The 49,201-nt window shown below is 57.1% G+C and carries 47 protein-coding genes, 1 tRNA gene, 3 pseudogenes and 1 riboswitch (1 of these 52 only partly in view); of the genes and pseudogenes, 24 read left to right on the forward strand and 27 right to left on the reverse strand.

Annotated features, from left to right (window positions below):
• From IE151_RS14120 to IE151_RS14135, 4 genes are all read right to left on the reverse strand, one after another.
• On the reverse strand, positions 1-37 hold the 5' portion of the coding sequence (locus tag IE151_RS14120; protein WP_189491432.1) for an extracellular solute-binding protein. 1,145 nt of this gene lie to the left of the window's left edge; 37 of the gene's 1,182 nt are visible here — the first part of the coding sequence; the start codon lies at positions 35-37; its stop codon lies beyond the left edge, outside the window.
• A 368-nt stretch (positions 38-405) separates the two neighbouring features.
• Positions 406-1,095 (reverse strand): GntR family transcriptional regulator, encoded by a 690-nt coding sequence (locus IE151_RS14125; RefSeq protein ID WP_189491434.1) that lies wholly within the window; start codon positions 1,093-1,095, stop codon positions 406-408.
• A gap of 393 nt (positions 1,096-1,488) precedes the next feature.
• Positions 1,489-1,749 carry a DUF2312 domain-containing protein gene (locus tag IE151_RS14130; protein ID WP_189491436.1) on the reverse strand — a complete coding sequence of 87 codons (261 nt, stop codon included), beginning with the start codon at positions 1,747-1,749 and terminating at the stop codon, positions 1,489-1,491.
• Between the two features lie 135 nt (positions 1,750-1,884).
• On the reverse strand, positions 1,885-2,160 hold the full coding sequence (locus IE151_RS14135; protein ID WP_189491438.1) for a DUF1244 domain-containing protein: 276 nt from the start codon (positions 2,158-2,160) through the stop codon (positions 1,885-1,887).
• 280 nt (positions 2,161-2,440) lie between these two features.
• On the opposite strand from IE151_RS14135, the gene IE151_RS14140 reads away from it, so the two are divergent.
• Together IE151_RS14140 and pyk are read left to right on the forward strand one after the other, a co-directional pair.
• The gene (locus tag IE151_RS14140; protein WP_189491579.1) at positions 2,441-2,893 is read left to right on the forward strand and encodes a DUF1036 domain-containing protein; all 453 of its coding nucleotides are present in this window, start codon (positions 2,441-2,443) and stop codon (positions 2,891-2,893) included.
• 24 nt (positions 2,894-2,917) lie between these two features.
• Positions 2,918-4,354, forward strand: a complete 1,437-nt coding sequence (gene pyk / locus IE151_RS14145) for a pyruvate kinase (RefSeq protein ID WP_189491440.1) — start codon at positions 2,918-2,920, stop codon at positions 4,352-4,354.
• Positions 4,355-4,423: 69 nt separating this feature from the next.
• On the opposite strand, the gene IE151_RS14150 is transcribed toward pyk, so the two are convergent.
• The 5 genes from IE151_RS14150 to IE151_RS14170 form a co-directional block, all read right to left on the reverse strand.
• Positions 4,424-4,984 carry a tetratricopeptide repeat protein gene (locus tag IE151_RS14150; protein WP_189491442.1) on the reverse strand — a complete coding sequence of 187 codons (561 nt, stop codon included), beginning with the start codon at positions 4,982-4,984 and terminating at the stop codon, positions 4,424-4,426.
• Between the two features lie 222 nt (positions 4,985-5,206).
• Positions 5,207-5,332, reverse strand: coding sequence for a type B 50S ribosomal protein L36 (gene ykgO / locus IE151_RS14155; protein ID WP_189491444.1), 126 nt, complete (start codon positions 5,330-5,332; stop codon positions 5,207-5,209).
• A gap of 126 nt (positions 5,333-5,458) precedes the next feature.
• Complete coding sequence (locus IE151_RS14160) at positions 5,459-6,544, reverse strand: 5-(carboxyamino)imidazole ribonucleotide synthase (RefSeq protein ID WP_189491447.1); 1,086 nt, start codon at positions 6,542-6,544, stop codon at positions 5,459-5,461.
• A complete protein-coding gene (purE, locus tag IE151_RS14165; protein ID WP_189491449.1) occupies positions 6,541-7,038 on the reverse strand; it encodes a 5-(carboxyamino)imidazole ribonucleotide mutase in 498 nt (165 codons plus the stop codon). The genes IE151_RS14160 and purE overlap by 4 nt, the downstream gene beginning before the upstream one ends.
• Before the next feature lie 95 nt (positions 7,039-7,133).
• Positions 7,134-7,337, reverse strand: a complete 204-nt coding sequence (locus IE151_RS14170; RefSeq protein WP_189491582.1) for a YdcH family protein — start codon at positions 7,335-7,337, stop codon at positions 7,134-7,136.
• Between the two features lie 218 nt (positions 7,338-7,555).
• Between IE151_RS14170 and IE151_RS14175 the strand changes: the two genes are divergently transcribed.
• Positions 7,556-7,735: a YdcH family protein gene (locus tag IE151_RS14175; RefSeq protein WP_189491452.1), complete on the forward strand. Its 180-nt coding sequence runs from the start codon at positions 7,556-7,558 to the stop codon at positions 7,733-7,735.
• Between the two features lie 127 nt (positions 7,736-7,862).
• On the opposite strand, the gene IE151_RS14180 is transcribed toward IE151_RS14175, so the two are convergent.
• Complete coding sequence (locus tag IE151_RS14180) at positions 7,863-9,152, reverse strand: MFS transporter (RefSeq protein WP_189491455.1); 1,290 nt, start codon at positions 9,150-9,152, stop codon at positions 7,863-7,865.
• A gap of 109 nt (positions 9,153-9,261) precedes the next feature.
• Positions 9,262-9,441 (reverse strand): DUF1192 domain-containing protein, encoded by a 180-nt coding sequence (locus IE151_RS14185; RefSeq protein WP_189491459.1) that lies wholly within the window; start codon positions 9,439-9,441, stop codon positions 9,262-9,264.
• A gap of 110 nt (positions 9,442-9,551) precedes the next feature.
• Here IE151_RS14185 and IE151_RS14190 point away from each other — a divergent pair, with 110 nt between their 5' ends.
• Positions 9,552-10,562, forward strand: coding sequence for an NAD(P)H-quinone oxidoreductase (locus IE151_RS14190; protein WP_189491462.1), 1,011 nt, complete (start codon positions 9,552-9,554; stop codon positions 10,560-10,562).
• Positions 10,563-10,690: 128 nt separating this feature from the next.
• Entirely contained in the window at positions 10,691-11,389 is a 699-nt protein-coding gene (locus tag IE151_RS14195) for a DUF1013 domain-containing protein (RefSeq protein WP_189491465.1), read from the forward strand.
• Between the two features lie 50 nt (positions 11,390-11,439).
• Here IE151_RS14195 and IE151_RS14200 read toward each other — a convergent pair whose 3' ends face one another.
• Complete coding sequence (locus IE151_RS14200) at positions 11,440-13,356, reverse strand: AMP-binding protein (RefSeq protein ID WP_189491468.1); 1,917 nt, start codon at positions 13,354-13,356, stop codon at positions 11,440-11,442.
• A 178-nt stretch (positions 13,357-13,534) separates the two neighbouring features.
• Between IE151_RS14200 and IE151_RS14205 the strand changes: the two genes are divergently transcribed.
• From IE151_RS14205 to IE151_RS14220, 4 genes are all read left to right on the forward strand, one after another.
• Positions 13,535-13,699 carry a hypothetical protein gene (locus tag IE151_RS14205; protein WP_189491471.1) on the forward strand — a complete coding sequence of 55 codons (165 nt, stop codon included), beginning with the start codon at positions 13,535-13,537 and terminating at the stop codon, positions 13,697-13,699.
• A 101-nt stretch (positions 13,700-13,800) separates the two neighbouring features.
• Positions 13,801-15,615 (forward strand): potassium/proton antiporter, encoded by a 1,815-nt coding sequence (locus tag IE151_RS14210; RefSeq protein WP_189491474.1) that lies wholly within the window; start codon positions 13,801-13,803, stop codon positions 15,613-15,615.
• Positions 15,616-15,716: 101 nt separating this feature from the next.
• Entirely contained in the window at positions 15,717-16,916 is a 1,200-nt protein-coding gene (locus IE151_RS14215) for a phosphoglycerate kinase (protein WP_189491477.1), read from the forward strand.
• 217 nt (positions 16,917-17,133) lie between these two features.
• On the forward strand, positions 17,134-18,159 hold the full coding sequence (locus tag IE151_RS14220; RefSeq protein WP_189491480.1) for a class I fructose-bisphosphate aldolase: 1,026 nt from the start codon (positions 17,134-17,136) through the stop codon (positions 18,157-18,159).
• A gap of 52 nt (positions 18,160-18,211) precedes the next feature.
• On the opposite strand, the gene IE151_RS14225 is transcribed toward IE151_RS14220, so the two are convergent.
• Positions 18,212-19,009, reverse strand: a complete 798-nt coding sequence (locus IE151_RS14225) for a 3-hydroxybutyrate dehydrogenase (RefSeq protein ID WP_189491482.1) — start codon at positions 19,007-19,009, stop codon at positions 18,212-18,214.
• A gap of 148 nt (positions 19,010-19,157) precedes the next feature.
• Positions 19,158-19,382, reverse strand: a complete 225-nt coding sequence (rpsU, locus tag IE151_RS14230) for a 30S ribosomal protein S21 (protein ID WP_189491485.1) — start codon at positions 19,380-19,382, stop codon at positions 19,158-19,160.
• A 311-nt stretch (positions 19,383-19,693) separates the two neighbouring features.
• Between rpsU and ispG the strand changes: the two genes are divergently transcribed.
• Entirely contained in the window at positions 19,694-20,950 is a 1,257-nt protein-coding gene (gene ispG, locus IE151_RS14235; RefSeq protein ID WP_189491585.1) for a flavodoxin-dependent (E)-4-hydroxy-3-methylbut-2-enyl-diphosphate synthase, read from the forward strand.
• An 11-nt stretch (positions 20,951-20,961) separates the two neighbouring features.
• A complete protein-coding gene (locus IE151_RS14240) occupies positions 20,962-21,804 on the forward strand; it encodes a lytic transglycosylase domain-containing protein (RefSeq protein WP_189491488.1) in 843 nt (280 codons plus the stop codon).
• A gap of 36 nt (positions 21,805-21,840) precedes the next feature.
• On the opposite strand, the gene IE151_RS14245 is transcribed toward IE151_RS14240, so the two are convergent.
• The gene (locus IE151_RS14245; RefSeq protein ID WP_189491490.1) at positions 21,841-22,758 is read right to left on the reverse strand and encodes a polyprenyl synthetase family protein; all 918 of its coding nucleotides are present in this window, start codon (positions 22,756-22,758) and stop codon (positions 21,841-21,843) included.
• A gap of 165 nt (positions 22,759-22,923) precedes the next feature.
• Here IE151_RS14245 and mtgA point away from each other — a divergent pair, with 165 nt between their 5' ends.
• Both mtgA and rpmF read left to right on the forward strand, forming a co-directional pair.
• Entirely contained in the window at positions 22,924-23,694 is a 771-nt protein-coding gene (mtgA, locus tag IE151_RS14250; RefSeq protein ID WP_189491491.1) for a monofunctional biosynthetic peptidoglycan transglycosylase, read from the forward strand.
• Positions 23,695-23,845: 151 nt separating this feature from the next.
• A complete protein-coding gene (rpmF, locus tag IE151_RS14255; RefSeq protein WP_189491494.1) occupies positions 23,846-24,025 on the forward strand; it encodes a 50S ribosomal protein L32 in 180 nt (59 codons plus the stop codon).
• Between the two features lie 77 nt (positions 24,026-24,102).
• Here rpmF and phaR read toward each other — a convergent pair whose 3' ends face one another.
• Complete coding sequence (gene phaR, locus IE151_RS14260; protein WP_189491497.1) at positions 24,103-24,732, reverse strand: polyhydroxyalkanoate synthesis repressor PhaR; 630 nt, start codon at positions 24,730-24,732, stop codon at positions 24,103-24,105.
• Between the two features lie 326 nt (positions 24,733-25,058).
• Here phaR and IE151_RS14265 point away from each other — a divergent pair, with 326 nt between their 5' ends.
• The 5 genes from IE151_RS14265 (at position 25,059) to IE151_RS14285 (ending at position 31,997) form a co-directional block, all read left to right on the forward strand.
• Entirely contained in the window at positions 25,059-26,255 is a 1,197-nt protein-coding gene (locus IE151_RS14265; RefSeq protein WP_189491500.1) for an acetyl-CoA C-acetyltransferase, read from the forward strand.
• Positions 26,256-26,814: 559 nt separating this feature from the next.
• Positions 26,815-29,829, forward strand: a complete 3,015-nt coding sequence (locus IE151_RS14270; RefSeq protein ID WP_189491503.1) for a helicase-related protein — start codon at positions 26,815-26,817, stop codon at positions 29,827-29,829.
• Positions 29,830-29,918: 89 nt separating this feature from the next.
• Complete coding sequence (locus tag IE151_RS14275; protein WP_189491505.1) at positions 29,919-30,299, forward strand: RNA-binding S4 domain-containing protein; 381 nt, start codon at positions 29,919-29,921, stop codon at positions 30,297-30,299.
• 165 nt (positions 30,300-30,464) lie between these two features.
• Positions 30,465-30,803, forward strand: a complete 339-nt coding sequence (gene fdxA, locus IE151_RS14280) for a ferredoxin FdxA (protein WP_189491508.1) — start codon at positions 30,465-30,467, stop codon at positions 30,801-30,803.
• A 603-nt stretch (positions 30,804-31,406) separates the two neighbouring features.
• Positions 31,407-31,997, forward strand: coding sequence for a CarD family transcriptional regulator (locus IE151_RS14285; protein ID WP_189491511.1), 591 nt, complete (start codon positions 31,407-31,409; stop codon positions 31,995-31,997).
• 88 nt (positions 31,998-32,085) lie between these two features.
• Here the strand turns inward: IE151_RS14285 and IE151_RS14290 are convergent, their stop codons facing one another.
• The 3 genes from IE151_RS14290 to thiP all read right to left on the reverse strand — a co-directional run bounded on the left by IE151_RS14290 (position 32,086) and on the right by thiP (position 36,157).
• Positions 32,086-33,525 (reverse strand): M48 family metalloprotease, encoded by a 1,440-nt coding sequence (locus IE151_RS14290; protein ID WP_382345387.1) that lies wholly within the window; start codon positions 33,523-33,525, stop codon positions 32,086-32,088.
• 315 nt (positions 33,526-33,840) lie between these two features.
• Positions 33,841-34,563, reverse strand: a complete 723-nt coding sequence (locus IE151_RS14295) for a thiamine ABC transporter ATP-binding protein (RefSeq protein ID WP_189491517.1) — start codon at positions 34,561-34,563, stop codon at positions 33,841-33,843.
• Positions 34,556-36,157, reverse strand: a complete 1,602-nt coding sequence (thiP, locus tag IE151_RS14300) for a thiamine/thiamine pyrophosphate ABC transporter permease (RefSeq protein ID WP_244636762.1) — start codon at positions 36,155-36,157, stop codon at positions 34,556-34,558. The genes IE151_RS14295 and thiP overlap by 8 nt, the downstream gene beginning before the upstream one ends.
• Positions 36,158-36,251: 94 nt before the next feature.
• Here thiP and IE151_RS14305 point away from each other — a divergent pair, with 94 nt between their 5' ends.
• The gene (locus tag IE151_RS14305; protein WP_189491520.1) at positions 36,252-37,430 is read left to right on the forward strand and encodes an MFS transporter; all 1,179 of its coding nucleotides are present in this window, start codon (positions 36,252-36,254) and stop codon (positions 37,428-37,430) included.
• A 59-nt stretch (positions 37,431-37,489) separates the two neighbouring features.
• On the opposite strand, the gene gap is transcribed toward IE151_RS14305, so the two are convergent.
• Both gap and tkt read right to left on the reverse strand, forming a co-directional pair.
• Positions 37,490-38,497: a type I glyceraldehyde-3-phosphate dehydrogenase gene (gap, locus tag IE151_RS14310; RefSeq protein WP_189491524.1), complete on the reverse strand. Its 1,008-nt coding sequence runs from the start codon at positions 38,495-38,497 to the stop codon at positions 37,490-37,492.
• A gap of 225 nt (positions 38,498-38,722) precedes the next feature.
• Positions 38,723-40,708: a transketolase gene (tkt, locus tag IE151_RS14315; protein WP_189491527.1), complete on the reverse strand. Its 1,986-nt coding sequence runs from the start codon at positions 40,706-40,708 to the stop codon at positions 38,723-38,725.
• A 231-nt stretch (positions 40,709-40,939) separates the two neighbouring features.
• Between tkt and IE151_RS14320 the strand changes: the two genes are divergently transcribed.
• On the forward strand, positions 40,940-41,212 hold the full coding sequence (locus IE151_RS14320; protein ID WP_382345370.1) for a DUF4164 domain-containing protein: 273 nt from the start codon (positions 40,940-40,942) through the stop codon (positions 41,210-41,212).
• A 41-nt stretch (positions 41,213-41,253) separates the two neighbouring features.
• Positions 41,254-41,616 carry a cell division protein ZapA gene (locus IE151_RS14325; protein WP_189491533.1) on the forward strand — a complete coding sequence of 121 codons (363 nt, stop codon included), beginning with the start codon at positions 41,254-41,256 and terminating at the stop codon, positions 41,614-41,616.
• A gap of 343 nt (positions 41,617-41,959) precedes the next feature.
• On the opposite strand, the gene IE151_RS14330 is transcribed toward IE151_RS14325, so the two are convergent.
• The 4 genes and pseudogenes from IE151_RS14330 to IE151_RS14345 form a co-directional block, all read right to left on the reverse strand.
• Complete coding sequence (locus IE151_RS14330) at positions 41,960-42,769, reverse strand: ABC transporter ATP-binding protein (protein WP_189491536.1); 810 nt, start codon at positions 42,767-42,769, stop codon at positions 41,960-41,962.
• Positions 42,766-43,758 carry a FecCD family ABC transporter permease gene (locus IE151_RS14335; RefSeq protein WP_189491591.1) on the reverse strand — a complete coding sequence of 331 codons (993 nt, stop codon included), beginning with the start codon at positions 43,756-43,758 and terminating at the stop codon, positions 42,766-42,768. The genes IE151_RS14330 and IE151_RS14335 overlap by 4 nt, the downstream gene beginning before the upstream one ends.
• 32 nt (positions 43,759-43,790) lie before the next feature.
• Entirely contained in the window at positions 43,791-44,825 is a 1,035-nt protein-coding gene (locus IE151_RS14340) for an ABC transporter substrate-binding protein (protein WP_189491539.1), read from the reverse strand.
• 164 nt (positions 44,826-44,989) lie between these two features.
• Positions 44,990-45,210: riboswitch (cobalamin riboswitch) on the reverse strand.
• A gap of 542 nt (positions 45,211-45,752) precedes the next feature.
• A pseudogene (locus IE151_RS14345) lies at positions 45,753-46,307 on the reverse strand (transposase family protein); the annotation flags it as partial.
• Positions 46,308-46,528: 221 nt separating this feature from the next.
• Between IE151_RS14345 and IE151_RS17745 the strand changes: the two are divergent.
• The 3 genes and pseudogenes from IE151_RS17745 (at position 46,529) to IE151_RS17755 (ending at position 47,491) form a co-directional block, all read left to right on the forward strand.
• Positions 46,529-46,768, forward strand: coding sequence for a hypothetical protein (locus IE151_RS17745; protein WP_244636765.1), 240 nt, complete (start codon positions 46,529-46,531; stop codon positions 46,766-46,768).
• A complete protein-coding gene (locus tag IE151_RS17750; RefSeq protein ID WP_244636767.1) occupies positions 46,765-46,971 on the forward strand; it encodes a helix-turn-helix domain-containing protein in 207 nt (68 codons plus the stop codon). The genes IE151_RS17745 and IE151_RS17750 overlap by 4 nt, the downstream gene beginning before the upstream one ends.
• Positions 46,959-47,491 (forward strand): annotated as a pseudogene (locus IE151_RS17755) (IS630 family transposase). Before IE151_RS17750 ends, IE151_RS17755 begins: the two are co-directional and overlap by 13 nt.
• Positions 47,492-47,676: 185 nt before the next feature.
• Here the strand turns inward: IE151_RS17755 and IE151_RS14355 are convergent.
• A pseudogene (locus IE151_RS14355) lies at positions 47,677-48,821 on the reverse strand (IS3 family transposase).
• Between the two features lie 229 nt (positions 48,822-49,050).
• Positions 49,051-49,127: transfer RNA gene (locus tag IE151_RS14360), tRNA-Met, on the reverse strand.
• Positions 49,128-49,201 lie beyond the last annotated feature (74 nt).

A 49,201-nucleotide genomic window follows, 5' to 3' on the forward strand; every position in this document is an offset into this window, starting at 1 on the left:
CAGCCAGAAAACGGCGGCGCGTGATTTCGTATTTCATGACTTACTCCTCCAGTTGTCATGGTACGTCTTCGTATCCCTCCCCGGACCGAAGACCCATTGCTTATTCATCAGGCCATTTCGACTTCATTCCACTGCTGTAAAACTTTACTCAGCGCGTCCCGATCTGCGGCATTGAGCGCTGGCAAGCCAGGCAGCCGGACCGGCCGCCTCGTATCCTTTAATCTGCATCGCTTCCTTCACGACGATGACATTTACGCCGTTATGATGTTTCGTACGCACGGGTTCAAAGGGGCGGTGGCGTCGACCAACGTTCAAGCACGCGGATAATTTCCCGCTTCCAACGCCTTAAGTGTCCATGAAGCATGCGGCGGTAGTCGTTGATCCATTTTCCTCCCCGATCCGTCGCTAGAAAACGAGTTCGATATGCGTTTTGCCGGCAAGCAGGATATGTTCGCGCATGAGTCGCTCTGCCTCATCCTCATTTCGCGTGACGATAGCCTTCATGATGGCTTCATGTTCCAGAAACGATGCCCGGCGAACATCTTCCCGGCTCAGAACCGTCTTGCGGGCTGCATGATTGTACGTCCTTTGCGCATTCTGCAGCCGGCGCAGATAATCGCAACCGGAGGCCTCGTGGACCGCATCGTGAAACCGCTCGTTCAATCCAATCAGTTCGTTGATCGACCCTGCCTCCACCACAAGCCGCATCTCTTCGATAACTGATCGCAGCTGATCAAACGCCTCCTCCGATGCATGCTTGGCCGCTTGGCGAGCAATGATGCTTTCGAGCGCCGCCCGTGCAAGCGTCATCTCCTCCGCCTGCCGCTCCGAGAAGGTGACAAAGCTCCCCCTTCGCGGTTCCGTGCGGACCAGGCCCTCCGCCTCAAGTTGGCGGAGCGCTTCCTTGAGAGGGCTGGTGCTGGTGCCTAGTTCCGAAGCAAGTTGCCGCTCATTAAGCTTCAGCCCTGTGCGCAGCCGTCCCGAAATAATGGCTTGACGAAGCTCTTCATGTACGTGCTCGCGCAGGCTGCGAACCTTGATCGGCTCAAGCAGTACGCGATCTTCCTGCTCATTCCGAGCAACGGTGCCGTCCATGATCTTCCTCCTGATATTATCGCTATAGCCCGCCATCTGGCATGTCAATATCTGATGTATCAGATTTCAGAGGCGGGCTTTTCCCATTGTACGTACGCCTGCGCACGTCAGGAATCCATGCTCCGAAGGTGATCGCCAGAGTAGACAGGATGTGAAGAGAAGCGCGCCTGCTCGGCTGTGCAAAAGCAGGGCCTCCGGAACTGTTCAACAGGCGCGCGCAATACGTGGACTGCCTGAATCCGGAACTGAAAGCTGAAGAGCTAAATCGAAAGGCCAGCCTACCCTTGGTGAGAGGCCATGCCTAAGGTCGAAAACATAACAGAGCAAAAGTGCTGAACAGATGATTGCACTGCCGATAACCAAACGACGTGATCGGCAGTGCAAATTGGAAAATTATACCATTCCCAAAGCGGACTTGTAGAGGTCTAGCATGGCCTCTTCCTCTTCGCGCTCGGTCGGCTCCTGCTTACGCAGACGGATGATGGCACGCAATACCTTTACGTCAAAGCCGTTGCCCTTGGCCTCTGCGTAGACATCCTTGATATCCTCGGCGATGGCTTTTTTGTCTTCCTCCAGGCGTTCGATGCGTTCGATGATCGCACGAAGCTGGCCGGCAGCCACGCTCTGGCTTGGCTCAGTAATATCGTCTGACATGCTTTACTCCGGACTGTGATGAATTGGCGAGTTGAACACGCTCGCGAGAATGAGTGGGGGGTTCGATGCCGGAGGATGCGGCCAAGGTCAAGCCGCAATGAGATCAACTTTCTCTGCTGCATCCATTGCGGGCTTTCAGGGATGCGGTTTCTTTTCGCCGGTCTGGTGCTTGGCCTGCCATGATTCATACGTTTCGCCGTAAACATGCTGGCGCGCCTCCTCCTTCGTCAGCGCATGACCGGCATCATTTGCCGCCTCCTGGTACCAACGTGCAAGGCAGTTGCGGCAAAAGCCAGCCAGTTCCATCAAATCGATGTTCTGGACATCGGTACGCTCGGAGAGATGCGCAAGCAGGCGACGAAAAGCAGCGGCTTCAAGCTTTTCCTGATCGGTCTGTGAGATTTTCGTCATTTCGACTTTATCGGTACTTGTTTATCGAGAAGAAGGAATCGGCCCTTATTCTGACATGACGGGGTGGCAACGGCAAACGTGAACTAGCAGGTTGCGGTTTGGGATGCTCGCCTCATTCGCGCCCCTGGTGGGTGTTCAACTGATCGAAACTATCTCCTTGTTTTCATGCAACTCCGCGCAAAACCGGTTCCCGTTTTGGTTGGAGTTGCTATAAAGACCTCTGGTGCAGGATTCGGAGAGAATGCAGCGCATGACGTTTTCCCTGAAACGAAATAGCCACATGCAAAGCTGGGGGCTCGCGGCCTTCGTTTTTTTTGCGGCATTGATGGGATCGCCGCTCGCGGCCAAGGCAGATTTTCGCGTGTGCAACGCGACCCAGCAATTGGTGGGCGTGGCAATCGGCTATCGCGGCGAAGCAGGCTGGGTGACGGAGGGCTGGTGGACGATCGAAGGCTCCTCCTGCAAGACATTGCTGGAAGGCCCACTCGCGGCCCGCTATTATTATCTCTATGCTGAAGACGCCGAACGCGGCGGTCGTTGGGACGGCCCCATTCAGATGTGCGTAGCCGAGAATCAGTTCAAAATCGCCGGTGTAACAGATTGTTTTGCGCGCGGTTTTCAGCGCGCAGGCTTTCAGGAGCACGATACCGGCCAGCAGTCGAGCTGGATGGTTCAATTGACGGACGCACCATCCAATCCAGCAACCCCTGCACTGCCCGCCCAGTCACCCTAACCCCAGTCGAGATAGAACAATTTCATGAGACGCAGCCGCAAGGTCAAAATCCTCGCCACACTTGGTCCCGCTTCCTCCGAAGAGGAAATGATCCGCAAGCTGTTCGATGCAGGAGCAGACTGCTTCCGCGTCAACATGAGCCACGCAGATCACGCGCTGATGCGTACGCTCGTCGCCCGTATCCGCAACGTGGAGAAAGCCGTCGGGCGTCCCATCGGCATTCTTGCCGATCTTCAGGGGCCGAAGCTGCGTGTCGGGAAGTTTGCAAAGGGTTCTGTCGAACTGAAACCTGGCGCTATCTTCACGCTGGATGGCCAGGATAAGCCAGGCGATGAAACGCGCGCATACCTGCCGCATCCGGAAATTCTGGAAGCTGTGCAGCCAGGACATCGGCTGTTGATCGACGACGGCAAGCTCCAACTCATATGCGAGAAGACCGATGGCAAGGCGCTGACCTGCAAGGTCGTGGCTGGAACAAAGATTTCCGACCGCAAGGGTGTGTCGCTACCCGACACGGATCTCGCCGTAGGTGCGCTGACAGAGAAAGATCGAAAAGACCTCGATGCTGTGCTCGACGCTGGCGTGGACTGGATCGCGCTATCATTTATTCAGCGTCCCGAAGATCTGGCTGAAGCGCGAAAGGTTGCGCGCGGGCGGGCAAGCCTGCTTGCCAAGATCGAGAAGCCGCAGGCAGTCAATCGCCTGGCGGAAATCATTGAACTATCCGATGCCCTGATGGTCGCGCGCGGTGACCTTGGCGTTGAAATGCCGCTCGAGGCCGTTCCCGGCATTCAAAAACAGATCACGCGCGCGGCGCGGAGAGCGGGTAAGCCCGTCGTCGTAGCAACGCAGATGCTGGAATCAATGATCAGTGCGCCTGTCCCCACACGCGCGGAAGTTTCGGATGTGGCCACGGCCGTCTTCGAAGGGGCTGACGCTATCATGCTTTCGGCCGAATCGGCTGCCGGACAATATCCGGTCGAAGCGGTCGCCACAATGAATCGCATAGCCGAGCAAGTCGAGCGCGATCCAACCTATCCGGTCATTATTAGCAATCAGCGCGGAGAGCCGGAGGCCACCGGCGCGGATGCAGTGTCGCTCGCAGCCCGCCAGATCGGCGAAACGCTGCGTCTGTCTACCATTATCTGCTACACTTCCTCTGGAACTACCGGTCTTCGTGCCGCGCGCGAGCGTCCGCAGGTGCCGATTGTCACGCTCTCACCTATCGTTGAGACGGCGCGTCGGCTGGCGCTAGTCTGGGGCACCCACAGCGTCGTGACCGAGGATGCCCACGACCTGGACGATATGGTGAACCGCGCCTGCCGTATCGCTTATGAAGAAAATTTTGCAAATCCAGGTGATCGCGTCATTGTCACAGCGGGCATTCCTTTCGGCACACCGGGCGCCACCAATATGCTGCGCATCGCGTATATCGGCTCGGACGGCCGCGGCGGCATTTAAGACGGTGCCCTAGCCTCTTTCTACCCGAACTCGTTTTATGCAAGCATGATTGCAGAGGAAGGGCAGTCGTCAGATCGCCCTTCCGTCCAACTCGTTGAAAAGATCGAAATAGGCCTGCTGCGCATCAGGCGCCGTGGGATAGACGCCGAGCAGGCGCTCCAATACCCGAAGCGCCTGCTTCTTGTTGCCTTCCGCCTGCAGGAGTTGAGCATAAGCAGCAAGAATGGCGGGGTGCCGTGGCTCAAGCGACAGCGCCTTTCGCATGTCGGCCTTCGACTTCTCAAAATCCTGGGTGATTATATAAATTGTTGCGCGCAGACCATAAGCTTCGGCGTAGTCGGGATCGATTATGGTAATCTGATCGAGAAAGTCGAGCGCAACACCGAAATTCTGGTTGCCAACCGCCTCCTGCGCCCAGCCCATCATTAAATCGACGGTTTCGCTGCCCGAGTGCGACAGGCTCGTCCGGATACGCGCTGCAATACGGGCGGCTGCTTGAGGATTGGACGTTTTCTTCAGCGTCTCAAACAAGCCGTCAAGCTCGGCTTTCTGGTCTTTTGCAACGACCGAAACCCCGCGCTTCTCCTGGCCGGTCTGCTGCGCGGACACCGGCGAGATAAGAAGCGCCATAGCCATGGCCAAACATGCGAAAACGTTCCTCATGTCCGGACCATAATCCCTGACATACGGAACGTTCAAGCCGATTTTTCTGAAAGAATTGCGATAAGCTTCACGAAAGCGATATGGCGCGGGTCTAAACCGGACCGGATCGTACAGCCTGTCAAAGGCTCGCCGACGCCATCACAATTTTTCCCATCGTGTATTCGAAGTCATTCGACTTCGAAGTGCCGATCAGCCTTGGCGAGCCTTGAAACGCGGGTTCAGCTTGTTGATGATATAGATGCGGCCCTTGCGGCGCACGAGACGGTTTTCACGATGACGTGCCTTGAGGGCCTTGAGCGAGTTCTTGATCTTCATGGTCTTATCCGTCAGGAATTGCGGCCTAGCGCCGAACACAAATGAAAAGCGCGCCTGAAGACGCGCCCGAAGTTGGCAATGCTCTTACCCTTGAGCCGGCTGCCTGTCAACCGCAGCGCGATCGATTCAGATCGATTTACGATGAGCCAAACGTGTGAAGTGTCCCATCTTCCGACCCGGCCGCGCTTCTACCTTGCCATAAAGATGAACGAGAAGATCAGGCTCGGATAGCAGACCTGACACCTTCTCGACATCGTTACCGATCAGATTTTCCATGACGCAGTCACTATGCCGCTGCCCATCGCCCAATGGCAGCCCCGCGACGGCGCGAATATGCTGCTCGAATTGCGATACAACACAGGCAGCTTCCGTCCAGTGTCCGGAATTATGTACCCGGGGAGCGATTTCATTGACCAAGAGGAAACCATCCGCCTGCACAAAGAACTCGACGCCAATAACGCCGACATAATCGAGCGCATCAAGGATCGTGAAGGCAGCGTCGCGAGCGGCATCTATCGTCTTCTCCGCGACGCCCGATGGCACCACGGACTGATGCAGAATTCCGTCCCGATGCTCATTCTTGGCCGGATCAAAAGCGACTTTCGTACCATCGGCAGCCCGCGCCGCTATGATTGAAATCTCACTCTCGAAAGCAACAAGCTCCTCGAGGATCAGCGGCACCGCGCCCATTTCGCTATAGACGCCGACATGCGTATCGGCTCCTGCGTCGCGGATGAGTTTCTGCCCTTTACCGTCATAGCCCAGACGCCGCGTCTTCAGGACGCCGCTACCACCGAAAGCGGCAAGCCCCTCTTCCAGATCGGCATCACTGTCGACTATGTGAAATCGCGCTGTCGCGATACCCGCCTTGTTGATGAAGTTTTTTTCCGTAACGCGATCCTGCGCGACCTGGAGCGCCAGAGCCGGAGGATAAACGGGACGATTCTTGGCCAGCGTTCGCGCGGCTTCCACAGGAACGTTTTCGAATTCGTAGGTGATGACGTCACTGACGTCCGCAAGCGCCTTCAGGCCAGCGACATCGTCGTAAGCCGCGCTGATCATGACGTTTGCGACCTGCGCTGCCGGACAGTCCTGCGTCGGCTCCAGGACCGCAACGCGATAGCCAAGACGCGCCGCTGCCATCGCCAGCATACGTCCGAGCTGGCCTCCACCAATGATGCCTATGGTCGAATCTGCCTTGAGCGCGTTCATGCACCGTCCACCGGATGCTTGGCGACCTTGTCGGTCTGTTCCATGCGGAAAGCATCAAGACGCTCGGCTAAATCTTCATCCCCAAGGGCCAGGATGGCAGCTGCAAGAAGGGCGGCGTTAATCGCGCCTGCCTTCCCGATCGCCAGCGTCCCTACGGGAACGCCCCCCGGCATCTGCACGATGGAGAGAAGCGAGTCCTGACCGGACAGGGCTTTGGATTCGACGGGCACGCCAAACACCGGAAGAGGCGTCAGTGCCGCGACCATTCCTGGAAGATGCGCTGCACCGCCTGCCCCTGCAATAATAACCTTAAAGCCACTGGCCTTGGCATTCTTTGCAAACTCGAACATGCGATCCGGCGTACGATGTGCGGACACGATCAAGCTTTCGTGTTCGATTCCCAGTTCCTCGAGAGTTTCAGACGCGTTTCGCATGGTCGACCAATCGGATTGGCTACCCATGATGATGGCGACTTCGGCATTGGAAGCGTTCACGGCAATTCCCCATCAAAAGCCATTTTCTCGTGGCAATCGCGAGATCGCTCGGACTACCGTTGAAAAACTCGCAGTAATCAAACTGACGCGACTATTCAAGCGATGATGTCGGGAATGATCTGGTCTTCAAGTTCGTTGAGGCGATCCTTCACCTTGAGCTTCTTTTTCTTCATGCGCTGGATCTGCATGGAATCGCAGCCGACGGCAATCATCGCGTTGATGGCTGCATCAAAGTCGGAATGCTCCAGTTTCAGCCGCGCATACTCAAGGCGCGTATCCGCTTTTTCCTGATCCGACATCATCACCATCTGCGTACGAGCATGGCCCCTGTCAAATCGCAGAAATTGCGATCGCGAGGAGAATGGGCGCCCCTTTAGCACATAATCAGCTCGGTGAAAATCCTACTACAAACCCATCGACATGATCTTTAGCCGGTGGCAAAGTTCAATGGACCGCAGAACGGCGGACGCGGAACTGCCTTCGCGGTCTTTCGAGGTTGTCCACGAAAGGAAAAGCGATGTCACTTACCAACCATCTCGAAGAACTTCGCAAGAAGCACGGAGAAATGGAACGTGAACTAGACCTTGCCAAGCATCATCCTTCGATGAGCGAGGACCAACTCAAGGATATCAAACGACGCAAGCTCGCGCTCAAGGACGAAATTACCAAACTGAGCGCCTCAGCCACCAAACATTAATGGAGCATTCGGATTTCTGCCGCGGCGCTGAGGGAGCCGACGCGTGACAATTATCCGAACTGAGATGTCTGAAAAATGCCGGGGGCTTCGACCATCCGGCATTTTTATATCCGCTTTTACCCAAAGATTATTCCGCAGCTTCATGCTGCTCAGCAGCTTCGTGCATTTCGGGATTCTCGGGTTGCGGTTCGGCCCGAGGGTCAAGCCGTAGCGCTTCTGGTGTGACGGCGCGCTCCGCGGGGACAGGCGTAAAGGCCTCGCGATCCTCAACCGGGACGGGCGCACGCTTACGAGTGCGTGCCATGGCATAGCCGGCAATTGCAAAATGTGCGAGCGCTGTTGCCAGGAAGATACCTTCAGGACGGATACTTTCCATGAAAATGGCCGCCAGGATCGGGCCCAGCATGGTGCCAAAGCCGTAAAGCAGCAGCAGTCCGCCCGAAATCTTTGCGAAACTCGATGCATCCGCATGATCGTTGGCATGCGCGACCGCCAGAGAATAGAGCGTATAGGCCAATCCGCCATACGCCGCCGTCATGAGCATGATCACGCCGGTCGAGCGTGGAGCTAGGAGGAACATCACAACAGCGACGAAACCCGCTCCTGAAGCGCCTGCGGCGAGCACGAAGCGGCGGTCTGTCCTGTCCGACAGTCGGCCGATAGGAAGCTGCATAAAGGCACCCGCAATCATGACGATACACATAATAAGTGCAATCTGCGTCGTCGCCACACCAATTTGTGCAGCATAAACGGCGCCCAGCGTTCCCCATGCTCCATTGGCGATCCCGATTGCAAAACAGCCGACGAACGCGACAGGAGAGTTACGATAGAGAGCGTTCAGATCGAGTTTCACGTCCTGCAGGGGCTGAGGACTTTGCGCCGAAGACACGGCAGTAGGAATGAGCGCCGCGCAAAAGAAGATGCCAACAAGGAGAAACAAGGTCTGAGCCATCACGTCGCTTGCGGTGATCGAAAGCTGTCCGGCGACCATGGAAGCGTTGGTGACCATCATATAGAGGCCGAACACCGTGCCACGATTTTCATTGCTTGCGCGCTCATTGAGCCAGCTTTCGATGACCATGAACGCGCCCGCCATGACGAAGCCAGTAACTGCGCGAAGCACGATCCAAACAACAGAGTTTACGAAGATGCCCGTCGAAAGCGCGACAATGGCAAGGCAGGCGGCGAAACAGGCGAAGGCACGTATATGTCCGACCTTCCGCACCAGCCGTGGCGCCATATAGCATCCACCGATAAAACCGATCGCCCAAGCCGTGCCCAGGTAGCCGAGCGAGGCGGTGGAAAAACCTTCCTGCTGGCCGCGAATTGCAAGCAGGAGGCCGTGAAGACCAGAGCCGGCCAGAAGAAACGCGGTCCCCGCCAGAAGCGCTATAATCGGTCGATAGGTGGCAAGCATCGGGCTCCGAAGAGAAAAAATTACGTGTTGAAATCAGCCGGCAGGCGACGAAGTATGGAACACAATGGTTACCGATTGAGTCAGTTCCTTGACCGGAACCAGCCAAATATCATCGCTTGAAGAATTGCTCGGCGGCATTCCGAGTTGCCCCGCGCCGGGATATCGCCTCGTTCACGCGAACAATCTCGGCGTGGAGGGCGTCCCGATAGGCTTCCAGGTCGTCGACCGAATGGTTCGAAAGATCAGCTCCAATCATAGACCCCCGAACCGGAATTGCCTCTTCCTCCATCGCATCCCTCCGTTTGCAACTTCGCTCCCGCCGCCTACATTGGCCTACATGACGCTCACTTCATCACGAAGTGGCAAGCAGCACAAATGATTTTCCGCAGGAGCCTACCCATGAGCCAGCAGAACCAACTTCCCGCAATGATGATGGCAGTGACCATCTCCGAACCAGGCGGGCCGATGGTACTAAAGACGGAAGAGCGCACGCTGCCGATGCCGCGCGATGGGGAGGTGCTGATCCGCGTGCGGGCAGCCGGCGTCAATCGACCAGACGTTGCGCAGCGCAAGGGCGAGTATCCGGCGCCCAAAGACGCTTCCGATCTACCCGGCCTCGAAGTTGCCGGCGACATCGCCTTGATCGGCAAAGGCGTCAGCCGCTGGAAAGCAGGAGACAGAGTCTGTGCCCTGGTACCGGGCGGAGGCTATGCGCAATATTGCCGCGTACCAGCGGGTCATGTCCTGCCGGTACCCTCCGGTTATGCGCTGTCTGAGGCAGCTGCAATTCCTGAAACCTTCTTCACGGTCTGGCATAATGTTTTTCAGCGGGGCGGTCTGAAGACAGGAGAAAACTTCCTTGTCCACGGTGGTTCATCAGGAATAGGCACGGCAGCAATCCAACTTGCCAAAGCATTCGGCGCGACCGTTTTCGCCACCGCCGGGAGCAGTGAAAAATGTGATGCCTGCCTGCGACTGGGCGCTGACATCGCGATTAATTACAGATCTGAAGATTTTGTCGCAGTCACCAAGGAGAAGACCGATGGCAAAGGCGTTGATGTCATCCTGGACATGGTTGGCGGCGACTACGTAGACCGAAACTACGCCGCGGCTGCCATGGATGGCCGCATCGTGCAGATAGCTATACTGAACGGCGCACAAGGGTCTGCCAATTATGCCCGCCTGATGATGAAACGCCTGACACATACCGGCTCGACGCTGCGTGCCCGCTCCGACGAATTCAAGGCGGAGCTTGCACGCGATCTTGAAGAAAAAGTCTGGCCGCTCCTGGAGAGCCGCCAAATCGCTCCCGTGATGGACATGATCTTTCCGCTGACCGAAGCCTGGAGGGCGCATGAACGCATGGAAGAGGGCAGCCATGTCGGCAAGATCGTGCTGGATGTGCGCTGACGGGAACGGCAAAGTTTCTTGCTCCCCTTTTCAAACAAGGGTATAAGGGATGCGATTTTCCTGATTTGGTGGTGCTGATGACCACCGCCCGCGCCAAGGAACGCGGGCGAACGAGAGGATTTTGCCGAATGGCCTACACACTTCTGATGCCCAAGGCGACCGCTGTCTGGCTCGTCGACAACACCGCACTCAGCTTCGATCAGATCGCGCATTTTTGCTCGCTGCATCCGCTCGAAGTGAAAGCGATTGCTGACGGTGAAGCCGCACAGGGCATCAAGGGTCTCGACCCGATCAACAGCGGTCAGCTGACACGCGAAGAGATTGCCCGCGCCGAAGCCGACCCGAACTATCGTATCCGTCTACAGGAGCCCAAGGTTCGTGTGCCGGAAAAGAAACGCAAAGGTCCGCGCTATACGCCGCTTTCCAAGCGACAGGATCGCCCCAACGCGATTCTCTGGCTGGTGAGGAATCATGCCGAACTGAAAGACGCACAGATCGCGCGCCTTGTCGGCACGACAAAGGCAACCATCGAGCAGATACGTAACCGCTCGCACTGGAACTCGGCCAATCTGACACCGATGGATCCTGTGACGCTTGGACTTTGCTCGCAGATTGATCTCGACATTGAAGTTCAAAAGGCCGCTCGCGACCGTCCGCGTGTGGAGACCGGCGACACGTTGTTGCCGGCCTCGATCACCGAAAATATGGATTACCGCGACGACGCGAATGAGGAAAAAGAACTCGACGCGGATGCTGTCTTCGCCAAGCTCTCTTCGCTCAAGTCAAACCGCGATGAGCAGGACGACGAGGACGATAACAAATACTGATCACCTCGCGCATCGAATTGGAAGGGCGGCTCGGTCGAGCCGCCCTTTTGCTATGCCGAAACCGCTCGCCGATTGCGTTCATCGAGCGCCCTGCCTATTTCGTCCAGAACGTCGGGATCATCGATCGTGGGTGGCACAACCCACTCCCCGTTATTGGCAATCTTCTGCATGGTAGCGCGTAATATCTTGCCTGATCGGGTCTTTGGCAGGCGCAGCACCACGACAACCTTCTTCAATGCCGCAACCGCTCCGATCTTTTCGCGAATCGACGCTATGATTTCCTTCTCGATCTCTTCTTCCGTCTGACGTGCCCCCCGGTTGAGCACGATGAAGCCGCATGGCACCTGCCCTTTCAGCGGATCGCTGATGCCGATTACGGCACATTCGGCCACAGCCGGATGTTCAGCAACAACCTCTTCCATAGCGCCCGTCGAAAGGCGGTGACCAGCAACATTGATGATATCATCGGTGCGCGACATGATGAAAAGATACCCATCCTTATCGATGAACCCTGCATCCGCGGTTTTATAGTAACCAGGAAATTCAGAAAGATAGGCCTCGAAGAAACGTGCGTCGGCGTTCCACAGCGTCGGCAGACACCCCGGCGGCAGTGGCAGTTTGATGACGACGTTGCCCAACGTGCCCGGCTTCTCGACCCGCCGACCTTCATCATCGAGAATATGCACCTCGAAACCGGGCATGATGACACCTGGCGACCCATAACGCTGTGGCAGAAGACCCAATCCGTACGGGTTCTGGCTGACTGGATAGCCGATCTCTGTCTGCCACCAGTGATCGACAACAGGTTTTCGAAGCTTGTCTTCCGCCCATTTCACCGTTTCGGGGTCCGCCCGCTCACCTGCCAGGAAGAGGCAACGGAAGGCCGAAAGGTCATATTTCCTGATGAATTCCCCGTCCGGATCCTCCTTCTTGATGGCGCGAAATGCCGTTGGAGCGGTAAAGAAGGAGCGCACCTTGTGTTCCGAGATGATACGCCAGAACGTACCGGCATCCGGCGTGCCGACCGGCTTGCCCTCGAACAGGATTGTCGTCGCGCCGATCAGGAGTGGTCCGTAGACTATGTAGGAATGGCCCACTACCCAGCCGACATCGGACGCGGCCCAGAAGGTTTCGCCAGGTTCGATACCGAACTCATTGCCCATGGACCAGGCAAGCGCCACCATATGCCCGCCATTGTCGCGTACGACGCCCTTCGGCTGTCCCGTGGTTCCCGAAGTGTAAAGAATGTAGAGTGGATCTGTCGCCTGTACCGCCACGCAATCGGTAAAGCGCTTCTCAGCCTTCGCCGCGTCCACGGCCTCACGATAGTCAATGTCGCGCCCCTCCACGAGGTCACACTCCAGTTGCGGACGCTGGAGGATGATGCAGCAATCGGGCTCGTGCGTGCAGAGGTCTATCGCTCCGTCAAGCAACGGCTTGTAGGCGATGGTTCGTCCTGGTTCAATACCGCAGGAGGCGGAGATGATTGCTGCCGCCTTCACATCCTCGACTCGCGTCGCCAATTCTTTCGAGGCGAAGCCTCCGAAGACGACCGAATGGGGCGCACCGATCCGCGCACAGGCAAGCATGGCAAAGGCCGCCTCTGCAACCATCGGCATATATATGACAACCGGGTCGCCCTTGCGGACACCCCGGTCGGTCAACACCGTCGCAAGCGCAGCTACCTCCTCATAAACCTCGTTGAACGTATATTTGCGCAAAGCCCCTGTGATTGGACTATCATGGATCAGGGCGATCTGATCGCCGCGTCCGGCCGCGATATGACGGTCCAACGCGTTGTAGCAGGTATTGCACTCGGCACCGACGAACCAGCTCCCATACACGCCTGCATCCGGATCGAAAAGTTTGTTCCACGGCTTGATCCAATCGATCGCCTGCGCTGCATCCTCCCAGAATTTATCAGGGTTTTTCTGCCAGTTTGCATAGGTTTCGTGGTATCGCGACACGCTGCTTTCCTCCCATTTCAAACCAACATCGGCGAAACGCCACGATTGGCCCGGTGACTCTGGCGCGGTCTCTCCTCCCCGCACCGTCTCACAATGAGACTTGCTCTAAACAAGCGCCTTGTCCACTCCGACTAACGTTTGAGATTGCAGCCTGGATGCAGGACGTGCAGAAAGAGCTATGAGCAAAGTCGCCAGCCTTCTTTTTTTTATCGCCATGGTCATACAGGTCATCCGTCCGATCGGCCTTCCCGGACTGAAAAAGCGTGGCGATTTCTGGAAAATCGCGCTCTTTGCAATTTTCGCTGTCTCGCTGACAGCGGTGCTGCGGCCCGGCGGCCACTGACGCTCCGAAAATCGTGATACCTTGACCAATTGCGCCTTCACTTCGCCCTAGTTCGTAATGCAAGATCAAGCAGATAAGACGGCGGGCGTTGCAGGCGATTCATGGACCAGACAATTTATCTCATCACCCTCGTCGCTACGGTCCTTATCCTCGCTGCTGCCTTTTCCAGCCTCATCGCCTTTCGCTACGGTGCTCCGCTCCTGCTGCTCTTTCTTGGCATCGGGCTTATGGCGGGCCAAGATGGTTTCGGGCTGGTTTTCGACAACGCCCCGCTTGCATATTTCGTCGGTTCTCTGGCGCTTGCAGTTATCCTGTTCGATTCGGGTTTTTCGACACCTGTCTCCATGTTCAGACAGGCAGCATCCCCTGCCTTAACGCTCGCAACGTTCGGTGTGATCATCACCACCCTGATCTTCGGCACCGCGACCTATTATCTGACCGACTTCAACTGGCTGGAATCCTTCCTCCTCGGCGCTTGCGTGTCTTCCACCGACGCTGCGGCCGTGTTCTTCCTGCTGCGCGCCGGCAATCTCACATTGAGAGACAGGGTGCGCTCCACGCTCGAGGTGGAATCCGGCACAAACGATCCGATCGCCATCTTCCTGACGCTGACGCTGGTCCACATCATCTCGATCGGCAACATTCCGGAAACCAGTGCAGTTCTGACCGATATAGTCGTCGGCTTTCTGCGCTCGATGGGCGTCGGTATCATCGCCGGCTTTATCGGCGGACACTTGATCGTGCGCCTCATCAACGAGTTGAAGCTCGACACCGGACTTCTGCCGATCTTCGCGCTGGCGTTGTCGCTATTGCTTTTTGCGGCCACCGGCACCATCGGCGGCTCGGGCTTTCTCGCCGTCTATATTGCCGGGCTTGTCGCGGGCAACACGAGCTTGCGCGGATCGAAGAGCCTCGAACGTTTTCAGGCCGGCATGTCGTGGCTGGCGCAAATCATCATGTTTCTGGTGCTTGGCCTCTATGCAACGCCGTCACAATTCGTCGCCATCCTGCCTGTCGCGCTGGTGCTCGGTGTGTTTCTGATCTTCATCGCGCGTCCGATCGCAGTCTCCCTGTCGCTTGTCCCTTTCCGCTTCTCGCGTACCGAAAACGCATTCCTTTCCTTCGTCGGCTTGCGCGGGTCCGTCTCTATATTGCTCGCGTTGACGCCGGTCATCAACGGGCTGGAGAATGGCCCTGACATCTTCAACATTGCCTTTATCGTTGTTCTGGTTTCCCTGATCGTTCAGGGTTGGTCCATCGGTCCGCTGGCTCGACGCTTGTCACTGCTCGTACCACCCCGCAGCGGGCCTCTCGAAAAGGTGGAGCTTGAACTGCCGGGTTCGGCGCATCACGAGCTTCTAACGTATACAGTGGTCCCAGGAAGCCCCGTCACCCGTGGTGAGCGCATTCCGCGCTGGGCTCGCCCGTCGCTCGTCGTGCGCGATGGAAAGTCGATGAAGCTCAACGAATACGGCCGTCTGATTGCCGGCGATCGGGTCTATATTTTCGTGCATGACCGCTATCCGCGCCTCCTGGACCGGCTCTTTGCCAGCCCCGCCGAGGTCGACCCTGAAGATGAGGATTTCTTCGGCACGTTTACTATTGATCCCAATAAGCCCGCAGCCATTCTGGAACAGATATATGGCATTGAGCTAAGGCCGGAACATCGCGACCTGACCATAGCTGCCCTTATGAGACGGAAGCTGGAAGGGTTTGTCGAATATGGTGACCGCCTGCCGCTGCAGTCGATCGAGCTTATTGTAAGAGATGTCGACGAAAATGGCGAAATCACAGCTCTCGGACTTTCCGTCGATCCACCCGCTCCGCCGCCGAGCGTCCCGGTCTATGTCTCACTCAACGAAGCGCTCGACCGGCTGCGCATATGGATAAACGCCAAAAGACAAAGCCGGGGTTGAAGCGCAAATCGATTTTGTCGTACGCCGGAAGAGGAAATAGCTTCACAGCAGCGATTGTCACGCTAATGTCGCGCCCAAACAGTGCATTAGAGGATTTGACCATGGCAGGTTTCAAGACGCTCGACAATCTGGGTGATATTCGTGGCAAGCGCATTCTCGTACGCGTCGATCTCAATGTTCCCTTTGCCGATGGCAAGGTGACGGACGCCACCCGTATCGAGCGCGTTGCTCCGACCGTGCTGGAACTGGCCCAAAAAGGCGCCAAGGTCGTGCTTCTTGCCCATTTCGGTCGCCCGAAAGGCGAACGCAATGCCGAGATGTCGCTTGAACCTATCGCAGAAGCAGCCGCAAAGGTCTTCCAGCGTGACGTCGCTTTTGCACCCGACTGCGTTGGCGCGGCCACGAAGCACATGATCGAGGCCTTGCCGGAAGGTGGCATCGTACTTCTGGAGAACACCCGCTTTCACAAGGGCGAGGAGAAAAACGATCCGGCTTTCAGCGCGCAATTGGCCGAGAATGGTGATATTTTCGTCGCCGACGCCTTCTCGGCAGCCCATCGTGCTCACGCCTCGACCGAAGGTCTGGCGCATTACCTGCCTGCCTATGCTGGCCGCACCATGCAGGCCGAGCTGGAAGCACTGGAGAACGGGCTTGGCAATCCATCCCGCCCGGTAATGGCTATCGTGGGCGGCGCCAAGGTTTCCACCAAGATCGACCTTCTGGAGAATCTGGTGACGAAGGTAGACATGTTGGCCATCGGCGGCGGCATGGCCAATACTTTCCTCGCAGCTCAGGGTATCAATGTCGGCAAGTCGCTGTGCGAACATGATCTGGCCGACACTGCGCGCACCATCTTAGCCAAGGCCAAGGACAGCGGCTGTCGCATTATTCTGCCAAGCGACTGCGTCGTCGCGCAAGAGTTCAAGGCCAATGCGGCACATGAGACCGTCGCCAGTACCGCAGTACCAGCCGATGCAATGATCCTCGACGCCGGGCTTGCAACGACACAAGAAATCAACGCCGCTATTGATCAGTCAAAGACATTGGTCTGGAACGGCCCGCTTGGTGCCTTCGAACTGGAGCCCTTCGATGCCGCGACCGTTGCTGCTGCGCGCCATGCGGCGCGACGCACGCAAGCGGGCGAACTGGTTTCCGTCGCCGGCGGCGGCGACACGGTATCGGCTCTCAACCACGCGGGTGTCGGGGAAACCTTTACCTATGTGTCAACCGCCGGCGGCGCCTTCCTCGAATGGATGGAAGGCAAGCCCCTGCCGGGCGTCGATGTTCTGAAGGGTGACTGATCCGATACCAACTGCGGCAGGCTCCTGCTGGCCTGCCTCAACACCTTTTAATCGTTTGATTTTTCACTTTTCGAATCCCTAAGAAATAACAAACAGTTTCAATCGATTAAGCGTTGGAACCGCCATTCCGCTTGTCATATTCTTCTGGTATTCGCGATTTCAACCCGTAATAGCGCCTAAGCAGAGTCTGCCTGGCGCATGGCATCAGGAGAGATGAATGACTGAACGTCTTGAGGATATTGCAGCTGCGATGGTCACTGAGGGCAAGGGCATCCTTGCTGCCGACGAAAGCTCCGGCACGATCAAGAAGCGGTTCGATTCCATCGGCGTTGAGTCGACCGAGGAAAATCGTCGCGATTATCGCGAAATGCTTTTCCGTGCCGACGACGCCATGAAGAATTATATATCGGGCGTTATTCTCTATGACGAGACGTTACGCCAGAAGGCCAAGGACGGCACGCCGCTTGCCGAAATCATCCGCGCTGCCGGTTCCGTTCCGGGCATCAAGGTCGATGCAGGAGCTAAGGCGCTTGCGGGTTTCCCGGGCGAAACTATAACCGAAGGTCTTGATGGCCTCCGTGAACGTCTTAATGAATATTACGGCCTCGGCGCACGGTTCGCAAAATGGCGCGGCGTCATTTCGATCTCCGAAACGACCCCCACATGGGGCTGCGTCAAGCAGAACGCGCAAGCACTGGCCCGCTACGCTGCTCTATGCCAGGAAGCAGGCATCGTGCCGATCGTAGAGCCAGAAGTTCTCATGGATGGCGACAACGCCACGCACTCGATCGACCGTTGTTATGAAGTTACCGAGTGGGTGCTCAACACGGTCTTTGACGAATTGTTCGATGCGCGTGTAAAGCTCGAAGGCATGGTGCTGAAGCCCAACATGGTCATCGACGGGAAGAAGGCGCGTAAGGCATCCCAGGAAGAAGTCGCCGAAAAGACCGTTCGCGTTCTGAAATCCACTGTTCCGTCCGCTGTTCCGGGCATTGCTTTCCTGTCTGGCGGCCAGTCGGACGAGGAAGCTACGGCGCATCTTTCGATCATGAACCAGAACTATGACCTGCCCTGGGCATTGACCTTCTCCTATGGCCGCGCCCTACAGGCCGCGGCCCTCAAGGCATGGGGTGGCAAAAGCGAGAACGTTGCTGCCGGTCAGCGCGCCTTCACGCACCGCGCCCGTATGAACGGCCTTGCCGCAACCGGCAAGTGGACGCAGGACCTGGAACAAGCCGCCTGATCCTGCAAAAGCGAACGAAGAATGCGCGCGGGGACCCGGCGCGCATTCCTGTTTACATCGCTGTCCAGCCACCGTCGACGGAAAGTGTAGTTCCGGTAATGGATGCAGCCCCTTCGGACGCCAGGAAGGTGCAGGCGGCAGCGATTTCTTCCACCGTCACGAAGCGGCGCGTCGGCTGGCGGGCCAGAATGATCTCCCGCTCCACGGTCTCCCTATTCATCTTGTTAAGCGCCATCTGATCGGGGATTTGCGCCTCGACCAAAGGCGTCAGCACGAAGCCGGGGCATACAGCATTGCAAGTGATGCCATTCTCCGCGACCTCCAGAGCAACCGATTTAGTCATGCCGACCAGACCGTGCTTGGCGGCAATATAGGCCGACTTGAAGGGTGAGGCGACAAGACCGTGAGCAGAGGCAATGTTGATGATGCGTCCTGCCCCCGCTTTTTTCATCAATGGAATGGCGGCGGCAATAGTGTGAAAGGCCGAATTGAGATTGATCGCAATAATGCGATTCCATTGATCGACCGGGAAATTGTCAATTGCCGCCATATGTTGCACACCGGCATTGTTGACGAGAATATCGACCGAGCCAAATTCCGACATGCAGTTCGCCACAAGCTTGCGTGCCGCATCGCCATCCACCATGTCCGCCCCAAGATATACGCATTTCACGCCATGGTCTTCGGCAAGCCCGGCAGCAAGCGCACGATCCTCTTCTCCGTTAGTGAAAGAATTGAGGGCAACATTGGCACCCTGCTGCGCAAAGGCAACAGCGATCGCCAATCCGATTCCGGAGGTCGAGCCCGTGACAAGCGCTGTTTTTCCGGAAAATTGCGACGAAATCTGCATGCAAAAACTCCTCCCGATATGTCTGCGTCGCGGCTTCGGCGAAGCAATCGGAAGGAGCTTAATTCAAGAAAACGAGAATGCGAACCGCTCACTCATCATGCGCGGCCTGTTCGCATCTAACCCGCTTTGTAAAATAGGATGTGTAGAATCAACCGCGTGTGCGCTTTGGCAGCAGGCCTTCCCGCTGGGCGGCCTTCCGCGCCAGCTTGCGAGCGCGGCGTACGCCTTCAGCCGCCTGGCGTGCACGCTTTTCGGATGGCTTTTCGTAAGCGCGGCGCAGGCGAATCTCGCGGAAGACGCCTTCACGCTGGAGCTTCTTTTTCAGGACGCGCAGCGCCTGTTCGACATTATTTTCTCTAACGATAACTTGCAAAACCTGATGTTCCTCCATGCGGAAGTTCGAAATTGGACTTGAAGGGTGATAGATCGCCGCGACAAGGCAGCGCATGCACTATCGAAGAGTGCTCACACCAATTATATAGCACAGCTCGCCAGGATTTACACCCAGGACAAAGAATTTGCCTTAAAACTGTCAGGAAAGCCTGCGATGAGCGGCATCCATCCTGGTGTTTTCTGCTGCTCGTCTGCTCTGAAAATGGCCTATTGGAGGCTTTTCCGTTGACATCGCGCCAGCAATCCTCCACCTCAGGAGCGAGTAGACTGATGAATGAGGTTTCCCCGGTCATGACCGGCTATTTCTCCTCGCCTTTTCCACGACGCGTTTCCGTCGCCGTTCCTGTCGGATCGGTGAAGGTCGGCGGCAACAATCCGGTCGTCGTGCAGTCGATGACCAATACAGACACGGCGGATATCGACGCGACGGTCGCTCAGGTTGCGGCGCTGCATAAGGCCGGCTCGGAAATCGTGCGCATCACTGTTGATCGCGACGAAAGTGCTGCTGCTGTGCCGCATATTCGCGAACGCCTGGAGAGGCTTGGCATGGATGTGCCACTGGTTGGAGACTTCCATTATATCGGTCATAAGCTCCTTTCCGACCACCCGGCTTGCGCGGAAGCGCTGGCGAAATATCGCATCAACCCGGGCAATGTCGGCTTCAAGGACAAAAAGGACAAGCAGTTCGCCGACATTATCGAACTGGCAATACGCTATGACAAGCCGGTCCGTATCGGTGTCAACTGGGGCTCGCTCGATCAAGAGCTGCTAACTCGGCTGATGGATGAGAACCAGCGTAGCCTGCGCCCGATGGGTGCCGACGATGTGACGCGCGAAGCAATCGTGCAGTCTGCTCTGCTTTCGGCTGAACTTGCCGAGGAGATAGGCCTGCCGCGCGAACGTATCATCCTTTCGGCCAAGGTGAGCCGGGTGCAGGACCTCATCGCGGTGTACACTATGCTGGCGCAGCGCTCCAATCACGCGCTCCATCTGGGTCTTACCGAGGCGGGCATGGGAACGAAGGGTATCGTCGCCTCGTCCGCCTCCATGGGCATCCTGCTCCAGCAGGGTATTGGCGACACGATCCGTATTTCCCTGACACCGGAGCCAGGTGGAGACCGGACGCGGGAAGTTCAGGTTTCGCAAGAACTTCTGCAGACGATGGGGTTTCGTCAGTTTGTACCGATCGTGGCTGCCTGTCCCGGCTGCGGCCGCACCACATCGACAGTTTTTCAGGAACTCGCGCAGAAAATCCAGGCCGATATCCGCAAGAACATGCCGGTGTGGCGGGAGAAATATCCTGGCGTCGAGGACCTCAAGGTTGCGGTCATGGGCTGTATCGTCAACGGACCGGGCGAATCCAAACATGCCGATATCGGTATCTCGCTTCCAGGAACTGGCGAAACGCCCTCGGCGCCTGTCTTCATCGATGGTCAGAAGGCAACGACGCTACGCGGCCCCAACATCGCATCAGACTTCGAAAGGATGGTCGCCGACTATATCGAAGCACGCTATGGCCGCGGCAAAGAGCGGCTTGCTGCCGAATAAGGATCTGATGGATGACGGCGCTTCTCCGGATTGTGCTGTCGTCACTGATTATCCTTGCTGCATGGCGCGCATACAGTGCTGAGCGCCCTGCCCTCAAGCCCATCGAGCAGATCTGCTATCTCATTGCCGATCACGCCGACCGAAATGCGTTACCCCGTGCCTTCTTCGCCCGCCTGATATGGAAGGAGAGCCGCTTCGATGCCAAAGCGATCAGCCCCATGGGCGCGCAGGGCATCGCTCAGTTCATGCCGGGAACGGCGAAGTTGCGAGGGCTCGCGGACCCGTTTGAGCCCACACAGGCGATCGCAGCTTCCGCCCATTATCTTGCTGATTTAAAACGCGTCTTTGGTAATCTCGGCTTGGCAGCAGCCGCGTATAATGCCGGTGAAGGTCGCGTCTCGCGCTGGCTTTCCTCAGGCGGTTATCTGCCGCTTGAAACCGAAAACTACGTGCTCGACATAATGGGCGAAGCTGCCGACAGCTTCACCGATCGCGCTTATCAGGGCAAGGTTAGTCCTCTGGAGAAGGATGCTGCGTTCGAGCAGAGCTGTCTGCGCCTTCCCATTGTATTGTCCCGCACAACTCCCATGGCCGCCGTCAAACCAAAGCCGTGGGGCATCCAGGTAGCCGGCAATCCGCGTCAAGCCGCTGCGATCCGCCAATGGGAGCGTGTGCGGGTGAAGCTGCCGCAGGATTTGCGTGGCCTGAAACCCCATGTCTCCCGGACCCGCGGCGCATTAGGGCGTGGCGCCTACGCCGTTCGCCTCGGTGCAGATACCCGTGCCGCAGCCGACAGGATCTGTGCGCAGATCAAATCCAATGGCGGCTCCTGTGTCGTCACGAAGAACCGCTGAGGCAATCGGCGCGCCCATTGGAAGCGGTGGCGGAAGTCAGTTGCGCCGGTTGGCGATGAAATCTGCCGTCTGGCGCAATACGTCGGCACGTTCATCAAAGGGCGTGAGCAAATCCTTGGCCTGCGCAACCAGGCCATTTAGCTGTTGACGGGTCCAATCCGGGCCGTGCATGGCGGCAAGCGTGGCTTTCCCGGCAGCAACGTCCTTACCCGCCGTTTTACCAAGGGTCGCGGTATCTGCAGTCAGATCGAGAAGATCATCGGCAAGCTGGAAAGCCAGACCAATGGCCGCGCCATATTCGGTCATCCGGGTCCGATCCTCATCGCTGGCGTCGGCCAGAATGGCACCTGCCTCACAAGCGAAACGGATCAGCGCGCCGGTCTTCATGGCCTGCAGACGAATAATGCCTTCTTCACCCGGATGGGCTTTCTCGGCGGCCATGTCGAACATCTGGCCGCCCACCATCCCTCCAAGGCCGGAGGCACGCGCAAGACCAGAAACGAGCGCGACCTTGGCGTCGAGCGCGAGCTCAGTTTCCGGTGACACGATTATATCGAAGGCAAGTGTCAAAAGCGCATCCCCTGCCAAGATAGCAGTCGCATCATCGAAAGCTTTGTGAACCGTAGGTCGGCCACGGCGCAGATCGTCATCATCCATGGCCGGCAGATCGTCATGAATCAACGAGTAGCAATGTATGCACTCAAGCGCCGCCGCCACGCGCAGGGAGGCACTCTCGTCGCCGCTGAAAAGGGCAGCGCTCTCCAGTACGAGAAACGGACGCAAACGCTTGCCACCGTTCAGCACACCGTGGCGCATGGCCTCCACAAGGCGGTCGGGGCGAGCAATCTCGCCATCTTGCGGGTGGGTGGACAATATCTCCCGTAATACCGCCTCGATCATTGTCGCACGGTTTTGCAGGATGGTCTCGAACGGGGGCATCTTGGTGTTTTGCATGAGCGTCACCGTTTAAGACAAATGTCGAGGGCGTCAAGCAAATTCCTGGCGCATCGTTCACTTCCGCGCCATGGCAGCAATTCCTTCCATTTCATGGAGCACACACCGTTGCGCAATGACGGCTCTGCCTTTATCGAGGAAGGACAATGAGGGCGAGCAGGACGAATGACAAACTCTTCCTACGAGCCGGAGGTCGAACCCGATGACGGGCTGCTGGCCAAAGAACCGGAACGGAAGACATTGATACGCCGGCGCAGACGCCGAAGCGGCCTCCTTCGACGCGTCCTGTTCTACGTCGTCATCGTGGCTATGATTCCGCTGGCGCTGACGATCCTGTATATTCCGTCTTTCGTACACCCGATCTCGACCCTCATGGTTCGCGACCTCGTAGCCTTCCAGGGTTACGATCGGAGGTGGGTGCCGATCGACGAGATTTCCCCCAACCTCGTCAACGCGGTCATCATGTCTGAAGACGGGCAGTATTGTTCGCATCAAGGTATAGACTGGACGGCTATGCGCTCTGTCATCGACAGCGCCATGTCTGGTGACGACGATACGCGTGGTGCCTCCACTATCCCGATGCAGACTGTGAAGAATCTCTTCCTCTGGAATGGTCGCTCCTACGTTCGAAAGGCATTGGAAGCACCGCTGGCGCTCTATTTCGACTTCTTCATGCCCAAGCGCCGACTGATGGAGATCTATCTCAATATTGCAGAGTGGGGATCCGGCATCTATGGTGCGGAAGCCGCCGCCCAACACCATTTCGGCCGTTCGGCGGCAGAATTGACGGCACGACAAGGCGCACTTCTTGCGGTAAGCCTTCCCAATCCGATAACCCGAAATGCCGGCAAGCCGGGCCCCGGTCTATCTCGCCTTGCCAATCGCATTCAGGCGCGCGCCCGCCAGTCTGGGGCCTATGTCGGATGCGTACGCTGATTTGCGCGTATCTGCATAAAAAATGACTCAGAACACTGGTCAAAGCCGGCTCAACGGTGTATAGCCACGCCAACTTCATGACTTCTGAGCCGTGATGAGCTGCATTTCGTTGCTCTGTTCGGCTTGTGATTAGACCGAGTGAGCAAAGCAAATGGCTGTACCTAAACGAAAAACCTCGCCTTCCAAGCGCGGCATGCGCCGTTCGGCCGATGCGCTGAAGGCTCCGACCTATGTCGAAGACAAGAATTCCGGCGAACTGCGCCGCCCACACCATGTCGACCTGAAGAGCGGCATGTATCGTGGTCGTCAGGTTATCGAGCCGAAGAGCTAATTTCGGCATATTGTCTACTATTATGAAAAACCGCCGGTCATTATCGGCGGTTTTTCATTGCCTGCTTTTCTTTGAGATCAGCCATCAAGAGCGTCAAGACGCTTCTGCATCGCAGCCAACTGCTCCCGCAAAAGCTCAAGTTCTTCTTTTTTTCCTGATGACGAAGACGTCGCTTCCGCATCATTACCATTGGCAGGCGCATCATCACATGGCACATCGCTGTTTGCCCGCGCCCCTACATTGCTGAACGCGCTCCATGTCTGCTGCCAGAGTTCCAGACTGCGTAACGCCTGCTCCTCGAACATCTTCATTGAGGCCGCAAACTCATTTGCGCTGTAACTCGCCTTCTTCTCCGAACCCGCTTCCTTGCGGATACGATCGCGCTCCTGTGCAAAGGCTGACATGGATCGCTCGAGAAAATCTGGAACGATAGTCTGCATCTGATCGCCATAAAAGGCGATAAGCTGGCGCAGAAACTGGTTTGGCAGAAGGTTCTCGCCTTGCTTATTTTCCAGTTCAAAGATGATCTGCGTCAGCACCGAATGAGTCAGGTCGTCGCCCGTTTTGGCATCCTGAACTGAAAATTCCTCGCCACGCCGGATCATGACAGCGAGATCATCGAGTGTGATATAGGTGCTGGTGCCTGTATTATAGAGCCGGCGATTGGCATATTTCTTGATGACAACCGGACCAGTCTTCACGGACATTCACAGCTCTCCTGCGCGGGTGCTTCTCTGGCGATATGGCTTGATTGCCGACACAGCAAAACTGACGATAGTCACAAAAGGCGGCACGATAAAGCTCTTTTGTGCAGTGCGGTGGAATCCGCCGGTTGCGTCTCCCATATGAGCCGTAATGCGCGCTCAAGCACGTTGACTTGCTGCCGCGTAGGTGCAACGGGCGCATGAAGGGCTGCATGCTTTCTTCGAAGGCCGATGCGGTTTTTGGCTCGCTGCATCTGAAATACTCATGACCGGCGAGTGAAAAAGCGCGGTAGACTAAGTCCCGAAAAGTATTTGTCGAGGAACAGCTCATGACATCGCAACTTGCCTCCGGAGACAATATTGTCATCGTATCTGCCGCCAGAACACCCGTGGGTGCATTCAATGGCGCCTTTGCCGATGTGCCGGCACATGAGCTTGGCACCATCGCGATCAGGGCCGCGCTCGAACGCGCGAATGTCGAGGGAGCGGAAGTCGACGAAGTAATTCTCGGTCAGGTCCTGACTGCCGGCCAGGGTCAAAACCCCGCGCGGCAGGCGGCTATGGCAGCTGGGGTCGCCATGGAGGCAAGCGCCTGGAGCCTTAATCAGGTTTGCGGGTCTGGTTTGCGGGCCGTGGCGCTCGGCATGCAGCAGATAGCATTGGGCGATGCAAAAATCGTCGTGGCGGGCGGCCAGGAATCCATGTCCCTTGCCCCACACTGCCAGTCACTGCGCAAGGGCGCCCGCATGGGAAGCGTCGAGTTAATCGATACAATGATCAAGGACGGCCTGACCGATGCCTTTTACGGATATCACATGGGCATCACGGCCGAAAATGTCGCGCGCGCCTTCCAGCTCAGTCGCGCGGAGCAGGATGCATTCGCCCTGTCTTCGCAGCATAAGGCCGAAGCGGCACAGAAGGCCAGGCGTTTCGCCGATGAGATCGCTCCAGTGACGCTGAAAAGCCGCAAAGGGGAAACGCTGATCGTTCAGGACGAGTATATACGCCACGGCGCAACCATTGAGATGATGGAAAAGCTGCGCCCCGCCTTCGACAAAGAAGGCACCGTCACCGCCGGCAATGCTTCGGGCATCAATGATGGAGCGGCTGCACTCCTGCTGATGCGCGAAAGCGAAGCCGCTCGGCGAAACCTGATACCGCTTGCCCGCATCGCCTCCTGGGCGACCGCCGGTGTCGACCCCCAGGTCATGGGGACCGGGCCGATCCCAGCAACCCGCCGCGCTCTAGAGAAAGCGGGCTGGCGTGTTGGCGATCTTGATCTTGTCGAAGCCAACGAAGCCTTCGCTGCACAAGCCTGCGCCGTCGCGCGTGAACTTGCTCTTGATCCCGACATCGTCAATGTCAATGGAGGGGCCATCGCCATAGGCCATCCCATCGGGGCGTCTGGCGCACGCATTGCGACCACCTTGCTTTACGAAATGAAACGCCGGAAGGCCGTAAAAGGCCTTGCGACCCTTTGCATCGGTGGTGGCATGGGTGTTGCCATATGCTTTGAGGCCTTGTGAGCAACCGTTAAGCTTTTACCAGCTGAAAGACATTCCGGCATTTTTACCGAATCAGAATATGGTCGGCTTCATCGAGTTCGCTACAAGATTTAGCAGTGAACAAATAGAGAACTTAATACAATCTATGATTCGTGTCCGATTCGTTCCTCATTTGATCGGAAAGTTAATGTCCTACGGACCACGGGGCTCACTCTTCTTCAAATCGACGGAAAAGTGGAGTCGTGTCATAGTGTTAAGACATTCTTAGGTGCCAATGATGAATTCGCGGGCAAAAGTTAATATTGCTGCTGGAAGCCGGTCACCACACGTTAAAGATGCATCGCCATGATTCATCATCTGGACACAATCTACGCTGACTAATCTATATCTAGCCGTGAACAAAACCAGAAAGATCAGAAGTGGCCGATTCGTCTCCGATTCGTTCCAGAGTCGTTCCAAATCTTAAAATAAGCGCTTTTGCCGCTTCCTATGGAAGGACTTTCCCGATAAGGCTGTCGTCGTTTGAACCGCTGCGGCGGGATAAGCGCAGACCATTTCGATAGAGAGAAATTGCAGGGGCATGACCCTGATCGACAAAACGCCAAACCTGTCGCGCCTGTCCGGGCGTGACGTGACAGCCGTTCTGGGTCCAACCAACACCGGCAAGACGCACCTCGCCATAGAGCGCATGGTTTCGCATTCCAGCGGCACCATCGGCCTTCCCCTGCGTCTTTTGGCGCGCGAGGTCTATGGTCGCGTGTGCGAAAAGGTCGGTGTTCAGCATGTGGCGCTGGTCACGGGTGAAGAAAAAATCCAGCCTGCCGGTGCGCGCTATTTCGTTTGCACTGTCGAAGCAATGCCGCGCGAGGCGAAAACAGCCTTTGTCGCCATAGACGAGGTGCAACTCGCCGCAGACCTCGAACGCGGACATATTTTCACCGACCGCATTCTAAACCTTCGGGGACGGGACGAAACCCTTCTTCTTGGTTCGTCATCTATCCGGGGACTGCTCGAAAAGCTTTTACCGGGTATCTCCGTCATTACACGTCCGCGCCTGTCGCAACTGCTTTACGCAGGTTCGAAGAAGATTACCCGCCTCCCGCGGCGCAGTGCGATCGTCGCTTTCTCGGCGGACGAGGTCTATGCGATCGCCGAGCTCATCCGCCGCCAGCGCGGCGCCGCGGCCGTAGTGCTTGGGGCTTTATCGCCCCGTACCCGCAATGCGCAAGTGGAGCTCTACCAGTCCGGCGATGTCGATTATATTGTCGCGACCGACGCGATTGGCATGGGCCTCAATCTGGACGTCGATCACGTCGCCTTTGCCCAGCAAAGAAAGTTCGACGGCTTCCAGTATCGCGATCTGACGCCTGCTGAGCTTGGCCAGATCGCCGGACGCGCGGGTCGCCATCTGCGCGACGGCACGTTTGGCGTAACGGGGCAGGTCGATCCTTTCGACGAAGAACTGGTGCAGCGACTGGAGGCACACCACTTTGATCCGCTCAAAGTCCTGCAATGGCGTAACGCTACTCTGGATTTCTCATCGCTTAATTCCTTGAAGAGCTCGCTCGACGTGGTTCCTGATTTGGGGGGATTGACGCGCGCACTGCCCGCCGTCGATCAAAAGGCGTTCGACTTCGTGACACGTGACGAGGAAACACGTGCTCTCGCGGATCGTCGCGACCGCATTGCCTTACTCTGGGATGCCTGCGCCCTGCCCGACTACCGCCGCATTACGCCTGCACAGCACGCGGAACTTGTCGGTTCGATCTTCGTCGATCTTGCGAAGCGGGGACATGTCGATGAAACTTTCATGGCCGAGCAGGTAGAACGGGCCAACCGCCTCGATGGCGAAATCGACACACTGTCCCACCGGATTGCGCAGATCCGGACATGGACTTATGTGTCGAATCGCCCCGGGTGGCTGGCCGATCCGCTACATTGGCAAGAAAAAACACGTGATATAGAGGATAGGCTGTCTGATGCACTGCATGAACGGTTGACGAAACGCTTCGTAGACCGCAGGACTTCCGTGCTCATGAAGCGGCTGAGAGAGAATACGATGATTGAAGCTGAAATCAGCCCGGAGGGGGCTGTTCTGGTGGAAGGCCACCACGTCGGCGAATTGCAGGGCTTTCGCTTTACGGCGGATGCCAGCGCTGGCGGCGAGGACGCGAAGGCTGTAAAGGCTGCCGCGCAAAAGGCACTGGCTGCGGAGTTCGACCGTCGCGCTGACCGATTCGCTGTCGCGGCCAATGGTGATTTCGCATTGGCCTCCGATGGCATCGTGCGCTGGATTGGCGCGCCGGTGGCAACGCTGACCACTGGCGATTCGGTTCTGAAGCCGCGGCTTGTGCTGCTTGCCGATGAACAACTGACGGGACCTGCTCGCGACAAGGTGATGGAGCGCGCCCAGCGGTTTGTCAGCTATCAGATCGAAACACTTCTGAAGCCGCTCGTCGATCTTTCCGAAGCGGCCGCACTCGAAGGCATGGCACGCGGTATCGCCTTCCGTCTCGTCGAGAATTACGGCAGCCTCAACCGTCGCGATATCATAGAGGAAGTGCGGGCACTCGATCAGGACGCTCGCGGCGCGCTGCGTCGCCTCGGCGTTCGCTTTGGCGCCTATCACATTTTCATTCCCGCTCTGCTCAAGCCTGCGCCGGCCGGACTGTTGACACTGCTCTGGGCCTTGCAGAACGACGGCAAGGACAAGCCCGGCTTTGGCGACGTCGTCAATGCGCTTGCAACCGGTCGCACCTCGCTCGTCACCGATACAAGCTTCGTCACGGAGTTTTACAAACTCGGCGGCTTCCGCAACCTTGGTCGTCGCGCTGTGCGCTTCGACATACTAGAGCGCCTTGCCGATTTGATCCGCGCTGCGCTGGCATTCAAGCCAGGTGCAGGTCATCGCCCGGAAGGTGCCGTTGATGGCCGCACCTTTACTGTTACTGCCGGAATGATGTCGATTCTCGGCGCGACACCCGAGGACATGGAGCAGATACTGAAGGCGTTGGGCTACCGCGCCGAGCCTAAGCAGGCGGCCGAGTACGAAGAGCTCCTGGCGCGCATCGACGCCCACGTGGCTGCACCTGTTACCGCCACAGACGAAACCAAAGCAATCGAGACGTCGGAGCAAACTGAGAACTCATCGGAAGCAACTGCGCCCGCTGATGAGAGCCAAGCCTCTGATACCGCCGAGCAACCTGTGGAAGAAGAGGCGGCGGCAGCAGCACCTTCCGCAGAGAAGCAGCCAACCACTGCTGCCGAAGAGGAAGAACCGAAGATCGTTCTTCTCTGGCGTCAGAGCCGCTTCGAGGATCGTCAGCCGCGTGGCAATCGCCAGAATGCTGGCAAAGGCCGGCCGCAGCGCGGGCAGGAAGCTCGTGAGGGTGGTGAAGGTCAACGTCGCGACGGCAATGGTTTCAACAAGCCCCGCGACGGCAAACCCCAGCGTGATCGCAATCATCAGCGCCCGCATCGCGACAAACCGCAAGGTAACCGCCCGCAAAAGCCACGCGAGGAGAAACCGGTACGGATCGACCCGGATTCGCCTTTCGCAAAGCTTGCAGCGCTGAAAGATAAGCTCGGCAAGTAAGAAAAGAAGAGGTCGCATTTTGCGGCCTCTTTCGCATCCAAGCCGGCTATCTTTGCATTATACCTTGAGTGTCTTGCTTCGGAGCTTGCATGCAAAGCGATCGTCAACGCATAGATAAATGGCTGTTCTTTACCCGCGTCGTGAAGTCACGGACATTGGCCGCAGAGCTTGCTTCCTCCGGGCGCATTCGCGTCAATCGCGAAAAGATCGACAAACCAGGTTATAGCATCAAGCTTGGCGACGTTCTGACAATAGCTCTTGATCACCGCGTTCTTGTCTATCGCGTTCTCGATCTGGGAGAAAGGCGCGGACCCGCGCCCGAGGCGCAGATGCTTTACGAGGATCTGTCGCCGCCAATCGAACCACGCAACAAATTATCCCTTGCGGAGCCAGCACCCGTGAAGACAGGCGGTGACTGGAAGCAGGCACGCCGGGAGGTTGATCGGCTCAAGCGCAGCAACGATTTCTGAGCTTTGCAAATTGGCAAGAGGGCGGTTGCAGCGACAGGCTTGCGCAGTTGCCCCAAAGGGACTAGGTGAACGCAAGCAATCGCAGTGGGGTGACAGGCCGCTGCCTCCAATCGAAGATAAAAAGTGCCATATCGAGGCACCTGTAAAAATGCCGGAGCACGTCTCATGCCGTATGTCGTCACCGACAACTGCATTAAATGCAAATATACCGATTGCGTGGAAGTCTGCCCTGTCGACTGCTTTTATGAAGGCGAGAACATGCTCGTCATTCATCCGGACGAGTGCATCGACTGCGGCGTTTGCGAGCCGGAATGTCCAGCCGAAGCGATCAAGCCCGACACCGAACCCGGTCTTGAGAGCTGGCTTGAGCTGAATACTAAATATGCGCAGTCCTGGCCCAATATCACGCAGAAGAAGGATGCGCCGGCGGACGCGGCACAATTTGACGGTGAAACGGGCAAGCTGGAAAAATACTTTTCTCCGGAGCCCGGCAACGGCGACTGAATAGCATCGACGGCGCCCCCCCTTAATGCACTGCTGCCATTCTCCTGGATGGCGGGATTAACTGAGCAAAAAAATTATCCGGCTGAGGTTGATTCTCGGGGGCTGGATAGCTTGCGGCGATAACGTTGCCTCTGCCACCTGCGTGACACGCTCACATCCCTAAGTGAAACGTGACAAATACTAACGTTCTGAAACCCCTACGTTTTTGGCAGCTAAATTCTGATCGGCAAGTGAGAGCTCACGCAAAATCCCGTTCAGAAGTGAGAAATTTGATGCTTCGGACTCTTGCATTTTGAGTCGGCGCTATCGCAGTTTTGTGCAATTCCTTGATTCTTTCTAACTTTTGTGGTACCACAATATTCATATGTTGGTGACACAAGCTCTTTCGGCACGCCGCCTCTTCAGGCAGGCGAGCTTATCTCTGAAAGGAACGATTGTTGCTCTGGAATAGAGCGGCTGACCCTGGAGAGTCGGGATACGATATCTGTAGGGGCAGGCGGTTTATTGTCCAGCGACAGTCTTTGTGTTGCTGATATTCGCCAGTCTATCGACGGCCTTTGATCGGCCCATGCCGCCGATAATAACAGCAGGAGTTCAAGGCGTATGGCAGTTCAGCAGCAAAATAAGAAAACAGGTACGAAGAACGGCTTCAAGACGGGCGAATCCATCGTCTATCCGGCGCACGGTGTTGGCCAGATTGTCGCGATCGAAGAGCAAGAAGTTGCCGGTCACAAGCTCGAGCTTTTCGTCATCGATTTCCTTAAAGATAAAATGCGCCTTAAGGTTCCCGTCGCCAAGGCAAATGCCGTCGGCATGCGCAAGCTGGCCGAAACCGACTATGTCGATCGTGCGCTAAAGGTTGTCCAGGGCCGTGCTCGCGTCAAGCGTACCATGTGGTCGCGGCGCGCTCAGGAATATGATGCAAAAATCAATTCCGGCGATCTGATTGCCATTGCGGAAGTCGTTCGCGACCTATACCGCGCTGAGAATCAGCCCGAACAGTCCTATTCCGAGCGTCAGCTCTATGAAGCAGCGCTTGACCGCATGGCTCGCGAAATCGCCGCCGTTAACAAGCTTTCCGACACGGAAGCGGTTCGCCTGATCGAAACCAACCTGAAGAAGAGCCCCAAGCGCGTTGCCAAAGCAGACGCCGAAGTTGAGGGCGAAGAGGTCGAGCAGGAAGAAGCCGCTTAAGCTTCCGTCACGCTTGTTCCCGGAAAAACCCCGCAGCGAAAGCATGCGGGGTTTTTATTAGGTGGGGAGCTGACTCGCCGGTGACCCATCATTGGTCCGTGATGATCTTCACCTTTTCCCCGCTCGAAAGATTATACCCCGGTGGGAGCGCATTGATGAGCCGCAGAAGCTCCACCTTGCGATCAACACCGACCATACGTTCGGCCAGCGACGCTACCGTATCTCCCGGTTTCACCGTGATGACGCGAATGCGCAGAGGTCTTAGCGCGGTCTTTTGCGTGTCGCTGAGCACACGGAAGCTGGACGTCACATTTGCGGCGATTCTATCAAGTTGCGTGCTCGTCCGCGGTGCCGCCGTCAGCAGACGATAAACCTGATCACCCACTCGAATAACCGTTATCGCAAACTGCCAGCCCTCGACCTGCGCCTTGGCAAAACCCGCTTCCTGCCCAGCCACTGTCCCGGTATTCACGCTGGTGACGTCGAGACCGGCAATCCAGCCAGAGCGAAGATAATCGGCCAACCCGGTCGTCATAGGCAGTTTCACGCCGTCGAAGCGCACGGCAATGTCGCCATCGCCCGACGCCACGACCTCGGCGGCCGAATTGTCGATGACAAAGCCGTCGGGCACTGAAAACGCGATGCCAAGTTTCGGATGCAGGAACTGGTTGCCGCGCACGAAGCCCTCATCCGGCGTGTCGCCATATAGAAGACCGTCGATGCCCGCGAGGAGCAGATCGCGGTCGCGCATACCCGTGCCAGGTGCGCCAATACCGCGCGCATGGCGACGCGCCAGCTCGATGCGCTGCGGCGCATTTGGATGACTAGCCAGAAAGTCGAGATTGGCATCCTTGGCACGGGTCACCGTGCGGAAATCGGCATAACGCGCCATGGACTGAAGAAAAGCAGCAGCGGCAAACGGGTCGTAGCCAGCGCGCGCCATGGCTTTGATGCCAATCGCATCAGCCTCAAGTTCCTGGTTGCGTGAGAATTGGGCCAGACTCAGCTGATTGCGTATCAACGCTACCCGCGCATCCTGTGAATTGCCGAGAACGTCCGAGACGACCTTGCTGGCTACCGCCTCCTCCGCTTCCTTCTGCTGGCGGGCCACACCATGATTTGCCGTCACATGCGCCATCTCATGCGCGATTACAGCGGCGAGTTCTGCCGAATCATTGGCGAGCGCCAGCAAGCCGCGAGTGACATAAAGATAGCCTCCCGGCAGCGCAAAAGCGTTGACGTTCGGAGAATTCAGGATGGTGATCCGATAGGTCTGGTTCGGATTGTCGGATTCCGCAGTCAAGGAACCAACGACTTTTGCCACCATACGCTCCAGCTTGGGATCGGAATATTCACCGCCATAGGTTGCCAGAATTCGCGGATGCTGCGCACGTGCCAACTGCGCCAAGCGATCATTGCGTGTATAGCTATCAACAGTTACCGGGTTTTCTGACGGCTTGAAGGCTTCCGGATCCATTGCACCAGTCAGCCCCTGACAGGCGGAAAGTAAAACCAGTGCAGGTATCATGCCAGCCCAACGCAAGGACAGCGCCTTGCGGGCAGCATTTACCGGAGACGAAGCGAAGACAGCATGCAGCAGTTGTTTTCCCTTTCGGTGCGCGGAAGACAACATGATTCCGCGCTCTATTCAGCAGCCAAGCAACTTAGCATCGACATTGAGGCGCGACGCAAGAAGCTTCACACTCCTGTATCGACAGCTTGAAGGCAGAAAAATGGCCCGCCCCGGCTTTCCGAGCATATAGGCGACCTTCCGATCCGCGCAAGCACGCTGACACAAGCCAGTCGTGCATTTGTCACGCTGTTGCAGACTTACGCCATCTGTCTAGGTAGATGCGCCCAGATAGCGCCGGTAGGCCTCTGAGTTTTGACTAAAGAAGTCTTTCGCCGTTCCGCTGAAGAGCACCGCCCCCTCTTCGATAAAGATGACCCTGTCGCAAATGGCTCGGGCATCTTCAGGATGATGAGTGACGAAAAGAACGGTTGGTCTCTGCCGCGCATGCACATCCCGTAATAATTCCAGCATTTCCTGACGCAATTGCGGTCCCAGAGATGCAAAGGGCTCATCGAGCAGAAGCGCCGGGCGTTCTCGCAGCAGAATGCGTGCAATAGCCACGCGCTGTCTTTCGCCGCCCGACAGCGCTGACGGCTTCCGGGCTTCCTTGTCCACAAGGCCGGTCGCTGCAAGCGCAGAGGCGAGGTCTGCCTTATCCTGTCGGGACAGCCTCAGTGAAGAGGAACGGCCCAAGCCAACGTTCTGAGCGACGGTCAGATGCGCAAAAAGATTGTTCTCCTGAAAGATCATGGACACGGGCCGCTCGGAAGGCTCAACATCTGTCATGGCAATACCGTCTATCTCGATCGTTCCCCTCAACGGCTTCTCAAAACCAGCGACAAGATTGAGAAGCGTCGACTTTCCCGAGCCAGAAGCGCCGAGAACCGCAGTTATGCTACCCGCCGGTATCTCGGCGTTGAAGACGAACCGGCTTTCGGAATAATGAAACTCCACACTGCGTAGCGCGATCCGGACGCCCTTCTGGTCATTCATCGCTTCTTCCTTGCAAATATGTGGCGATTATCATGAGAACGAGGCACAACGCGCCGAGCATCAGCGCGAGTCCTGCCGCATCCTGCGTGCGATAACTGCTCATGCGCGCCAGGAGCAGATAGGGCAACGTCTGCACGCTCTCACTACCGAAAAGCGCGATCACACCAAGGTCCCCGAGCGAGAGCGCCATAGAGAAGGCGAAAGCGATGATAAGCGGCTTGCGCAACGCCGGCCATTCAACCAGACGCCATCGACTCCAGCCAGTAATGCCAAGCAAGCGGCAAATCCGCTCATAACGTTGGAAACTCAATTGGCAAGCGGGGCGCAAAATCCTGACGGCGAAGGGCATCGCCATCAAGGCATTGACACAGACAACCATGACAGGCGCGACCGAAAAGACCAGTCCCGTGTCGCGCAGCCCCAGAAACCAGCCCGACCCGATGATGATCGGTGGGATGACCAGAACAAGTGCCGCCCCATTTTCAGCAAGCCAGCCGCCAACACCTCTTCCGCGGCGCAACACTGCGTGAGACGCCAGAGCCAGCGATAAAAGAACTGCGATCAGAGCCGAAAGACTGGCCAAGACGAGGCTAGTGATGGCGGCTCGGTGAACGGCATTTTCAGCTAACAAGCGAACGAGATCGGCACGCAAACCATCCAGAATGAGGACGAGAAGCGGCGTTCCGACGAATATCAGCGCCAGCAGAAGGAGTGCGGCATTGAGGACTGCTTCCAACGGCGGGATACGCTGGTAACGCTGCTGAACAAGCTGTGCGTTGGGATCTGCATCGAAACGCCCTCCCACGAAAAGAAGCAACGCCATTGTGGATATGGTCATGCCAATCTGGATGACCGTCAGGAATACGGCACGCGCGGGATCGAAATCAAAACGTAGCGCCTGATAGATCGCCACCTCCAGCGTCGTCGCTCGCGGTCCGCCACCGAGGGTCAGTACAATGGTGAAGGACGTGATGCAGAGCATGAAGACAAGGCTTGCAACGCCCCCCAAACTGGCGCGCAGCACTGGCCACTCGATGAAACGGAAAATATCGCCTGTCCGAAAGCCGAGCTGAGCGACAAGCCGCCATTGTTCGTTGGGCACTGTGTCCAGCGCCTCAAGCAGAAGGCGCGTTGCAAGCGGAATATTGAAGAAGGCATGCGCCAGCACAATTCCGCTGATCCCGTAGATCCCTGGCCACTGAAAAGGAAAGAGGCTGGCGAGCCATCCTGCTCGGCCGTACAGCCCGAGCAGACCCAGCACGGCAACGATCGCAGGCAGCGAAATAGGCAGCGCGAAGAGGTGCAGAAGCAGCCTTCGTCCGAAGAAGGCCGGATGACGCGACAATGCGCGGGCGATGAAGACTGCTGGAGCGATTGAGAAGGCCGTCGATAGAAGGGCCTGCCAAAGCGTAAAGCCGATCAATCGCCGTGTGTAGGCGTCAAATGCAAACTCCAGCCGCGTAACATTGCTCCTGATCTCCAGCGCCATGCCAAAAAAAGCCCCAAACACGACGAAGGCAGCAAAGAAAAATGCCAGCCAGCCGGCCAGCACGCGTCTATCGTTTACGGCCAGGCGGATCCGGGCGATTGTCAATTCTCCTGATGACTGGTTTCAACTTCCAATGCTTGCCTCTTCATGCTGGTTTGCGTAACGCAGAGATCCCGGCGTTCAACGAAGCATTTGAGACATGACATATCCTCAATCGACACCTTCCGACAATGCAATCCGATATGCCGTGGCCGCAATGTTTTTTGCAAACGGTTTCGTTATGGGGCACTGGGCCGTGCAGATCCCGCTCCTGATGCAGCGCTTCGGTATAGGTGAGACGCGGCTTGGCACGCTGATCCTCATCATGGGTATCGGCGCACTTGCTGCGATGTTGGTCAGCGGCCGGTTGATCACCATCTTCGGGTCATTCATGGTTATGCGTGTTTCTGCGCTGCTGCTTCCTTTGGCTTTTGCCGCAGTGGCTTCCGTTCCGGATAAAATGACCGCGATCTTCGTGATCCTGATTTTCGGCGCGGTCGTCGGCCTGATGGATATCGCTATGAATGCCAATGCAGTCGGCGTCGAGCGTCGGCTCAATCGGGCCATCATGTCCTCAACGCATGGCTTCTGGAGTCTTGGCGGTTTCGTCGGGGCGGCGAGCGGAGGATGGGTTGCGGAAGCGTTTGGCCATACTATCCACGGCCTTATCGTCTCGGCACTCACTTTGCTTCTCGTCCTTGTTACGCTCAGCTACTGCCTTCGCGATTGCCCCCAGAAGACGCATGGGGCAAAAAGGAAATTCCAGCTGCCGCGGTCGGCACTCACCTATCTTCTAGGGCTTCTAGCTCTTTGTATGATGATCCCCGAGGGGGCGATGATCGACTGGGCAGCTGTCTATCTGCGCCAGGAACTGGGTGCAGATACAGCCAGCGCCGCCCTTGCCTACGGAATATTCGCCGCTGCCATGGCCGTGATGCGTTTTCTGGGGGATGGCATCCGCCAGAAGTTCGGTGCCGTCCGTACGCTGCGCGTAACGGGCATCATCGCCGCCAGCGGCTTCCTCATCTCGGCCTTTGCGCCAAGCGTACCAGTAGCGATAGCCGGCTTTGCGCTCTCCGGCTTCAGCATGGCGAACCTGGTGCCGATCATTTTTTCGGCAGCGGGAAACCAGCCAGGCATGTCAAGCGGTGATGGCCTGGCTACCGTGACGGCCTTCGGCTATGCTGGCTTGCTGCTCGCGCCCTTTATCATCGGTGCAGCGGGCGAACATATCGGCTTTTCGCCGATTTTTATCATCCTGGCCGGCGGGCTCGTCCTGGTCTCGCTGCTTGCCGAGGTCGGTTCACACGCCGACTTCGTCGAACACAGGGAACGCTAAGGAAAGGCCAGCGTCGGGTCTCCGACGCTGGCCTTCGTTCTGTCACTGAAGCCCGAAGCTTACATCGTCTTGGCAAGCGCCACGGCCGTGTCCGCCATGCGGTTAGAAAAGCCCCATTCATTGTCGTACCAGGACAATACTCGAACCAGCGTTCCGTCTATGACCTTGGTCTGGTCGATGGCGAATGTCGAGGACGCCGGATTATGGTTAAGGTCGATGGATACAAGCGGATCGTTGGTATAGTCCAGAACCCCCTTCAGCGGCCCCTCGGCTGCGGCAATGATCGCCTGATTGACCTCTTCTACAGTGACCGTCTTTTTCGAGACGAATTTGAGATCGACGACGGAAACATTCGGGGTTGGAACACGAATGGAGGTGCCATCAAGCTTGCCCTTGAGTTCTGGAAGAACCAGACCGACAGCCTTCGCGGCACCGGTCGAGGTCGGGATCATCGACAGCGCCGCGGCGCGAGCGCGATAGAGATCCTTGTGCATAGTATCAAGTGTCGGCTGGTCACCAGTATAGGCATGGATCGTCGTCATGAAGCCTTTCTCGATGCCAAAGGCGTCGTTCAGGACCTTGGCGACTGGTGCAAGACAGTTCGTCGTGCAGGAAGCGTTGGAGATAACGACGTGATCCTTCGTCAACTGGTTGTGATTCACACCGTAGACAACGGTCAGATCGGCGCCATCGGCAGGCGCGGATACGATAACGCGTTTGGCACCAGCCTTCAGATGCGCGGATGCTTTCTCCTTCGAAGTGAAGATGCCCGTGCACTCAAGAGCAATGTCGACATTATTGGCTGCCCAGGGAAGATTTGCAGGATCACGTTCGGCCGAAACCTTGATGGGACCGTAGCCTACGTCGATCGTGTCGCCATCCACCTTGACCGCCTGGGGAAAGCGGCCATGTACGGAATCGTAACGCAGGAGATGCGCGTTGGTCTCGACAGGACCCAGGTCGTTGATGGCTACGACCTGCACATCCTTGCGACCTGATTCAACGATGGCGCGCAGGACGTTGCGGCCGATGCGACCAAATCCATTGATGGCTACTCTCACGGTCATGCTGACTTCTCCTCACTTCAAACATGGCGCGACATGCCTGCGCCTGATGCGATCCGCACGCCTTTGCGCGGGTTGCAAGCTACATAGCCCCGGGTGGCCGCAGAATCCAGACGATCCGCGGAAAATTGCATTGAGCCAAAACGATTTAGGCGAAGATGCTTCCCCAAAAATAAAGAAAAAGCGCCGGAGAACCGACGCTTTTTCAGAATTTCAGGCAACGATCGTTCAGACGAGACGCTTCTTGGCTTCGGCGACCACATTCGCGGGAGTGATGCCGAACTTCTCGTAAAGTGCCTTATAAGGACCGGAAGCGCCGAAGCTATCCATTCCGACAAACCCGCCGTCCGAGCCGACAATGCGATCCCAGCCCATTCGAATACCGGCTTCGACCGCCACCTTGACGGACGCATCGCCGATGATCGCGTTGCGATAGGCATCATTTTGTTTGAAGAAGAGTTCCATAGAAGGAACCGAGATCACGCGGGTCGGAATGCCCTCTCTTTCGAGCATTTCCCGCGCCGCAACGGCGATTTCGACTTCCGAGCCGCTTGCATAAAGCGAAACCTTCGCCTCATCCGAAGCCGTCACCAACTCGTATGCACCCTGTGCGGAGAGATTTTCGTCCGAATGTCCCTTGCGCTGCGCGGCCAGATTCTGACGCGATAGCGCAAGCGTCGATGGTGCATTGCGCGTCTCGATGGCAACCTGCCAGCATTCCAGCGTTTCGATCGCGTCTGCCGGACGGAAAACGAGGTGATTCGGAATGGCCCGCAGAGCCGCGAGATGTTCGACCGGCTGATGGGTCGGGCCATCTTCGCCAAGGCCGATCGAGTCATGCGTCATGACGAAGATAGAGCGGATCCCCATCAGCGAGGCTAGACGCATCGAGGGGCGGCAATAGTCGGTAAAGACGAGGAAGGTGCCGCCATAGGGAATGATACCGCCGTGCAGCGCCATACCGTTGAGGGCCGCAGCCATGCCGTGTTCCCGAATGCCAAAATGGATATAACGGCCGTCGTATTTACCGGGTTCGACAGCCGTCATGCCCTTGGTGCGCGTGTTGTTGGAGCCGGTCAGGTCGGCCGATCCGCCAATGGTGTCAGGAAGAGCGGCATTGATGACCTCAAGTGCCATTTCCGAAGCTTTGCGGGTGGCAACGGTCGGCGTCTCAGCGGCCAGCTTCTTTTTATAGTCAAGGATTGCGGCTTCGAAATTCGCCGGCAGTTCGCCCGCCATGCGGCGCTCGAACTCAGCGCGCTTGTCGGCATCGACAGCGGCCAGACGGCCTTCCCATTCCTTGCGTTTCTTGGCAGCATTCAGTGCAGCGACGCGCCAGTCGTCCAGAATGTCGGAGGGAACCTCGAACGGTGCGTACTCCCAGCCAAGAGCTTGACGCGTGGAGACGATTTCTTCTGCCCCCAGCGGCGATCCGTGCACTTTGGAGGAACCGGCCTTGTTCGGCGAGCCGTAACCGATTTCGGTCTTGCAGGCGATCAGCGTCGGCTTGTCGGACCCGCGCGCTTTCTCGATGGCGGCGGCAATTGCTTCCGGGTCGTGACCATCAACCGCAGCAGTTGCCCAGCCAGAGGCCTCGAAACGCGCACGCTGGTTGGTGGAATCCGAAATCGACAACGGCCCGTCGATGGAAATGTTATTGTCATCCCACAAAACGATGAGGCGGTTGAGCTTCAGGTGACCCGCAAGCGAAATTGCTTCCTGGCTAATACCCTCCATGAGACAGCCATCGCCAACGAGAGCATACGTATGATGGTCGACGAGATCATCTCCGTAAGACGCGTTCAGAATGCGCTCGGCGAGCGCCATGCCGACGGCATTGGCGATGCCTTGGCCAAGCGGCCCCGTCGTGGTTTCGATACCTGCGGCATGACCATATTCGGGATGGCCGGCAGTGCGTGCACCAAGTTGACGGAAGTTCTTGATCTCGTCGAGCGTGATATCCTCGTAACCCGACAGATAAAGCAGCGAGTAGATCAGCATGGAACCGTGACCCGCCGAAAGCACGAAGCGATCGCGGTCCGCCCAGAGCGGGTTCTTCGGATCATGCTTGAGGAAGCGCGTAAACAACACCGTAGCGATGTCGGCTGCGCCCATCGGCATTCCCGGATGGCCGGAATTTGCCTTTTCGACCGCATCCATGGAGAGGAAACGGATCGCATTGGCCATGCGGTCGTGTTTTTCGCGTGTGATCATCAGTGTCGCTGCCTAGATAACTGAGGGGCAAAGGGCATGATTGCGAGGGACAAATAGCAGTTGCGACCACTCTGTCAACAAAAGTGAAGACCGAAACAGCCGTTATGGCCTCACCATGTGGGGACATCCCTTCCCCCTTTATTGACGCCTGCTTCACGCTTTGCCTAATGTTCCCATAATAACATATTAAGAATGCGGCCGATTCGGCTCGCCTGGTCTGGAGGCCCTTCATTGACCGGTGATCTTACGCTGAAGGAAGTCATCGTCAGCCTTGAAAATGCCATGTCCCGACTGGAGGACGCGGTAGCTCTGCGCCTTGAGAATGAACTGGATTATCAGGAAGCGGAAGCCGAGGTTCAGCGCATGAATGCCGACCGTTCCCGGCTGGCACAAGAACTCGACAGTTCGGAATCCAAGGCCGAACGGCTAGAGGAGGTGAACAAGGAGGTTTCGCGCCGCCTTGTCACAGCAATGGAAACCATCCGTGCCGTTCTCGACCGGTAAGAGCATATGGGCGCTTCATTGCGCAGCAGAGGGGTAATGTCATGGCGCAAGTGACCGTAACCATCGACGGCAAGGCCTATCGCATGGCATGCGACGAAGGTCAGGAAGCGCACCTGATGGATCTCGGCAACCGTTTCGACCGCTATGTCACCCATCTGAAAGGCTCATTCGGGGAGATCGGCGACCAGCGCGTCACCGTGATGGCCGGCATCATGGTCCTCGACGAACTTTCCGAGCTGCAGAAGCGCGTCAAGGGCATGGAAAGCGAGATAGAGAGCTTGCGCAAGACGCGAGACGATGCTCTGTCTCGCGTCGATCGCAGCGAGTCTGCCATGACCCATGCGCTCAGCAACATTGCCGAACGCATGGAGACCCTTGCCTCCCGTCTGACCCAGAAGGCTTGAGCACCATCATTGCACGTCGACTTTCGCGGAGATCGCGTCGAAACACTTTCTAATCCGCGATGGCATTTGCGCGTTTCGTCCGTCAGTTCCGTCTCGCCCCACCTTAATCAACATCGCCTCGTTGGTCTGATTTTTGAACGGTTTGGCTTCATCCGGGATGATCTCCGGCATCGAAGCTGTATTGTGTGTCTGGTGTCCGGCGATGAAACTTGGTCTTGTCAACGAGCGCCAAGGCGACCTAATCCGGCTCGTACGCCATCGTTTGGTCTCGCTGCGCTTGAGCATCTTGACCTCGACAATCTCGGCGAGCGCCAATGCGGCAATAAAAAAGAACAGCGAGAAATCATGCGGCCGAGGAAAGCCATTTTTTTTCTCTATTCCTCTCGTCCTGAAAGCTGCGCTCGTAGCGGATATGGCAACTGCCATCGCTCTCGGCCTCAACATGAACCTGTACGTTGAAGACAGAGGCGATATTGCCCCTCGTCAGCACGTCGCGCGGGGCACCCGCACAAATGATCTTGCCATGGTTCATCATAATGATGCGATCGCAAAACATCGCCGCGTGATTTAGATCGTGAAGCGCGACGATCACGGTTAGTCCCTGCGCCTTCACCAGTTCGAGCAGCGCCAGTTGATGGTGAATATCGAGGTGATTGGTTGGTTCGTCGAGCAACAGGATCGAAGGTTGTTGCGCCAGAGCGCGCGCAATATGCAGTCGCTGTCGTTCTCCTCCCGATAGCGTGTGCCAGAACCGATCCTGCATATGCGTCATTTCCACTGATTCAAGCGCCTGATCAACGATCTCCTCATCATCAGCAGACCAAGCCGAAAGTGGCCCGAGATGCGGCGTGCGGCCAAGTTCGACCGCTTGTCTTGCGCGAATACGCTCCATCGTTTCCGCCTGCTGCTCGACAAAGGCAAGACGCTGTGCGACCGCACGCCGTCCCATGCGTCGAAGCTCCTTGCCATCGATCAGAACAATACCGTCTGCCGCTTTTCGAATGCCGGCCAGCAGCGCCATCAGACTGCTCTTGCCGGAGCCGTTTGGTCCAACTATGCCGAGAAATTCGCCCGGTTGTACCGCAAACGAAATATTCTGCAGGATCATGCGACCGCCAGCGAGCCATTTCAGTTCTTTTGCCTGCAAGCTCATCGTGTGCTTCCCCGTCTTCCCAAAAGAAGGGCAAAGGCAGGCGCCCCGATCAGCGCCGTAACCACACCAATAGGCAGGACCTGCCCCGGAATGGCGATCCGCGACAATATGTCGGCCAGAACCATGAAGACGGCGCCGATCAGCGCAGCTACCGGTAGGAGTCGGCTATGGCGCACGCCAACAATCATCCGCGCTGCATGGGGAATGACCAGCCCGACGAAGCCTATCGAGCCAACCAGACTGACCATAATCGCCGTCATCAAGGCGGCAGCTGTGATCAGAACCGCATAGATGCGTTTCACCGCGAGGCCGAGCGAGGCAGCCGCATCCGCCCCAAATGCGAATGCGTCCAGCGACCGTGCATGTGTAATGCAAACAACGAACCCCAACAAGGTAACCGGCAGGGCAAGCGTTACGTCTGTCCAACGCACGCCTGAAAGATTGCCCAGCAACCAGAACATGATGCCGCGTGCCTGCTCGGCAGTCGCCGATTTCGTTACCATGAAGGAAGTCAATGCGTTGAAGAGCTGTGATCCGGCAATCCCCGCAAGAATGATGGCCGCCGTTCCACTACCTGCGCGCGCCGCCAACAGCGAGACGATGCCAAACGCGATGATCGCCCCAATAAAGGCGCCAAACGAAAAGGAGAGGATGCCGGCGCCCAGCCCCAGAATAGCCACCGCCACCGCGCCGCTCGAAGCTCCCGCTGAAATGCCCAGAAGATAAGGGTCGGCAAGCGCATTACGCAGCAGGCACTGCAGCACCACCCCGCTCAGCGCAAGTGACGCGCCGCAACAGGCCGCAATGATCGCCCGGCTCAGGCGGTAATTCCACACGATCCCCTGGTCTATGGGATCGAGCGCATAGCCGGCCTGCCACAGCTTGTTGGCAACGGTTTTGGCCACAACGTCGAACGGAATAGAGGTCTCGCCGATGGCCGCGCCGCAGCCCAACGTCACCACGAGCACGAGCAGCGCCAAGCCGTAGATAGGTGTCCGCCGAGCAACGAGTGAGGTCGCGGTCAATGGCTAAGGCCTAACTTCGTGAGTGCTTCGGCTAATATCTCGATGCCTTCGATCGTGCGAATCGTCGGATTCATCGCCTGGGCATCCATCTCGATCACGTAATTCTTTCTCGTGGCCGTCATCAGGCTCGCTACTGGATCAGTCGCGAGAAATTCCCGCTTTACCGTGACATCGTCAGCCGGAAACCGACGTCGGCCCATCTTGCCCACGACGATGACTGTCGGATCGGCCTTGGCAATGGTTTCCCACCCGACGGTCGGCCATTCCTCATTGCTGTCGATAATATTTCTGATGCCAAACGCCGACATAATATAGGCGGGAGCGCCATACTTGCCAGCGACATACGGATCGATATCCAGCTCCGCACTCGAAAACCAGAAGACGGCGGATACATCGCTTTCTGGCCGAATTGCTTTCTCCCTCGCCGCCGCCTCGCGAATCCTCAACTCTTGCACAAGCGTCTCGCCACGCTCCCGCACGTCAAAAATTTCTGCCAGTTCCTGAATTTCCTGGTAGATAAGCGTCATGTCGAAAGCCGCCATACGCACGCCATCGCCACCACCTTCGTTATCCTTGCCCTTGCAATCAGCAGGCGCGTTATAAACGTTTATCCCCAGCTCCGCGAACTGATCGGGTGTCGCTACAACGCCTTCGGGGCCGACGTTCCATTGGAACTGGGCGGCAACAAGATCGGGCTTCTTTTCCACCACGCTTTCAAAACTCGGCGAATTGTCGGCCAGCCGCGGGATCCCGTCATTTACCTCCTTGTATTGCGATAGCACCGGCCCCACCCAGACAGCGGTTCCGACAACCTTGCCAGCCAGACCAAGCAGGTAAAGAATCTCGGCAGTGCTCTGGCCCACTGCAACGACCCGCTCCGGCGCCTTTTCGAACGCAACTTGACGACCACAATTCTCAACGGTCAGCGGATATACGGTATTTCCTCCCGCAAGCGCAGCAGGGGCAGCATAAAGCGTCGCAACTATGGATATGGCAAACGCAGTTGCCGACCCGCAGCGGGAAAAAAACATGAGCGTCTCCTGAGAAAATCGGAACGGTGAGGCGCAAAAAGTAATGCGCGCGCAGCTTAATGCGCGGTTTGGATCCGATATGGCAAACAGGATGGCAGCGGCGAAAAGCCTGCAGGATAATATATCATTTTTATATCCTTCCGGGCATCCCCGCCCGCGATTTAGAGGACCAACATCTGACGGCAGGTCTCCTGGCTCGCGGATTTCATGGTCTCGGCCGACCTTCCCACACATCGTGCAGTGGCTGATGCAAAGGCGCACCAATAGTCGAGACATCCGCTCACAGTTGCGGGGGCAGCTGCGGAGTAGACATTTGTTCGTCGCACCGCATTCCCTATTATCCTGGCAGCGAAAACTGCAAAGAACCGTCGCGCCGAGTTAATGGAGAAGTTCCGACCGGGTCAAGGATTAATTCCAAACACGCTTCGCTCACCCGGGCCGGCTTCCGTTTGAGTGGAACGACTGATGTCGAGATCATGTCGAAACAAGCCGGCGCGGCAATTCCCTCAAGTCTTTGACCGCAGCTGCCTCCTTGGACCACCATTCCAACCTGTCGCGATGATGATTCTCGGTCCCCGCAAAGCCGGGGCCCCTGCTCTCTTCCATATTTTTCCAGAACAGCGCGGCCTCTCTCTCACACACCGAAACCGCCATGGAACCCTCTTCGATGCTATGGCCGAGTTCCATTCTTCATCAACGTGAAACCCTTTGATCTCTCATAGAACAAGTGCTGCCGCGGGACTCGCCCGACGGCGACCGTCAGGAGCTTGCGTCATCGGCTCCATGATATATCTCAAAGATATATCATGGGGCGCCGTTGTCGTGCATCAGCGGTGAGCGCAAAAAACGCCATCGTTGTTGGCGATATTGCGCAGTCTTGCCCGCAGCTCGACCAGCATCATCGTTCGCGGGTAAAACGAGGGCCAGGATCCAGGTATCCGGGATAGCTGCTGGCCATTCGCGCGTGACGTCGTCGACAATGTTGCGCACGCGGAAGCGTCTGCCGCAGGCTAATTGACCGTGGACGAAGCCAATGACCGACGACCAGTGGGCATTGCATCTGCTTCGACGAGGATTGGCGCCCGCGTGCCGCGACAGTACGCCGCTGGTTTTGCGCGTGCGTACGAAAGACCTCCTCAGATGAGACGATAAAAATACGATTGACACCGGAAGGCTCTCCCTCTTGCCTGAGAAGGATAAACAGCCGACGGATAGCCTAAACGCTGCCTTTCATTTGCAAGGCGGCGCAATTTCGTTTGCAGCTCGACCTTCGGCGGTCGCAAAGACCCGTAGCGGATCATCTTAGGGTCGGGGGATATGATCTGGCAGGCCGCCCGACTGACAGGTTCATCGCGGTCTTCAGATGCGTGACGACTTCACGCTTTGCAGCAGGCGCTACTATTTTTGGAGAAGCTCACGCAGCGCGGCAACGTCCAACATCCCATTCTCATCTTCAAGCGCCTTCAGTCCCTTGGCCGAACTACCGTCGCTCCGATGACAGCTCCCGCAAACGTTCTCGCAGAGCAGCATCGTCCGGACGGTTGAACATGTATCGGACGCGGGGCAATGCTAACCAGGACGCAGGCCGGCCACTGCGAGTAATTCTTCTTTTCGACAGCCTAAAGCGTGTCGCGTCTAACCGGATTCGGGATTCCCGTTTTGTGTGATCTGTGATTCACCTTGCCCATGGAAGGAGAAGCGCCATGAGCAAGCCGCATCCGATCGAGTTGCGTGAGCGTGTCGTTGCGTTTGTGAATGAAGGCAACACCCACCGGGAAGCGGCGCGGCATTTCCGCGTTTCGCCTCGGTTCGTCAACAACATGATGATCCTGCACCGGTCATCCGGATCTCTTAGCCCCGCCCGGCAAGTCATCCGCCTGGCAGCAAGCTCTCGGCCCATGGTGAATGGATCCGCGAGCGCGTGGCTCTCCACGGCGAAGTGACCCTGGACGACCTATGTGTCGAACTCGCAGAGCGCGGTATAGAAGTCCATCGCGCGACAGTTGGCCGGTTTCTGCACCGGCTTGGGCTGAGCAATAAAAAAGCCTCAAAGCAAGCGAGCAGCGCAGACCGGAGATCGCCAAGGCGCGTGATCTATGGATCAATCGCCGGAAGCCGTTCTTCAACAAGGCCTTGTCGCGGCTGATCTTTATCGATGAGACTTCGACGAATACCCGCCTGACAAAGCGCACCGGATGGTCTGCCAAAGGCAGCCGTTTTGCCGCCTATGCCCCGTTCGGTCACTGGAAAACCCAGACCTTCATTGCGGGTCTGCGATCCTATGGCCTGACCGCACCATGGATCATCAATGCACCTATGAACAGCCGCATCTTCGAAACATGGATCGAAACGCAACTTGCGCCGACACTGTCGCCCGGTGACGTCGTCATTCTCGACAATGTCGGCTTCCACAAAAGCGAACGAGCCGAACAACTCGTCAAGCAAAGGGAGCGTGGCTTCTCTTCCTGCCACCCTATTCGCCGGATTTGAACCCCATCGAGATGGCCTTCTCAAAACTCAAGGCGTTGCTGCGAAAACGAGCCGCACGCAGCTTCGATGCGATAAACCAAGCCTCGGCGATATCATCAACCTCTTCTCAGTCGCTGAATGCCGAAATTTCTTCAAAGCCGCAGGATATGAGGCGCAATAGATGCGACACGCTTTAGCTCACGGCATTTCTCCTCGAGCCGGGCGTCAAAAGTATTTAGTCAGCATCTCACGGAGCGTCGACACACCCATCATCGACTCCGCCAGAAGCTTCTTCAGGCGGCGCATTCTCCTCCTCCATTGCCTTCAGCCGCTTGACCTCCGACACCTCCATGTGGCCTGCTGCCGGTTTTTAGACACCGAGTTAGGCTAGTCCTACTTTGATTTCAAATTCCATCGGGCTGAGATAGCTCAGTGTCGAATGCCGACGCTTCGGGTTGTAGAAGCGTTCAATGTAGTCGAATACGTCCGCCTTTGCATGGTCTCTGGTTCTGTAGACCTTGCATGCTGTCCTTTCCGTTTTGAGTGATGAGAAGAAGCTTTCCATTGCGGCATTGTCCCAGACATTGCCGGAGCGACTCATCGAGCAGGTGATGCCGTGATCGGCCATGAGGCGCTGGAACTGCTCGCTGGTGTATTGGCTACCCTGGTCCGAATGATGCAACAGCGCATCCGGCTTGCCTCTGCGCCAGATGGCCATGATCAGCGCGTCGGTCACGAGTTGGGAGGTCATGCTGTTGTTCATCGACCAGCCAACGACACGACGAGAGAACAGGTCGATGACGGCAGCCACATAGAGCCAGCCCTCAGCCGTCCATAGGTAGGTAAAATCGGCCACCCACTTTTGGTTCGGCCGATCCGCTTCGAACTGCCGGTCCAGCACGTTCGGCATGATGACCGGGCGCTCACTGTCATCATTCGGCAGCCCGCGTCGCCTCGGCCTGGCCCTCAGAGCATTTTCGCGCATCAAGCGTTCGATGCGATGCAGGCCGCAGAAGAAGCCTTCGGCGAGAAGGTCGTGCCAGACACGCCGGGCACCATAGGTACGGTCACTGTCTTGGAAGCTGTCCTTGATCTTGTCGAGCAGAACCTCATCTTGCCTGGCATGTCGGCTCGGAGAACGGTTGAGCCAGGCATAGAAGCCAGAACGAGAGACCCCCAGCGCTTAGCAGAGCCATGCCACCGGCCAGATCGAACGGTGCTTTGCAACGAACGCGAACTTCATATCACGTCCTTCGCAAAGTAGGCGGCGGCCTTTTTAAAATATCACGCTCCGCCTTCAGCTTTGCAACTTCTTGCGCAGCCTCTCGATCTCAAGCTGCTCCGGCTTCATCTGTCCGTGGCCGGGAAAAGCCTGCACAGGGTCGGAGCCATATTCCCTGACCCATTTACCAGGACGTTCTCGTGAACATCCAAATCGCGGGCTGCCTGCGCAACACTGACGCCCCGCTCTCGCACCAACTTCACCGCCTCAAGCTTGTACTCGCGGCTGAACTTCCTTCGTTGCATTCATGCGCTCCAGTTTCATTGGAAACACCTTAACTCGGTGTCCATGAAACCCGCAGCAGGCCGGTCTTTCGAGCTCGGGAAGAGCTTGGCCGGGCATTAGCCCTTTGTCCGCATTTCCACTGGTAATGACGGGGTGCCGATTTGGCGATAGGAGCGCACGGCTTCCCCACGACAAAAGCCCCGGCGCTGTTGCGTCCGGGGCTTTTATTTGTATTCATCAGGGTGTTTTTGGTTGCGGGGGCAGGATTTGAACCTGCGGCCTTCAGGTTATGAGCCTGACGAGCTACCGGGCTGCTCCACCCCGCGTTATATTCTGTTTTTTTTGCAGCTTGCTGGTTTTACTGACCGGCCTTGCCTGGCCTTGAGACCGTTTTTTGCTT

Source organism: Limoniibacter endophyticus (assembly GCF_014652835.1).
GTDB lineage: Bacteria > Pseudomonadota > Alphaproteobacteria > Rhizobiales > Rhizobiaceae > Limoniibacter > Limoniibacter endophyticus.

What these genes read in the sequence shown, in the direction of transcription:
- IE151_RS14240 (WP_189491488.1), top strand. Translation starts at nt 20,962, where the DNA reads ATGACGGCGCTTCTCCGGATTGTGCTGTCGTCACTGATTATCCTTGCT.
- tkt (WP_189491527.1), bottom strand. Translation starts at nt 40,708, where the DNA reads ATGATCACACGCGAAAAACACGACCGCATGGCCAATGCGATCCGTTTC.
- IE151_RS14205 (WP_189491471.1), top strand. Translation starts at nt 13,535, where the DNA reads ATGAGCAAAGTCGCCAGCCTTCTTTTTTTTATCGCCATGGTCATACAG.
- IE151_RS14125 (WP_189491434.1), bottom strand. Translation starts at nt 1,095, where the DNA reads ATGGACGGCACCGTTGCTCGGAATGAGCAGGAAGATCGCGTACTGCTT.
- phaR (WP_189491497.1), bottom strand. Translation starts at nt 24,732, where the DNA reads ATGTCCGTGAAGACTGGTCCGGTTGTCATCAAGAAATATGCCAATCGC.
- IE151_RS17745 (WP_244636765.1), top strand. Translation starts at nt 46,529, where the DNA reads ATGAGCAAGCCGCATCCGATCGAGTTGCGTGAGCGTGTCGTTGCGTTT.
- IE151_RS14170 (WP_189491582.1), bottom strand. Translation starts at nt 7,337, where the DNA reads ATGTCGGATCAGGAAAAAGCGGATACGCGCCTTGAGTATGCGCGGCTG.
- IE151_RS14245 (WP_189491490.1), bottom strand. Translation starts at nt 22,758, where the DNA reads ATGCAAAACACCAAGATGCCCCCGTTCGAGACCATCCTGCAAAACCGT.
- IE151_RS14225 (WP_189491482.1), bottom strand. Translation starts at nt 19,009, where the DNA reads ATGCAGATTTCGTCGCAATTTTCCGGAAAAACAGCGCTTGTCACGGGC.
- IE151_RS14270 (WP_189491503.1), top strand. Translation starts at nt 26,815, where the DNA reads ATGACCCTGATCGACAAAACGCCAAACCTGTCGCGCCTGTCCGGGCGT.
- pyk (WP_189491440.1), top strand. Translation starts at nt 2,918, where the DNA reads ATGAGACGCAGCCGCAAGGTCAAAATCCTCGCCACACTTGGTCCCGCT.
- IE151_RS14210 (WP_189491474.1), top strand. Translation starts at nt 13,801, where the DNA reads ATGGACCAGACAATTTATCTCATCACCCTCGTCGCTACGGTCCTTATC.
- IE151_RS14295 (WP_189491517.1), bottom strand. Translation starts at nt 34,563, where the DNA reads ATGAATGACCAGAAGGGCGTCCGGATCGCGCTACGCAGTGTGGAGTTT.
- IE151_RS14130 (WP_189491436.1), bottom strand. Translation starts at nt 1,749, where the DNA reads ATGTCAGACGATATTACTGAGCCAAGCCAGAGCGTGGCTGCCGGCCAG.
- IE151_RS14340 (WP_189491539.1), bottom strand. Translation starts at nt 44,825, where the DNA reads ATGTTTTTTTCCCGCTGCGGGTCGGCAACTGCGTTTGCCATATCCATA.
- IE151_RS14195 (WP_189491465.1), top strand. Translation starts at nt 10,691, where the DNA reads ATGGCCTACACACTTCTGATGCCCAAGGCGACCGCTGTCTGGCTCGTC.
- IE151_RS14140 (WP_189491579.1), top strand. Translation starts at nt 2,441, where the DNA reads ATGCAAAGCTGGGGGCTCGCGGCCTTCGTTTTTTTTGCGGCATTGATG.
- IE151_RS14325 (WP_189491533.1), top strand. Translation starts at nt 41,254, where the DNA reads ATGGCGCAAGTGACCGTAACCATCGACGGCAAGGCCTATCGCATGGCA.
- rpmF (WP_189491494.1), top strand. Translation starts at nt 23,846, where the DNA reads ATGGCTGTACCTAAACGAAAAACCTCGCCTTCCAAGCGCGGCATGCGC.
- IE151_RS14285 (WP_189491511.1), top strand. Translation starts at nt 31,407, where the DNA reads ATGGCAGTTCAGCAGCAAAATAAGAAAACAGGTACGAAGAACGGCTTC.
- IE151_RS14265 (WP_189491500.1), top strand. Translation starts at nt 25,059, where the DNA reads ATGACATCGCAACTTGCCTCCGGAGACAATATTGTCATCGTATCTGCC.
- ispG (WP_189491585.1), top strand. Translation starts at nt 19,694, where the DNA reads ATGACCGGCTATTTCTCCTCGCCTTTTCCACGACGCGTTTCCGTCGCC.
- IE151_RS14275 (WP_189491505.1), top strand. Translation starts at nt 29,919, where the DNA reads ATGCAAAGCGATCGTCAACGCATAGATAAATGGCTGTTCTTTACCCGC.
- IE151_RS14215 (WP_189491477.1), top strand. Translation starts at nt 15,717, where the DNA reads ATGGCAGGTTTCAAGACGCTCGACAATCTGGGTGATATTCGTGGCAAG.
- IE151_RS14135 (WP_189491438.1), bottom strand. Translation starts at nt 2,160, where the DNA reads ATGACGAAAATCTCACAGACCGATCAGGAAAAGCTTGAAGCCGCTGCT.
- IE151_RS14185 (WP_189491459.1), bottom strand. Translation starts at nt 9,441, where the DNA reads ATGGAGGAAGAGGCAATTCCGGTTCGGGGGTCTATGATTGGAGCTGAT.
- IE151_RS14150 (WP_189491442.1), bottom strand. Translation starts at nt 4,984, where the DNA reads ATGGCGCTTCTTATCTCGCCGGTGTCCGCGCAGCAGACCGGCCAGGAG.
- IE151_RS14220 (WP_189491480.1), top strand. Translation starts at nt 17,134, where the DNA reads ATGACTGAACGTCTTGAGGATATTGCAGCTGCGATGGTCACTGAGGGC.
- IE151_RS14305 (WP_189491520.1), top strand. Translation starts at nt 36,252, where the DNA reads ATGACATATCCTCAATCGACACCTTCCGACAATGCAATCCGATATGCC.
- fdxA (WP_189491508.1), top strand. Translation starts at nt 30,465, where the DNA reads ATGCCGTATGTCGTCACCGACAACTGCATTAAATGCAAATATACCGAT.
- IE151_RS14330 (WP_189491536.1), bottom strand. Translation starts at nt 42,769, where the DNA reads ATGAGCTTGCAGGCAAAAGAACTGAAATGGCTCGCTGGCGGTCGCATG.
- IE151_RS14160 (WP_189491447.1), bottom strand. Translation starts at nt 6,544, where the DNA reads ATGAACGCGCTCAAGGCAGATTCGACCATAGGCATCATTGGTGGAGGC.
- ykgO (WP_189491444.1), bottom strand. Translation starts at nt 5,332, where the DNA reads ATGAAGATCAAGAACTCGCTCAAGGCCCTCAAGGCACGTCATCGTGAA.
- IE151_RS14190 (WP_189491462.1), top strand. Translation starts at nt 9,552, where the DNA reads ATGAGCCAGCAGAACCAACTTCCCGCAATGATGATGGCAGTGACCATC.
- IE151_RS14175 (WP_189491452.1), top strand. Translation starts at nt 7,556, where the DNA reads ATGTCACTTACCAACCATCTCGAAGAACTTCGCAAGAAGCACGGAGAA.
- IE151_RS14290 (WP_382345387.1), bottom strand. Translation starts at nt 33,525, where the DNA reads ATGATACCTGCACTGGTTTTACTTTCCGCCTGTCAGGGGCTGACTGGT.
- IE151_RS14180 (WP_189491455.1), bottom strand. Translation starts at nt 9,152, where the DNA reads ATGCTTGCCACCTATCGACCGATTATAGCGCTTCTGGCGGGGACCGCG.
- gap (WP_189491524.1), bottom strand. Translation starts at nt 38,497, where the DNA reads ATGACCGTGAGAGTAGCCATCAATGGATTTGGTCGCATCGGCCGCAAC.
- mtgA (WP_189491491.1), top strand. Translation starts at nt 22,924, where the DNA reads ATGACAAACTCTTCCTACGAGCCGGAGGTCGAACCCGATGACGGGCTG.